Origin of the sequence: Streptomyces sp. NPDC059248 (genome assembly GCF_042753905.1) — a bacterium.
Classification (GTDB): domain Bacteria; phylum Actinomycetota; class Actinomycetes; order Streptomycetales; family Streptomycetaceae; genus Streptomyces.
The window spans coordinates 1-49,216 of record NZ_JBHYZV010000062.1; the positions used below are offsets into that span (position 1 = coordinate 1).

Annotated in this window: 36 protein-coding genes and 2 CRISPR repeat arrays; of the genes, 12 read left to right on the forward strand and 24 right to left on the reverse strand. The window is 71.7% G+C overall.

What is annotated here, in order from left to right:
* Positions 1-47: 47 nt before the first annotated feature.
* The 3 genes from glmS to ACFXG1_RS24175 all read right to left on the reverse strand — a co-directional run bounded on the left by glmS (position 48) and on the right by ACFXG1_RS24175 (position 3,178).
* Positions 48-1,865, reverse strand: a complete 1,818-nt coding sequence (gene glmS / locus ACFXG1_RS24165) for a glutamine--fructose-6-phosphate transaminase (isomerizing) (protein WP_384713840.1) — start codon at positions 1,863-1,865, stop codon at positions 48-50.
* A gap of 37 nt (positions 1,866-1,902) precedes the next feature.
* The gene (locus tag ACFXG1_RS24170; protein WP_384713843.1) at positions 1,903-2,145 is read right to left on the reverse strand and encodes a hypothetical protein; all 243 of its coding nucleotides are present in this window, start codon (positions 2,143-2,145) and stop codon (positions 1,903-1,905) included.
* Positions 2,146-2,302: 157 nt separating this feature from the next.
* Complete coding sequence (locus ACFXG1_RS24175; RefSeq protein ID WP_384744505.1) at positions 2,303-3,178, reverse strand: DUF4429 domain-containing protein; 876 nt, start codon at positions 3,176-3,178, stop codon at positions 2,303-2,305.
* Between the two features lie 136 nt (positions 3,179-3,314).
* On the opposite strand from ACFXG1_RS24175, the gene ACFXG1_RS24180 reads away from it, so the two are divergent.
* Positions 3,315-5,006, forward strand: a complete 1,692-nt coding sequence (locus ACFXG1_RS24180; RefSeq protein ID WP_384713834.1) for a beta-N-acetylhexosaminidase — start codon at positions 3,315-3,317, stop codon at positions 5,004-5,006.
* Between the two features lie 158 nt (positions 5,007-5,164).
* Here the strand turns inward: ACFXG1_RS24180 and ACFXG1_RS24185 are convergent, their stop codons facing one another.
* From ACFXG1_RS24185 to ACFXG1_RS24240, 12 genes are all read right to left on the reverse strand, one after another.
* Positions 5,165-5,866 (reverse strand): response regulator, encoded by a 702-nt coding sequence (locus ACFXG1_RS24185; protein WP_384713831.1) that lies wholly within the window; start codon positions 5,864-5,866, stop codon positions 5,165-5,167.
* A gap of 1 nt (position 5,867) precedes the next feature.
* The gene (locus tag ACFXG1_RS24190; protein WP_384713828.1) at positions 5,868-7,046 is read right to left on the reverse strand and encodes a sensor histidine kinase; all 1,179 of its coding nucleotides are present in this window, start codon (positions 7,044-7,046) and stop codon (positions 5,868-5,870) included.
* Between the two features lie 4 nt (positions 7,047-7,050).
* Entirely contained in the window at positions 7,051-9,252 is a 2,202-nt protein-coding gene (locus ACFXG1_RS24195; protein WP_384713825.1) for an MMPL family transporter, read from the reverse strand.
* A gap of 233 nt (positions 9,253-9,485) precedes the next feature.
* Complete coding sequence (locus tag ACFXG1_RS24200; RefSeq protein WP_384713464.1) at positions 9,486-11,267, reverse strand: IucA/IucC family protein; 1,782 nt, start codon at positions 11,265-11,267, stop codon at positions 9,486-9,488.
* Positions 11,264-11,833, reverse strand: a complete 570-nt coding sequence (locus ACFXG1_RS24205) for a GNAT family N-acetyltransferase (RefSeq protein WP_384713467.1) — start codon at positions 11,831-11,833, stop codon at positions 11,264-11,266. Before ACFXG1_RS24205 ends, ACFXG1_RS24200 begins: the two co-directional genes overlap by 4 nt.
* Positions 11,830-13,149 carry a lysine N(6)-hydroxylase/L-ornithine N(5)-oxygenase family protein gene (locus ACFXG1_RS24210; protein ID WP_384713470.1) on the reverse strand — a complete coding sequence of 440 codons (1,320 nt, stop codon included), beginning with the start codon at positions 13,147-13,149 and terminating at the stop codon, positions 11,830-11,832. The genes ACFXG1_RS24205 and ACFXG1_RS24210 overlap by 4 nt, the downstream gene beginning before the upstream one ends.
* On the reverse strand, positions 13,133-14,575 hold the full coding sequence (locus ACFXG1_RS24215) for a pyridoxal phosphate-dependent decarboxylase family protein (protein WP_384713472.1): 1,443 nt from the start codon (positions 14,573-14,575) through the stop codon (positions 13,133-13,135). Before ACFXG1_RS24215 ends, ACFXG1_RS24210 begins: the two co-directional genes overlap by 17 nt.
* 557 nt (positions 14,576-15,132) lie before the next feature.
* Complete coding sequence (locus ACFXG1_RS24220) at positions 15,133-16,005, reverse strand: siderophore-interacting protein (RefSeq protein WP_384713475.1); 873 nt, start codon at positions 16,003-16,005, stop codon at positions 15,133-15,135.
* A 151-nt stretch (positions 16,006-16,156) separates the two neighbouring features.
* The gene (locus ACFXG1_RS24225) at positions 16,157-17,317 is read right to left on the reverse strand and encodes an acyl-CoA dehydrogenase family protein (RefSeq protein WP_384713477.1); all 1,161 of its coding nucleotides are present in this window, start codon (positions 17,315-17,317) and stop codon (positions 16,157-16,159) included.
* Between the two features lie 7 nt (positions 17,318-17,324).
* Positions 17,325-18,278: a hydroxymethylglutaryl-CoA lyase gene (locus ACFXG1_RS24230; RefSeq protein ID WP_384713480.1), complete on the reverse strand. Its 954-nt coding sequence runs from the start codon at positions 18,276-18,278 to the stop codon at positions 17,325-17,327.
* Positions 18,275-20,257: a biotin carboxylase N-terminal domain-containing protein gene (locus tag ACFXG1_RS24235; RefSeq protein WP_384744510.1), complete on the reverse strand. Its 1,983-nt coding sequence runs from the start codon at positions 20,255-20,257 to the stop codon at positions 18,275-18,277. The genes ACFXG1_RS24230 and ACFXG1_RS24235 overlap by 4 nt, the downstream gene beginning before the upstream one ends.
* Positions 20,258-20,271: 14 nt before the next feature.
* Positions 20,272-21,924, reverse strand: a complete 1,653-nt coding sequence (locus tag ACFXG1_RS24240) for a carboxyl transferase domain-containing protein (RefSeq protein WP_384720308.1) — start codon at positions 21,922-21,924, stop codon at positions 20,272-20,274.
* A gap of 111 nt (positions 21,925-22,035) precedes the next feature.
* On the opposite strand from ACFXG1_RS24240, the gene ACFXG1_RS24245 reads away from it, so the two are divergent.
* Entirely contained in the window at positions 22,036-22,632 is a 597-nt protein-coding gene (locus ACFXG1_RS24245) for a TetR/AcrR family transcriptional regulator (protein WP_384720311.1), read from the forward strand.
* Between the two features lie 84 nt (positions 22,633-22,716).
* Positions 22,717-23,502, forward strand: coding sequence for a phosphatase (locus ACFXG1_RS24250; protein ID WP_384720314.1), 786 nt, complete (start codon positions 22,717-22,719; stop codon positions 23,500-23,502).
* A 38-nt stretch (positions 23,503-23,540) separates the two neighbouring features.
* A CRISPR array of direct repeats spans positions 23,541-24,117; the repeat unit is 27 nt; unit sequence GGGACCATCCCCGCATGCGCGGGGAGC.
* A gap of 200 nt (positions 24,118-24,317) precedes the next feature.
* On the opposite strand, the gene ACFXG1_RS24255 is transcribed toward ACFXG1_RS24250, so the two are convergent.
* The 5 genes from ACFXG1_RS24255 to ACFXG1_RS24275 all read right to left on the reverse strand — a co-directional run bounded on the left by ACFXG1_RS24255 (position 24,318) and on the right by ACFXG1_RS24275 (position 27,981).
* Positions 24,318-24,662 carry a hypothetical protein gene (locus ACFXG1_RS24255; protein ID WP_384717990.1) on the reverse strand — a complete coding sequence of 115 codons (345 nt, stop codon included), beginning with the start codon at positions 24,660-24,662 and terminating at the stop codon, positions 24,318-24,320.
* Positions 24,663-24,673: 11 nt separating this feature from the next.
* Positions 24,674-25,492 carry an SAM-dependent methyltransferase gene (locus tag ACFXG1_RS24260; protein ID WP_384717992.1) on the reverse strand — a complete coding sequence of 273 codons (819 nt, stop codon included), beginning with the start codon at positions 25,490-25,492 and terminating at the stop codon, positions 24,674-24,676.
* On the reverse strand, positions 25,489-26,136 hold the full coding sequence (locus ACFXG1_RS24265; RefSeq protein WP_384717994.1) for a hypothetical protein: 648 nt from the start codon (positions 26,134-26,136) through the stop codon (positions 25,489-25,491). Before ACFXG1_RS24265 ends, ACFXG1_RS24260 begins: the two co-directional genes overlap by 4 nt.
* Positions 26,133-26,492, reverse strand: a complete 360-nt coding sequence (locus ACFXG1_RS24270) for a hypothetical protein (protein WP_384717996.1) — start codon at positions 26,490-26,492, stop codon at positions 26,133-26,135. The genes ACFXG1_RS24265 and ACFXG1_RS24270 overlap by 4 nt, the downstream gene beginning before the upstream one ends.
* Before the next feature lie 271 nt (positions 26,493-26,763).
* Positions 26,764-27,981: a helix-turn-helix domain-containing protein gene (locus tag ACFXG1_RS24275; RefSeq protein WP_384744513.1), complete on the reverse strand. Its 1,218-nt coding sequence runs from the start codon at positions 27,979-27,981 to the stop codon at positions 26,764-26,766.
* A 430-nt stretch (positions 27,982-28,411) separates the two neighbouring features.
* Between ACFXG1_RS24275 and ACFXG1_RS24280 the strand changes: the two genes are divergently transcribed.
* Positions 28,412-29,464 (forward strand): hypothetical protein, encoded by a 1,053-nt coding sequence (locus ACFXG1_RS24280; protein ID WP_384718000.1) that lies wholly within the window; start codon positions 28,412-28,414, stop codon positions 29,462-29,464.
* Between the two features lie 44 nt (positions 29,465-29,508).
* A CRISPR array of direct repeats spans positions 29,509-30,393; the repeat unit is 29 nt; unit sequence GGGACCATCCCCGCACGCGCGGGGAGCAC.
* A 287-nt stretch (positions 30,394-30,680) separates the two neighbouring features.
* Here the strand turns inward: ACFXG1_RS24280 and ACFXG1_RS24285 are convergent.
* The 4 genes from ACFXG1_RS24285 to ACFXG1_RS24300 form a co-directional block, all read right to left on the reverse strand.
* Positions 30,681-31,649 (reverse strand): cation diffusion facilitator family transporter, encoded by a 969-nt coding sequence (locus ACFXG1_RS24285; protein WP_384715566.1) that lies wholly within the window; start codon positions 31,647-31,649, stop codon positions 30,681-30,683.
* A 121-nt stretch (positions 31,650-31,770) separates the two neighbouring features.
* A complete protein-coding gene (locus ACFXG1_RS24290) occupies positions 31,771-32,682 on the reverse strand; it encodes an acyl-CoA thioesterase (protein WP_384744516.1) in 912 nt (303 codons plus the stop codon).
* Between the two features lie 22 nt (positions 32,683-32,704).
* The gene (locus ACFXG1_RS24295) at positions 32,705-33,862 is read right to left on the reverse strand and encodes an acyl-CoA dehydrogenase family protein (RefSeq protein WP_384715560.1); all 1,158 of its coding nucleotides are present in this window, start codon (positions 33,860-33,862) and stop codon (positions 32,705-32,707) included.
* Positions 33,863-34,009: 147 nt separating this feature from the next.
* Positions 34,010-35,587, reverse strand: coding sequence for a PucR family transcriptional regulator ligand-binding domain-containing protein (locus ACFXG1_RS24300; protein ID WP_384744518.1), 1,578 nt, complete (start codon positions 35,585-35,587; stop codon positions 34,010-34,012).
* A 194-nt stretch (positions 35,588-35,781) separates the two neighbouring features.
* Between ACFXG1_RS24300 and ACFXG1_RS24305 the strand changes: the two genes are divergently transcribed.
* The 8 genes from ACFXG1_RS24305 (at position 35,782) to ACFXG1_RS24340 (ending at position 49,169) form a co-directional block, all read left to right on the forward strand.
* The gene (locus ACFXG1_RS24305; RefSeq protein ID WP_384715554.1) at positions 35,782-37,332 is read left to right on the forward strand and encodes a sodium:solute symporter; all 1,551 of its coding nucleotides are present in this window, start codon (positions 35,782-35,784) and stop codon (positions 37,330-37,332) included.
* A gap of 253 nt (positions 37,333-37,585) precedes the next feature.
* Positions 37,586-38,608: an agmatinase gene (speB, locus tag ACFXG1_RS24310; protein WP_384744521.1), complete on the forward strand. Its 1,023-nt coding sequence runs from the start codon at positions 37,586-37,588 to the stop codon at positions 38,606-38,608.
* Positions 38,605-40,287, forward strand: a complete 1,683-nt coding sequence (locus ACFXG1_RS24315) for a thiamine pyrophosphate-binding protein (protein WP_384744523.1) — start codon at positions 38,605-38,607, stop codon at positions 40,285-40,287. Before speB ends, ACFXG1_RS24315 begins: the two co-directional genes overlap by 4 nt.
* Positions 40,288-40,380: 93 nt before the next feature.
* Positions 40,381-41,274 (forward strand): serine hydrolase, encoded by an 894-nt coding sequence (locus ACFXG1_RS24320; protein ID WP_384744525.1) that lies wholly within the window; start codon positions 40,381-40,383, stop codon positions 41,272-41,274.
* Between the two features lie 196 nt (positions 41,275-41,470).
* Positions 41,471-42,409 carry a serine hydrolase gene (locus ACFXG1_RS24325; RefSeq protein WP_384722731.1) on the forward strand — a complete coding sequence of 313 codons (939 nt, stop codon included), beginning with the start codon at positions 41,471-41,473 and terminating at the stop codon, positions 42,407-42,409.
* A gap of 428 nt (positions 42,410-42,837) precedes the next feature.
* Complete coding sequence (locus ACFXG1_RS24330; protein WP_384744530.1) at positions 42,838-46,686, forward strand: ABC transporter ATP-binding protein; 3,849 nt, start codon at positions 42,838-42,840, stop codon at positions 46,684-46,686.
* 180 nt (positions 46,687-46,866) lie between these two features.
* Positions 46,867-47,526 (forward strand): hypothetical protein, encoded by a 660-nt coding sequence (locus ACFXG1_RS24335; RefSeq protein WP_384720879.1) that lies wholly within the window; start codon positions 46,867-46,869, stop codon positions 47,524-47,526.
* Positions 47,527-47,714: 188 nt separating this feature from the next.
* Entirely contained in the window at positions 47,715-49,169 is a 1,455-nt protein-coding gene (locus ACFXG1_RS24340; protein WP_384744528.1) for a S28 family serine protease, read from the forward strand.
* The last annotated feature ends 47 nt before the right edge of the window (positions 49,170-49,216 follow it).

Genomic DNA, 49,216 nt, shown 5'->3' on the forward strand with positions numbered 1-49,216 from the left:
GGCCGGAGCCCGTACCGCCGCCGTCCGCGTACGACCGGTTACTCCGGTTACTCGACGGTGACGGACTTCGCCAGGTTGCGCGGCTTGTCGATGTCACGGCCCATGGCGAGGGCCGTGTGGTACGCGAAGAGCTGGAGCGGGATGCCCATCAGGATCGGGTCCAGCTCGTTCTCGTTCTTCGGTACGACGATCGTGTGGTCGGCCTTCTCCTGCTCCCGGTGGGCCACCGCCAGGATCCGGCCGCTGCGGGCCTTGATCTCCTCCAGGGCCGCCCGGTTCTTCTCCAGCAGATCGTCGTCGGGCACGATCGCGACGGTCGGCAGCGCGGGCTCGATCAGCGCCAGCGGGCCGTGCTTCAGCTCGGACGCCGGGTAGGCCTCGGCGTGGATGTAGGAGATCTCCTTGAGCTTCAGCGACGCCTCCAGCGCCACCGGATAGCCCCGGACGCGCCCGATGAACATCATCGACTGGGCGCCCGCGTACTCCTCGGCCAGCTTCTTGATGTCGTCCTCGGTGGCGAGGATCTCCGCGATCTGCTCCGGCAGCCTGCGCAGCCCCTCGATGATCCGCTTGCCCTCGGAGACCGAGAGGTCGCGGATCCGGCCGAGGTGCAGGGCGAGCAGCGCGAAGGCGACAACGGTGTTGGTGAAGCACTTGGTGGAGACGACACAGACCTCGGGGCCCGCGTGGACGTAGACACCGCCGTCGGCCTCCCGGGCGATGGCCGAGCCGACCACGTTCACCACCCCGAGGACCCGGGCGCCCTTGCGCTTCAGCTCCTGGACGGCGGCGAGGACGTCGTACGTCTCACCGGACTGCGACACCGCGATGTAGAGGGTGTCGGGGTCGACGACGGGGTTGCGGTAGCGGAACTCGGACGCGGGCTCGGCGTCGGCGGGGATCCGGGCCAGCGACTCGACGAGGCCGGCGCCGATCATGCCCGCGTGGTACGAGGTGCCGCAGCCGAGGATCTTGACCCGGCGGATGGAGCGGGCCTCGCGGGCGTCGAGGTTGAGGCCGCCCAGGTGCACGGTGGAGAACCGGTCGTCGATCCGGCCGCGCAGGACGCGGTCGACCGCGTCGGACTGCTCGGAGATCTCCTTGTGCATATAGGTGTCGTGGCCGCCCATGTCGTACGACTCGGCCTCCCACTCGACGGTGGTGGGCGTGGCGGTCGTGGTGGAGCCCTCGGTGGTGTACGTACGGAAGTCGTCGGCCTTGAGGGTGGCCATCTCGCCGTCGTCGAGGGTGACGATCTGACGGGTGTGGGCGACCAGGGCGGCGACGTCGGAGGCGACGAACATCTCCTTCTCGCCGATGCCGAGGACGACGGGGGAGCCGTTGCGGGCGACCACGATCCGGTCGTTGAAGTCGGCGTGCATCACGGCGATGCCGTAGGTGCCCTCGACCACCTTGAGCGCGTGGCGGACCTTCTCCTCCAGCGTCTCGGCCGCGGAGCGGGCGATCAGATGGGTGAGGACCTCGGTGTCGGTCTCCGAGGCGAAGACGACGCCCTCGGCCTCCAGCCGGGCGCGCAGATCGGACGCGTTGTCGATGATGCCGTTGTGGACGACGGCGACCTTCTCGTCGACCGAGAGGTGGGGGTGGGCGTTCTCGTCGCTCGGGGCGCCGTGGGTGGCCCAGCGGGTGTGGGCGATACCGGTGGTCCCGGCGAACCGCTTGGGGATCCGGGCCTCCAGATCGCGGACCCGGCCCTTCGCCTTGACCAGCTTGAGCCCGCCCGCCCGGGCGCCGGTGATCACGATGCCGGCGGAGTCGTACCCCCGGTACTCCAGCCGCTGGAGTCCCTCCAGCAGCAGCGGTGCCACATCACGCTTACCGATGTATCCGACAATTCCGCACATAAAAGTTCTTGCCCCTCCATAGGTGAGAGATCGGATGTCAGCCGTAGATCATGCGGCGCAGCTGCCGGAGCGAAAGATCCGGGGGCGCCACGGCGCGGTGCGGCAGTTCGGCCGCGATCCGCTCGAAGATCTCGGCGTTCGCCAGGCCGCCCGACTGCAGTTCGCGATGGCGGCGGCGGACGTAGATCTCTGTCTTCTCGTCGAAGTACGCCAGCACGTCGAGGACGACCCGGACCGCCTCGCCGCGCGGGAGCGCGGTGGTGCGGACGAGATGGTCTATGAGGTCGTCGTGCGCGTGCGCGGAGTGTGAGGGTGGCGACGCGGAGGATGACGGACGACCTGGCCGGCGGTGTTCGAGCACCCGTCGATACTGATGCGTAGCGCCGTCGAACGCAAGAATCCTGCCCGATTCCGGGCAGGACCTGGCCCGGGACGGTCTACAGCCGCTTCAGGACGGCCTGCTTGGCGGTGGTGAACTCCTCGTCCGTGAGCACGCCCGACCGGTGCAGCTCGCCCAGCTCCCGCAGCCGGCGCAGCAGCGTGTCGGGGTCGTCGGCCGGGGGCGCGGCCGGTCCCGGCTCGCCCCGGGTGAGGGCGGCCGGCTTCTCCTCGGCGTACGGATGCGGCAGCCGGGCCACTACGGCCGCCCCGACCACCGCCATCAGGGGGTCCTTGCGAAAGCCCCACAGCTCGACCGCGTGCGGGTCGTACTTGGCCGGGGCCGATGAGCGGATCCGGGCCACCGTGAAGCGCAGATGCCCGTTCTCCAGGGCGGCGGGCGGCAGCCAGTCGACGCTCTCGACATCGCCGATGGCGATGGTGCGCGGCCCGCCCGACGACTTGGCGTCCTCGGTCTTCCAGTTCCACGAGAGCCGGATCTGCTCGCCGTCGAACTCGACCGTGCCGTCGCCCGCCGTGGCGCTGATCGGCACCGCGGGGCCCGGCAGCAGATAGCGGTCCACCTGCTCGGGGCTGATCTGCTCGATCAGCAGCGCGTTGCGGACCGCGTCCACGAAGTACTCGGCGACCCCGGACCGGTCGTTCTCCACACTCAGCTGATACGGGTCGGAGCCGTCCTTGAGCCGTCCGCCGGCGAGCTGGAGCAGCGGGTCGGCGCCGCCGCGCAGCCGCAGCCGGAGCCGCCCGGACTTGCGCCCCGGTTCGTACGAGACCCCCGCGACGGCGTCCAGCGGTACGGTCACCTCGCCCAGGGCCTGTCGCAGCGGCCCCACGCCCTTGTCGGAGCCGGGCACGATACGCACCGTGTCCCCGTCGAAGCTCCAGGTCCCGTCCTTCTGGATGATTTCCGCCATGGGCCGATTCTTCCATCCGGCCGGGAGGGTGGAGCGGGTGGATTGTGTGATCATTTCGCCCGGCCAGGTCTAGACCTGAACTCGGCGGTGGGGAACGATGACGGATGGTCCGACGCCTGTTGAAGGGAATCATCCCGTGAGACTGTCCCGACCGACTCCCCGTTCGCAGCCCGGCCCCTTCCGGGCGCCCCGGCTGCCCCGACTGCGGCTGCTCGGCGCCCTGATCCTCGTCGCCGGAGCCGGTGTCGGCTGTTTCGCCAGCGACGGAGGCGGTGGTTCCGGGGGCAAGTCCGCTCGCCGGGCGCCCACCGCCGTACCGGCCCTGGGGAATGTGGTGCCCGCGCCGTCCGCCGTCCGCCCGGCGGGGAGTCCGTACGAGATCACCGCCGGTACCGCGATCCGCTTCGACGACCGGCCCGGGGTCAGGGCCGTCGGCGACTACCTCGCCGGGATCCTGCGGCCCTCCACCGGATTCGAGCTGCCCGTGAGCCCGGGATCCGGTGACGACGGCATCCGGCTGCGGCTGGCGCCGGGCGAGGCCGCCCTGGGCGACGAGGGCTATCGGCTGGAGTCGTCCCCGGCCGCCCTGACCCTGGTGGCCCGGGAGCCCGCCGGGCTCTTCCGCGGGGTGCAGACGATCCGTCAGCTGCTGCCGCACGCCGTGGAGAAGGACACCGCGGGCCCGGGGCCGTGGCGGGTGCCCGGCGGCACGATCACCGATACGCCCCGGTACGCCTACCGCGGGGTGATGCTCGACGTCGCCCGGCACTTCTTCACGGTCGACCAGGTCAAGCGGTATATCGACCAGGCCGCCCTGTACAAGATCAATAAGCTGCATCTCCATCTCACCGACGACCAGGGCTGGCGGATCGCGATCGACTCCTGGCCGAAGCTGACCACCGTCGGCGGGGCCACCGCGGTCGGCGGCGGCAAGGGCGGCTTCTACACCAAGGACCAGTACCGGGAGATCGTGGCGTACGCGACGAGCCGCCATATGGACGTGATCCCCGAGATCGACTTCCCGGGCCACACCGCCGCCGCCCTCGCCTCCTACCCGGAGCTGAACTGCAACGGCGTCGCCGGCCCCGTCTACACCGGGACCGATGTCGGCTTCAGCTCGCTGTGCGTCGGCAAACCGGTCACCTACGACTTTGTCGACGATGTGATCGGGGAGATCGCCGCGCTCACCCCCGGCGACTACATCCACATCGGCGGCGACGAGGCCGACAGCACCGAGGAGAAGGACTACCGGGTCTTCATGGACCGGGCCCGGGAGGCGGTGGCCCGGCACGGCAAGAAGCCGATCGCCTGGCACCAGATCGCGGGCGCCGAGGTCGACCGGGACGTGATCGCCCAGTACTGGGGTTACGGCGAGACCAAGAAGGAGGAGCGGGAGCAGGTCGCGGACGCGGTGAAGAAGGGCGCGCGGCTCATCCTCTCCCCGGCCGACCGGATCTATCTGGACATGCAGTACACGATCACCCATCCGCTCGGACTGAGCTGGGCGGGCCGGGTCGAGGTCGACCAGGCGTACGACTGGGATCCCGGTACCTACTTCGCGGACGAGGGCGTCCCGGAGGACGCGGTGATCGGTATCGAGGCCCCGCTGTGGACGGAGACCCTGAGCACCAGCGCCGAACTGGAGCAGATGGCGTTCCCGCGGCTGCTGGGCGCGGCCGAGAAGGGCTGGTCCCGCGGCGACATCGGCTGGGAGGAGTACGAGCCGAGGCTGGCGGCGCAGGCCGGCCGGCTGGCCGCGCTCGGGATCGCGTACCACCCCTCGCCCGCGGTGGACTGGACGAAGGGCACGAAGAGCACGAAGGGCTGACCGAGCCGGGTACGGCACCCCGACCGGGGCCGGTTCCGGGTACGGCTCCGTACCCGCGAACCGCCCCGGTCGGGCGGTCCCGGTCGGGCGGTCCCGGTCGGGCGGTCCCGGTCGGGCGGTCCCGGTCGGGCGGTCCCGGTCGGGCGGTCCCGCGGGCGTCAGTCGCGTCGGGGACGGTCCAGCAGGCCCTGTTCCAGGGCGATGACCACGGCGTGCGTACGGTCGCTGACGTCCAGCTTGGCGAAGACCCGCAGCAGATGGGTCTTGACCGTGGCCTCCGCGATCACCAGCCGCCGGCCGATGTCGGCGTTGGAGAGCCCGTCGGCCACCGCGCTCAGGACGTCCCGTTCCCGGGCGGTCAGCACCACCGGCGCCGGGCGGCGCATCCTGGCGACCAGCCGCTCCGCCACCCGGGGCGCCAGGACCGTCTCGCCGCGCGCCGCCGCGCGGACGGACGACACGAGCTGTTCGCGGGTGGTGTCCTTCAGCAGATAGCCGATGGCGCCCGCTTCGACGGCCCGTTCGATCTCCGTATCCGTGTCGTACGTGGTGAGGATGAGGACCCGGGTCGCGGCCGGTCCCGCGACGATCTCGGCGGTGGCCGCGACCCCGTCCATCACCGGCATCCGCAGATCGATCAGGGCCACGTCGGGGCGGAGGGCCTCGACGAGTTCGACGGCCTCCCGGCCGTCGCCGGCCTCGCCGACGATCGTGATGGACGGCTCGGGGGAGAGCAGGGCGATCACCCCGGCGCGCATCACCGTATGGTCGTCCACCACGATGATCCGGACCCGGTCGTCCGCTCCGGGGCCGGCCGCGCCGGACGCCGCCGCGGGAGGTGTCGGGGGCGTCGCGGTCATCTCAGGACCGTCCGTTCGTATGGATGGTGGCGAGGACACGGGTGCCGTCCCCGGGTGAACTGGTCACCGTGAGATCGCCGTCCAGCTCGGCGAGCCGGCCGCGCATACCGTGGAGGCCGAAGCCGCGGGAGTCCTCGACGACGAAGCCGCGGCCGTCGTCGGTGATCTCCAGCTCGATGGCGTCCCGGTCCTGGGTGAGGACCACGCCCACCGTGGTGGCGGCGGCGTGTTTGCGGACATTGGCCAGCGATTCCTGGACGCACCGCAGCAGCGCGATCCGGGTCCGCTGGTCGCAGTCGACGTCCGGCGGCAGCTCCGCGTCGACGGTCAGACCGGTGTCCTGGGCGAACCGGTCCAGGGTCCGGCGCAGGGTGACCGCGACCGAACCGGGGGTCAGTCCGCTCTCCGGGGCGGAGCCCACCAGCACCCGGGCCTCGGCGAAGTTCTCCCGGGCGGTCCGCTCGATGGAGACCAGCTGCCGCCCGGCGCGCTCCGGATCCGATCCGAGGGTCGAACGGGCCGCCTCCGCCAGCACGATGATGGAGGCGAAGCCCTGGGCGAGGGTGTCGTGGATCTCCCGCGCCATCCGCTCCCGCTCGTCCGCCGCGCCCTGCCGCCGGTGCGCCTCCGCCAGCCGCGCCCTGGCGTCCTCCAGTTCGGTGCCCAGCCGCCAGGCCCGGGCGTCGCCGTCCGCCACGAGCCGGTGGATCAGCAGACCGGTGAGGACGGAGACGGCGTAGCCGGCGACGGCGAAGACGATATTGCCGGTGACGTACTGGTCGTCGCGCAGGACGATACCGACGACGGTGGCCGCGGTGGCGGCCCCGCTGAGGACGACCGGGGCGCGGACGCCGGTGGCGAAGAACCAGAACTGCGGGAGCGAGACGATGAGCAGGGCCGCCCCGCCGCCCGGGAGACCTCCCATGGCCCCCAGGCCGAGGGCGAGCAGGGCCAGATAGGCCGGGGGCCGCAGCACGGGATTGTCGGGGAAGCGCACCACCGTGGCGTAGCAGAAGACGAAGACCGCCAGCAGGGCCGCCGCCGCCCACTTGGGCGATCCGGGGTCGTCGCTCATCCCGATGGCCGAGGGGAACAGGCCGAGCAGCGCCCAGGCCGCCGCGTACCAGGCGTGGAACGTCCGGAGGTTCAACCGTTCGGTGGGCCGCGGCCGTTCGTTCATCCGGTCAGCCTACTTTTTCCGGCTCGCGCTCCGCCGGTGTCCCGGCCGCCCGGACCCGGCGCATACCGCGGGAGGGCCACCAGTTCCACTCGCCGAGCAGCAGCATCAGCGACGGGAGGAGCAGGACGCGGATCACGAAGGCGTCCAGCAGGACGGCGACCGCGAGGACGAAGCCGGTCTGCTTCATCTCGATCAGATGCAGGGCGGCGAAGCTGCCGAAGACCGTCACCATCACCACGGCGGCGCTGGTCACCACCCCGGCCGAGCCGCCGATGCCGTCGAGGACCGCCCGCCGGGTCGGGACGCCGTCCATGGCGGCCTCCCGGATCCGGCTGATCACGAAGACCTGGTAGTCCATCGAGAGCCCGAAGAGGATGACGAAGAGGAAGAGCGGTACCCGGGAGCCGATGGAGCCGGTGGAGTCGAAGTCGAGGATTCCCTCTGCCCATTGGTGCTGGAAGACCAGGACCAGCAGCCCGAGGGAGGCGAAGGCGGAGAGCAGATTGAGGACGAGCCCGATCAGGCCGAGGACGACGGAGCGGAAGGCCCAGACGGTCATGGCGAAGGTGACCAGCAGCAGCGCCCCGATGATCAGCGGCAGTTTCCGCTTCTGGTGGGCGGGGTAGTCGGCGTAGCGCGCGACGTCTCCGGTGACGGCCACGTCGACGTCCGCGAGGGTGCCGACGGTGGCGGGCAGATGGCTGCCGCGCAGCCGTTTCAGGGACCGCTGGGCCTCGGGGTCGCTCACGAAGTGCGCGACCTTCATCTCCAGCAGGGTGATCCGGCCGTCGGGGGAGGTCCTCAGCTCGGGGCGGCCGGTGACGGCGGGGTCTTCGGCGGCGCGGTCCGCGAGGTCGCGCAGGGCGCCCCGGACCTCGTCGCCGCGAGCCGCGTCGGCCCGTACGACGACCTGGTGCATGGCTTTCAGCTCGGGGTAGGCGGCCGTGATCCGGTCGTAGGTCCGCATGGCGCCGATGGCGCGGGAGTGCGTCTCACGGCCCATGTCGGTGAGGTTGATGTTCAGGACGGGGAGGGCGAGGGCGACCAGGGCGAGGCCCGAGACGGCCAGGGTGATGGCGGGGTGCTTCGCGGTGGGGCGGAGTACGGCGGCGGTGAGCCGGCCGGGTCCGGTCCGCCGCCCGGCGCGCGGGGTCCGGCCCCCGGCGGCGGCGCGGGCCGCCTTGCGGCGTTCGGCGCGGTCGCCCAGTTTGACCAGCAGCGCGGGGAGTACGGTCAGCGAGCTGAGGACGGCCACCAGGGAGACCACGACGGCGCCGGTGGCGATGGAGGAGAAGATGACGTCGTCGGCGAGGTACAGGGTGGCGCTGGAGACGGCGACGGCGAGACCGGAGACCACCACGGCCCGGCCCGAGGTGGCGGCGGCCAGTTCGACGATCGCCCGGGAGCCGAGCCGGCCGTCGGCCTTCGCCCGCTCCTCGCGCTCCCGCTTGAGGTAGAAGAGGGTGTAGTCGACGCCGACGGCCAGGCCGATCATCAGGATGATGTTGGCGCCGACCCCGGCGTCGGGGAAGACGTGCGAGGCGAGCATCGACAGGCCGATCGCGGCGGCGATCGAGGAGAACGCCAGCAGCAGCGGTACGACGGCCATGACCACGGAGCCGAAGACGACCAGCAGGGTGATCAGGGTGACGGGCAGGGCGATGATCTCGGTACGGGCCAGGTCGTCGCCGCGCAGCCGGTCGACGCCCTTGCCGATGGACGGACCCCCGACCTGCTCCACCCACAGCCCCGGATAGGCGTCCTGGACGGCGGCGGTCCGGGCGAGCAGCGGGTCGACGTGCTTCTTGCCGTCGAGTTCGGCGCCCTTCATAGTGATGTCCACCCGGAGGGCTGAGCCGTCGGCGGAGGGGACCGGGCCCGCCACGGAGGCCACTTCGGGGAGCGCGCGCATCCGGTCGGCGATAGCGCGGGCGGCGGCGCCGGCCTGTGCCGGGTCCGGCTTTCCGGTGCCGGGGCGGGCATGGATGAGGACGCGCTCGACGGGCTTCTGTTGGAGGCCGCCCTCGGCTGCCATGGCCTCGGCCCGGCCGGCCTCGCCGATCCGGTAGTCCGCGCTCGTCGCCGGGTTGCCCCCGATCGCGATGCCCGCTCCCAGGCAGAGGACGACGAAGACGAGCCAGCCGGTGATGGCCCGCCAGGGGTTGCGGGCGCTCCACCGGGCCATCCGAACAGTGGGGTTTCTCATGGGAATCATGCTGCTCGGAGCGGTGCGGGCGGTGACAGGCTCTACCGGTTGAACCTCGGGTCCACCGGCCGGTGGACCCCGGCATGGCCCGCCGCCCGCCGCTCACCACCCGCCGCCCGGCGCCCCGTGCCCCGCCCCGCGACCCCTGGCCGGGGCCCGCCGGGAAACGAAAGAGGCGGGCATCCCCCGAGGGACCGTGTTCCGGGGATGCCCGCCCCGTCGAGGGGCCGCCGTCAGACGACGGTGTCGGCCAGGGGGTTGCGGAGCGTGCCGACGAGCTGGAGCGCCGCGGACGGGTCCGCCAGATCGACCATCTGCCGGTTGTTCCGCAGCTGGAGCCGGTTGAGGCAGGAGAGCGCGAACTCGGGCGCGAAGAGGTCGTACTCGGTGAACTTGTCCGCCAGTTCGGGGACGGACGCCTGGTACTCCCGTACACAGTCGGCCACCGCGGTCCAGAACGCCCGCTCCTCCAGCCGCCCCTCGGCGACCAGCGCCGCCGACAGGAAGCGGAAGAAGCAGTCGAATACGTCGGTGAAGACCGAGAGCAGCTTCATCTCCTCGGGCACCTCGGCCCGTACCCGTTCCACGGCGGGCGGGAGGACCGCGTCGGGGTCCATCACCACGATCTCCTCGGCGATGTCCTTGAAGATCGCCCGGCGGACCGTGCCGTCCTCGCCCAGGACGAGGATCACATTCTCGCCGTGCGGCATATAGGCCAGGTCGTAGGCGTAGAAGCTGTGCAGTACGGGGGTGAGATAGGCCCGCAGATAGCCGCGCAGCCACTCGGCGGGCGGCAGCCCCGACTCGTCGATCAGGGCCCCCGCGAAGGAGGCGCCGTCGTGGTCGGTGTGGGCCAGGGACGCCATCGTCGCCAGCCGTTCGCCCGGTCCGAGCGACGGGACCGGGCTCTCCCGCCACAGGGCCGCCAGCATCTTGCGGTAGGGCGAGTGGCGGTCGGTGGCCCGCTCGTACTGCCGGTGGCGGTAGCCGATGGCGGCGTGTTCGCGGATGATCGAGAAGCCGGTGTCCTGGAGGATCGGGTCCCGCTCGATCAGCCCGGCGAGCCAGTCGTTGATCGCCGGGGTGGCCTCCATATACGCGGCGGACAGACCGCGCATAAAGCCCATATTCAGGACGGACAGCGATGTCTTCACATAGTGCTTGTGCGGGGCGCTGGTGTTGAAGAAGGTCCGGATGGACTGCTGGGCGAGATAGTCGTCGTCGCCGGGACCCAGACAGACCAGCCGCCGCCCGGCGATCTCGGAGGCGAAGGTGACGGAGAGCTTGTTCCACCACTGCCACGGGTGGACGGGCAGCAGATAGTAGTCGTCCGGGTCGAGACCGAGCCCGGTGAGCCGCCCGGCGAACCGGGTCAGGGTCTCCTCGCCCAGTTCGTCCCGGACGAGGGTGTCGTAGTCGAGGTCGGCGGAGGCCGTGAAGGTGGCGTGGTCGCGGTGGGCGGCCAGCCAGATCAGCCGGATCGGGCTCGCCGCCTCGGGCGCGTACGACAGATACTCGTGCACCCCGAAGCCGAGCCGTCCGTTGTTGGCGACGAAGCAGGGGTGGCCCTCGGTCATCCCGGTCTCGATCGCCTGGAAACCGGCCCCGGCCAGCTCGGCGGAGGTGACGGGCTTCCGGGTCAGCTTGTACGCCGTCCCCGCGAGGGTGGAGGCGATCTCCTCCAGATACACCGGCAGTACGGTGTCGCTCAGGCCCAGGGCCCCGCGCAGTTCGGTGCAGAGGTCCACGGCGTCCGGGGGCAGCTCCGTCCCCCGGTGGCGGCGGACGATCGACTCCTCGGCGATGTCCCAGTGGTCGAGCGCCCTGACCTCGGCGGTGAAGCGGTACTCGGTGGCTCCGTCGTCGCTCAGGACCCGGTAGCCGCCGTCGCCCAGGGGTTCGGGGACCAGCAGCCGCTCATGGGTGAACTCGGCGAGCGCCTTGCGGACGAGGAGCCGGTTGGCCCGCTCCCACAGCTCGGGCGTCAGATGGGCGACGGCTTCGGCTGCGGTCATCGTCCCACCGCCGGGCGGTCGGCCATGGCGGCGCTGCGCTCGAAGGCGTCCCGGGTGCAGAAGCTGAGGAACGCCTCCTTCTCGGGGGTCCGGATCCGCTCCGCTATCGAGAAGCCGGCATAGGCGTTGAGGGCGTGGACGGCCGTATTGCGGATATCCGGCTCGACCACGACCCGCTCGGTCGCGGGGTCGGCGAACAGGGTCCGCAGTACGGCGGTGATCACGGCCCGGGTGAAGCCGTGGACCGGGGTGTCGGTGGGGGCGACCAGGAAGTGCATCCCGACGTCGCCGGGCCCGGCGTCGTACAGACCGACGAGTTCGACCTCCGCCGGGTCGTAGCTCTCCATCAGGAAGACCGGCTCACCGGCCGCGGAGTGGCCGATGAAGGCGTGGTGGTGCGGGTGTTCCGTGATCTCCGTATACGCCCGTGCGACGTCCTCGGGCCCGAAGTCCGGCATCTGCCAGAAAGCGGACTTGGGGTGGGTCACCCAGCGGTGCACCAGCGGGATGTCGGTGAGCGGGTCGAGCGGTCGTACGGTGAAGCCCAGCGGGTCGGGGGCGGTCATACGGAGAACTCCTGGAACGCGATGGACTTTTCCACGGCGTAGTACTCGCGACCGAGCAGCTCGCCGATGATGTAGGCATTGCGGTACGCGCCCATGCCCAGGTCGGGGGAGGTGATGGAGTGGGTGTGCACCGCCGAGTTCTGGAGGAAGATCTCACGGCCCGCGGTGTCGACGGAGTAGTTGCGGGCCACGTCGAACCGGCCCCGGCCGTCCCAGCGGATACGGTCGCGCAGGGGTTCGAGGAAGCCGGGGACCACGTACTGGTAGCCGGTGGCCAGGATCAGGCCCTCGGTGCGCAGCTCGTACTCCTTGCCCTGCTCCTCCTGGCGGAGGGAGAGGCCGTACGTACCGGACTCCTCGTCGTACGAGGCGCCGTCGAGCCGGGAGTTGGTGAGCAGCCGGGTGGGGACCGGGCCCTTGAGGTTCTTCTGGTAGAGCAGATCGAAGATCGCGTCGATCAGATCGCCGTCGATCCCCTTGAACAGACCCTTCTGCCGCGACTCCAGCCGGTAGCGGGTGTCCTCCGGCAGGGCGTGGAAGTAGTCGATGTACTCGGGGGACGTCATCTCCAGCGTCAGCTTGGTGTACTCCAGCGGGAAGAACCGCGGGGAGCGGGTGACCCAGTTGAGCCGGTAGCCGTGGACGTCGATCTCGGAGAGCAGGTCGTAGTAGATCTCGGCCGCGCTCTGGCCGCTGCCGACGAGGGTGATCGACTCCTTGGCCTGGAGCGCCTCCTTGTTCGGCAGATACGCCGAGTTGTGCAGGAGGTCGCCGCCGAGGTCGCGGCAGCATTCGGGGACGTACGGCGGGGTGCCGGTGCCCAGCACGATCCGGCGGGCGCGCAGGACGTCGCCGTCGGCCGTCGTGAGCCGGTACAGCTCGCCGTCGTGCTCGATCCTGGTCACGGTGGTGTTGAAGCGGACATTGCTCAGCCGGGCGGCGACCCAGCGGCAGTAGTCGTTGTACTCGGTCCGCAGCGGGTAGAAGTTCTCCCGGATGTAGAACGGGTAGAGCCGTCCCACCTGCTTCAGATAGTTGAGGAACGAGTAGGGGGAGGTCGGATCGGCGAGGGTGACCAGGTCCGACATGAAGGGGGTCTGGAGGTGGGAGCCCTCCAGGAACATCCCCGAGTGCCACTCGAAGTCGGGCTTGGAGTCGAGGAAGAGACCGGTCAGCTCCTCGATCGGCTCGGTGAGCGCGGCCAGACCCAGATTGAAGGGGCCGAGTCCGACCCCGATGAAGTCGTACGGTTCGGCGGGCTCGGGCGACGCGGCCGGCCGGGCCGACCCGGGCGGGGTCTCAAGAGGCGTGGACAAGGTTCTCTCCCAGGTACTGCTCGGCGTGGCCGGCGATGAGGTCGAGGACGGCGGCGATGTCGTCGGTCGTCGTCTCGGGGTTGAGCAGGGTGAACTTCAGGTACTGGCGGCCGTCGACCTTGGTCCCGGCGACGACGGCCTCGCCGGAGGCGAAGAGCGCCTTGCGGGCGTAGAGATTGGCCCGGTCGATCATGGCGGGTCCGGCGACGCCCGACGGGAGCCAGCGGAAGACCAGGGTGGAGAGCCGGGGCTCGACGACCACGTCGTAGCGGGGGTCGGCGGCGAGCAGGGCGTGGCCCGCCGCGGCCAGGTCGCAGACCTCGTCGAAGAGGGTGCCGATACCGTCGGCGCCCATCACGCGCAGCGTCATCCACAGCTTGAGGGCGTCGAAGCGCCGGGTGGTCTGGAGCGACTTGTCGACCTGGTTGGGGATCCGCTCCTCCACGGTACGGCGCGGGTTGAGGTACTCCGCGTGGTACGTGGCGTGCCGCAGGGTCGCGCCGTCCCGCACCAGCAGGGCGGAGGAGCTGACCGGCTGGAAGAACGACTTGTGGTAGTCGACGGTGACGGAGTCGGCGTACTCGATGCCGTCGAGGAGATGACGGCGGGTGGGGGAGGCGAGCAGTCCGCAGCCGTACGCCGCGTCGACGTGCATCCAGGCGCCGTACCGCTCGGCGAGTTCGGCGATCTCCGGCAGCGGGTCGATGGAGCCGAAGTCGGTGGTGCCGGCCGTGGCGACGACCGCCATGGGCACCAGTCCCTCGGCGACGCACCGGTCCAGCTCGGCGGCGAGGGCGAGGGTGCGCATCCGGCGGTCGCGGCCGGTGGGCAGGGCGACGACGGAGTCCCGGCCGAGGCCGAGGAGTTTGGCCGACTTCTGGACGCTGAAGTGGCTGCACTCGGAGGTGAAGATCCGGAGCTTGCCCGGGTCGGCGCACTTGGCCTCCTCGCGGGCGAGCAGCAGCGCCTGGAGATTGGACTGGGTGCCGCCGCTGGTGAACACGCCGTCGCCGGCGGAGCCGAAGCCTATGCGCGCGGCCGTCCAGTCGATCAGCCTGCGCTCGATCAGGGTGCCGCCGGCGCTCTGGTCCCAGGTGTCGAGGGACGAGTTGACGGCGGAGAGCACCGCTTCGCCGAGTACGGCGGGGATCACCACCGGGCAGTTGAGGTGGCCCAGGTAGCGGGGGTGGTGGAAGTAGACGGCGTCCCGCAGATAGACCCGCTCCAGCTCGTCGAGGGCGGCGGAGGTGTCGCCCAGCGGCTGGTCGAGGTCGATTCCGGCGATCACCGGCGCGAGGTCGTCGGCGGTGACGCCGGTGAACGGCTGCCGGGTCGTGGCGAGTCGGTTCGCCACCCGCTCGACTCCTTCGGTCACGGAGCGCCGGTAGCTCTCCGCCGTTGCGTCATTGAGCAGGTGCGAGCGCATGCAATGTCCTCCCGGATACGGGGACTTGAATCGCTCTCAGGACAGGTGGGGGTGCGAGAGCGACCTGGGGAAGGTTAGCCTAACCTAACCATTCCTGGGAATCGGGCCCCGGCATTCGGATGGCCGCCCTCGTATGGCGTTGTTCACACAGCGGTTACCGGACGCCATGTCCCGGCGGTGCGCGCGGGGTTGACGGGGTGTCCGCCCGGGGGGCCGGGCGGAGGCGTCGGCGCGCGACGCGGTGTGAAACGGCGGGGTGGGCGGGTGCGGCCGGGCAGCGGACCGGAGCCCCGGGAGGCGGATCCGTGAACGGCCGGGGGGATATCTGCCCGGCCGGCGGCGGTCATGATCCTGTGTGCCGGCGGTTGGCCGGAATGTGGCCGGATATCTACCGCTGGAGGCCGGTTGTCGATCCGGCGCCCGGTGGCCCGGGAGCGCTCACCGGATCGCGGCGGGGGTGGAGTGCGCTCCCGGCGCACTCCACGGCATCGGAATACGCCCCGACGCCCCTCCGTATCGCGGCATCGGATGACGCCCGGATGCGCCTGGTATCGCCGTCAGCTCTCGCCGATCTCCGCGAGCGCCGGGTCGTCCCGCAGACCGTCCTCGCTCACCCCGCGCCGCCAGTAGCCGACGAAGGTGACCCGGCGGCGGTCGATACCGCGCTCGTTCACCAGATGGCGCCGGAGCGCCTTGACGCCGCCGGACTCCCCGGCGATCCAGGCGTACGGGATCCCCTCGGGCAGCTCCGCGGCGGCCACGGCCTCGACGGCGGACGGCGCGCCCTCGTCCCGTACCAGCCAGACGATCTCGGCGTCGGCGTCGGTCTTCAGCTCGATCCGGTCCGCGGCGTGGGGGACTTCCAGCCAGACCCGGGTCCGCATACCCGCGGGCAGCCATTCGAGGATCGCCGCGACGGCGGGCAGGGCCGTCTCGTCGCCCCAGATCAGGGTCCACTCGGTGTCGGCGGGCGGTCGGCAGCGTACGGAGGTGTTCGCCGCGACCGCCGGGCCCAGCACCATCGCCCGCCGGCCCGGCGCGGCGGCCAGGGCCCAGCGGCAGGCGGGGCCGCCGTCCTCGTGGACGGCGAAGTCGATATCGAACTCCCGCGCACCGGTGGCGGTCTCCCGCTGCTCCCGGACGGTGAACGAGCGCATCACGGCCCGGACGTCCTCGGGGAGCGCCCGCCAGGCGGCGAAGACCGCGCTGCCGTCACCGGCGTCGACCGGGACGACGGGCGCGTCCTGGCCGGGGTGCGGCAGGAAGAGCGACAGCGACTGGTCCCGGCCCCCGGAGTCGAATCCGGCCAGCGCGCCGTCCCCCGGGAAGCCCCGGAAGGTCACCCGCACCATCGACGGCGTCAGCCGCAGGGCCCGCTCGACCCGCAGGTCGAAGAACCGGAAGGGAACGGCGTCGGGGGCGGTAGCCATGCGCTGACCTCTTCTTCGTGCTGCCCGGACAATCGGAGGTCAGGTTAGCCTAACCTTCCCTCCTGTGCGAAGGTGACCGGTCGGCCCGGGGCTTCAGGGACCCTCAGCGCCCCTGAACACCTTGGCCTGCCCGCACCCGCGAACGGTGCGGTCAGCCCGTGAAGCCCAGCTCGCGGGCGATCAGCATGCGCTGCACCTCGCTCGTCCCTTCGCCGATCTCCAGGATCTTGGAATCGCGCCACATCCGGGCCACCGGGTACTCGTTCATAAAGCCGTAGCCGCCGTGGATCTGGGTGGCCTCCCGGGCGTTGTCGACCGCGACCGTCGAGGAGTAGAGCTTCGCCAGGGCGGCCTCCTTCTTGAACGGCTCGCCCGTCACCAGCCGGGACGCCGCGTCCCGCCAGCCGACCCGGGCCATATGCGCCCGCATCTCCATATCCGCGATCTTGAACTGGATGGCCTGGTTGGCGCCGATGGGCCGCCCGAAGGCATGCCGCTCCTTGGCGTACTTCACCGACTCGTCGACACAGCCCTGGGCCAGTCCGGTCGCCAGCGCCGAGATCGCGATCCGGCCCTCGTCGAGGATGCGGAGGAACTGGGCGTACCCCCGGCCCTCGTCGCCCAGCAGATTCGCCAGCGGCACCCGGACTTCGTCGAAGGACAGCTCACGGGTGTCCGAGGCGTTCCAGCCCACTTTGGAGTAGGCGGGGGCGACCGTGAAACCGGGTGTCCCGGAGGGGACGACGATCGAGGAGATCAGTGGCCTGCCGTCATCGGTCCTGCCGGTGACCGCGGTGACGGTGACCAGCGCCGTGATATCCGTACCGGCGTTGGTGATGAAGCACTTGGAGCCGTTGATCACCCAGGAGTCGCCGTCGCGGACCGCCGTGGTGCGGGTGCCGCCCGCGTCGGAGCCGCCCTCCGGCTCGGTGAGGCCGAAGGCGCCGAGCGACTCGCCCGAGCAGAGCCGGGGCAGCCATTCGCGGCGCTGCTCCTCCGTACCGAAGCGGTAGACCGGCATCGCGCCGAGGGAGACCGCCGCCTCCAGGGTGATCGCCACCGAGGAGTCGACCCGGGCCAGCTCCTCCAGGACGATGCCGAGGGCGAGGTAGTCGCCGCCCATCCCGCCGTACTCCTCGGGGAACGGCAGCCCGAACAGACCCATCCGGCCCATCTCGCGGACGATCTCGTACGGGAACTCGTGCCGCTCGTACAGGTCGCCGATCTTCGGCGCGATCACCTCGTGGGCGAACTCCTCGACCGTGCGGCGGAGTTCCTCGTGCTCGGGGGTGAGCCGGTGGTCGAGAGACATGGTCTGGTCACTCCTGGTGGGAGAGGGCACGGACGGTACGGGAGGGGCTGGGGCGGCCCAGCCGTTCGGCCATCCACACGCTGGTGGCGGTGAGCAGGCCGAGATCGACCCCGGTCTCGATCCCGAGACCGCGGAGCATCCACACGAGGTCCTCGGTGGCGAGATTGCCGGTCGCGCTCTTGGCGTAGGGGCAGCCGCCGAGGCCGCCCGCCGAGGCGTCGACGGTGGTCACCCCCCGCTCCAGGGCTGCGAGGGTGTTGGCCAGCGCCTGGCCGTAGGTGTCGTGGAAGTGGACGGCGAGCGCGGAGACCGGGACGCCCGCGTCGCCGAGCCGGGCGAGCAGCTCCCGGACATGGCCCGGGGTGGCCACCCCGATGGTGTCGCCGAGCGACAGCTCGTCGCAGCCCAGATCGCGCAGCGCCGAGGCGACCCGGACCACCCGGTCGACGGGGACCCGGCCCTCCCAGGGGTCCCCGAAGCACATCGAGAGATAGCCGCGGACCCGGATCCCGTCGGCCTTCGCCCGCGCCACGACCGGCGCGAACATGGCGAGCGACTCGTCGACGGTCCGGTTCAGATTCCGCCGGGCGAAGGTCTCGGTCGCCGACCCGAAGACGGCGACGCTCCGGGCGCCGAGCGCGATCGCCCGGTCGAGCCCCCGCTCGTTGGGGACGAGGACGGGCAGGGACACCCCGGCCGGATCGCCGAGCAGGGGATACAGCTCCTCGGCGTCGGCGAGCTGCGGCACCCACTTCGGGTGGACGAAGCTGGTCGCCTCGATCGTGGTCAGCCCGGCCGCCGCGAGCCGGTGCACGAACTCGGCCTTCACCGCCGTCGGGACGACGGTCTTCTCGTTCTGGAGGCCGTCCCGGGGCCCGACCTCGTGGATCCTCACCCGGGCGGGCAGCCCACGGACCGGGAACTCCATCGGCAGTCCGGCGGGCGGTCCGGCGGCGCTCATCGTCCGCCGCCGTTCGTTTCAGCAGACGGTTCGGGTGCGGGCTCGTGCGGGGCGATCACGGCCAGCAGCTGGTCCATCGCCACCGTGGTCCCGGGCACCACATCCAGCTCGGTGACCGTCCCGGCGTGCGGCGCCGAGATCACATGCTCCATCTTCATCGCCTCCACGACCAGCAGGCTCTGACCCGCCGTGACCTCGTCCCCGACGGCCACCTTCACCACCGTCACCGTGCCGGGCATGGGCGCCGCGAGGGTGTCGGCGCCCGTATGCGCGGCGGACGAGAGGGACGCGGCGACCGGGTCGTGATCCCGTACGTGCCAGGAGTCGCCGTCCCGGCCCAGCCAGTCGGCCGCCCGGTGGAAGGTGTGGACGACCCCGTCGAGGGTGACGGCGACCCGGTCCCCGGTGACCTCCGCGTGCGCGGGCGCCTCCTGAGCGACGGGTTCAAGTCCCGCTACCCGCAGGGGGAACACGAGCGGTGCCGGGGTGCCGCCGAGCCGCCAGCCGGCCGGCCGGCCGAAGGGGTCGGTCCACCCGGACGCGTCCGGTACGGGTACGAGCGCCGCCGCCCGGACGGCCGCCGCCGCCGCGTACACCTCGGCGGGCACGGTGTCCGGGATCAGCCCCTCGGCCTCCCGCTCCACCAGACCGGTGTCCAGCTCGCCCGCGACGACCGCGGGATGTGCCAGCAGCCGCCGCAGGAAGCCGGCGTTGGTGGGGACGCCCAGGGTGACCGTCTCGGCGAGGGCGGCCCGCAGCCGCCGCAGGGCCGTCGCGCGGTCGGGCCCGTACGCGACGACCTTGGAGAGCATCGGATCGTACAGACTCGACACCTCGGTGCCCCGGCTCAGCCCGGAGTCGGTGCGCACCCCTTCGTGGGTGCGGCCGTCCGGCTCGCGCAGGGCGAGGACCGTACCGCCGGAGGGGAGGAAGCCGCGCCCCGGGTCCTCGGCGCAGATCCGGGCCTCGACCGCGTGCCCGGTGAGCCGGATGTCCCGCTGCTCGTACGGCAGGGGTTCGCCCGCCGCGATCCGCAGCTGCCACTCCACCAGGTCGAGCCCGGTGACCAGCTCGGTGACGGGGTGCTCGACCTGGAGGCGGGTGTTCATCTCCATGAAGAAGTAACGCGAGGGGTCGTTGCCGGGGACGATGAACTCGACCGTGCCCGCGCCGGTGTACCCGCAGGAGCGGGCCGCGCGTACCGCGGCCTCGCCCATGGCGGCCCGGGTCTCCTCGTCCAGCAGGACGGAGGGCGCCTCCTCGACGACCTTCTGATGGCGGCGCTGGAGGGAGCACTCGCGCTCGCCGAGGTGGAGGACGCGGCCGTGGGCGTCGGCCAGGATCTGGATCTCGATATGGCGCGGTCGGTCGATCCACCGCTCCACCAGCAGGGTGTCGTCCCCGAAAGAGGCCCTGGCCTCGCGCCGGGCCGCCGCGATCTCGTCCCGCAGCGCCGACTCCAGCCGGGTCAGCCGCATCCCTTTGCCGCCGCCGCCCGCCGACGGCTTGAAGAGGACCGGCATCCCGATCTCCCGGGCCGCCGCCGCGAGTTCGTCGTCGCTGAGCCCGGATCCCGAGGATCCTGGGACCACCGGCACCCCGGCGGCGCGGACCGTCTCCTTGGCCCGGATCTTGTCGCCCATCAGGGCGATCGCCGGCGCGGGCGGGCCGACGAAGACCAGACCGGCGTCCGCGCAGGCGCTCGCGAAGCCCGCGTTCTCGGCGAGGAAGCCGTAGCCGGGGTGGACCGCGCCGGCGCCCGTGCGCTCCGCCGCCGCCAGCAGCCGGGGCACGGAGAGATAGCTCTCGGCGGCGGGCGCGGGGCCGATCCGGACCGCCGTGTCCGCCTCCCGTACATGCCGGGCACCGGCGTCGGCGTCGCTGAAGACGGCGACCGAGCGGATCCCCAGGGCGCGCAGCGTACGGATCACCCGGACGGCGATCTCGCCCCGGTTGGCCACGAGAACGGTGTCGAACATGGTCACGGTGCCCCTCACATCCGGAAGACGCCGAAGCCGGGCGCCGACGGGTCCTTCGCGGGCAGTGGCGCGTTGGCGCAGGCGGTCAGGGCGAGGCCCAGCACCTGGCGGGTCTCCAGCGGGTCGATGATCCCGTCGTCCCAGAGCCGGGCCGTGGCGTAGTAGGCGCTGCCCTGCTCCTCGTACCGCTCGCGGATCGGGGCCTTGAACGCCTCCTCGTCGGCCGCGGGCCACGCCTCGCCGCGCCCCTCCAGCTGGTCGCGCCGGACGGTCGCCAGGACGGACGCGGCCTGCTCGCCGCCCATGACGGAGATCTTGGCGTTGGGCCACATCCACAGGAACCGGGGGGAGTAGGCCCGGCCGCACATGGAGTAGTTCCCCGCGCCGTACGACCCGCCGACGACGACCGTCAGCTTGGGCACCCTCGTACACGCCACGGCGGTGACCATCTTGGCGCCGTGCTTGGCGATCCCGCCGTGCTCGTAGTCCTTGCCGACCATGAAGCCGGAGATGTTCTGGAGGAAGAGGAGCGGGATGCCCCGCTGGTCGCACAGCTCGATGAAGTGCGCCCCCTTCTGGGCGGACTCGGCGAACAGGATGCCGTTGTTCGCCACGATGCCGACCGGATGGCCGTGGATCCGGGCGAAGCCGGTGACCAGGGTCTGCCCGAACTCGGACTTGAACTCGGCGAACCGGGAGCCGTCCGTGATGCGGGCGATGACCTCCCGGACGTCGTACGGGGTCCGGGGGTCGACGGGCACCGCCCCGTACAGCCCGGCGGGGTCGGCCACCGGCTCGTCGGCGGGCCCGACGGACCACGGGAGCGGGCCGCGCCGCGGCAGCGTCCCCATGATCGTCCGGACGATCCGCAGGGCGTGCGCGTCGTCCTCGGCGAGATGGTCGGTGACACCGGAGATCCGGGAGTGCGTCTCGCCGCCGCCCAGCTCCTCGGCGGTGACGACCTCGCCGGTCGCGGCCTTCACCAGCGGCGGGCCGCCCAGGAAGATCGTGCCCTGGTTCCGGACGATCACGGCCTCGTCGCTCATCGCGGGGACGTACGCCCCGCCCGCCGTGCAGGAACCCAGGACGGCGGCGATCTGCGGGATGCCCGCGCCGGACATCCGCGCCTGGTTGTAGAAGATCCGGCCGAAGTGCTCCCGGTCGGGGAAGACCTCGTCCTGCATCGGCAGGAACGCGCCGCCCGAGTCCACGAGATAGACGCACGGCAGCCGGTTCTCCAGCGCGACCTCCTGGGCGCGCAGATGCTTCTTGACCGTCATCGGGTAGTACGTCCCGCCCTTGACGGTCGCGTCATTGGCGACGATCACCGTCTCCCGCCCGGCGACCCGGCCGATCCCCGCGACGACCCCGGCGGCCGGGGCCTGCCCTTCGTACATCCCGTGGGCCGCGAGGGGGGCCAGCTCCAGGAAGGGCGAGCCGGGGTCGAGCAGCGTGTCGACCCGGTCGCGCGGCAGCAGCTTGCCCCGGGCGGTGTGCCTGGCCCTGGCCCGCTCGCCGCCGCCGAGCCGGGCCGCCGCGAGCGCGGAGCGCAGCGTGTCGGCCAGCTCCCGGTGGGCCGCCTCATTGGCCCGCCAGGCGGCGGACCCCGGATCGGCCGTACCGGTCAGCACGGGTGCCTGCCGTGGTGGCAGGGGTGCCTGCTGCATCGAATCGAGCCCCCTTGCCCGGACGACGACGGTGGACGGTTCAGTTAATGACCGTTAACACTCCTCCTTCAGGTTAACGATCGCTAACCCGATTGTCTAGAATTACTTTCCATGAGCACCAGGACGGACGCGCCCACCCGCCGCGAGCAGATCCTCAAAGAGGCAGCGCGGCTCTTCGCGGAGCGCGGATTCCACGGCGTCGGCGTGGACGAGATAGGGGCGGCCGTCGGCATCAGCGGGCCGGGCCTCTACCGCCACTTCCCGGGCAAGGACGCGATGCTCGCCGAGCTGCTCGTCGGCATCAGCGAGAGGCTGCTGGCCGGGGGCCGGATCCGGGTGACCGAGGCCGCCGGCGACCCCCGGGCGCTGCTGGCGTCCCTCATCGACGGCCATATCGACTTCGCGCTGGACGACCGGCCGCTGATCACCCTGCACGACCGGGAGCTGGACCGGCTGCGCGAGAGCGACCGCAAGCTGGTGCGCCAGCTCCAGCGGCAGTACGCGGAGCTGTGGGTGACGGTGGTACGCGAACTCCACCCGGACGTCCCGGAGGCCGAGGCGCGGGCCGCCGTGCACGCCGTCTTCGGGCTGCTGAACTCCACCCCGCACCTGGGGTCGCGCCCCGGCGGGCCGCCGCAGTCGCGCACCCGGACGGAAACGTTGCTGCGCCGGCTCGCGCACGGCGCGTTCGCGGCCCTCACGCCGTAGGGCTGTTCACACCCGTCGTGGGTGTGGCGTGGATCCCGCCGCGACCACCGGGCCCGGTCCCGGTCGTGACGGCACAATGGGGACATGCCGATACCCAGCCGTGCCGCACTCGTCGAGCACCTCGTCCGTACCCGGATCGCGGGCGACGTCGCCACCCCGCGCGACAACAACCTCTCCCACTACCGCAAGCTCGCCAACGGCGACCGGCACTACTGGCTGGGTCTTGAACTGGGCGACCGCTGGACGGACGAGCAGGACGTCCTCGCCGTGATGGCCGAGCGGTGCGGGGTCAACGACGACCCCGGCCACCGGGTGGGCCAGGACACCATCGACCCCGAGCTGACCGTGGACGGCCTCGACCGGATGGCGGCACGGCTCCGCAAGGCCGCCGCCGGGCATGAGCGGGTCCTCTTCGCGACCGGTCACCCCGGCGGGCTCCTCGACGTCCACCGCTCGACCGCGGACGCCCTGCGGGCCGCGGGCTGCGAGATCGTCTCCATCCCGGGCGGGCTGATGACCGACGAGGGCATGGTCTACCAGGTCGGCGGGGTGGCCGTCCTCGAACACGGCGCGACCCTGTGGCACACCCACTCCCCGGCCCCGATGGCCGCGATCCTCGACGGCCTCGCCCGCGACGGCAGCCCGCTGCCGGAGCTGGTCGTCGCCGACCACGGCTGGGCGGGCTGCGCCGGGCAACGCGGCTTCGACACGGTCGGCTACGCGGACTCCAACGACCCGGCGCTCTTCATCGCGGAGGCGGAGGGGACGGTCCAGGTCACGGTCCCGCTGGACGACCACGTCCTGGACCCGAGGTTCTACGAGCCGATGACGGCTTACTTGCTGGGGGCGGCGGGACTTCTTCCGAGCTGACGCCGCTGGTGTGGGGGCGCCTCACGCCGGGGTGGGGTGGGGTCGTCCCCGCAGGCGCGGGGAGCACACCCTGCACTCGGCGGGCGCGGGCGCGAGCTGGGGACCATCCCCGCATGCGCGGGGAGCACAGTTTTGACCGGTCCTGCCACCCCTCGTACCGGGGACCATCCCCGCACGCGGGGAGCACCGCTTTCGTACCGAGGAAGCCCGCCGTCAGATGGGACCATCCCCGCACGCGCGGGGAGCACGCTCGCTCGCGCCGTCGAGTACGACGGTGGCCAGGGACCATCCCCGCATGCGCGGGGAGCACCACGGTGTTCCTTCGTTCGGGACGTCGGCGGTGGGACCATCCCCGCATGCGCGGGGAGCACCACCGATCCGCCCGCGCCGAGGACGAGGAGGCGGGACCATCCCCGCATGCGCGGGGAGCACAACCCAGCCGCCTGACCCGCCCACCCGGTTCCGGGACCATCCCCGCATGCGCGGGGAGCGCTTGCCCGCGCCCTGGCCGATGAGCCTGACTTCGGGACCATCCCCGCATGCGCGGGGAGCGCTCGCCTGACCGGTACGCCCGCCGGGGCGCGACGGGACCATCCCCGCATGCGCGGGGAGCGCAGTTTCCCACCTGCGGGTTTCTCAGCCGGAGGCGCCGTTTTCCATTACTAGCGCCGACTCCGGCGAATGTGGTGAATGGGGTGAAGTGGTGAACGGCTGAGTCTTGTTGTGCCCCATGGCTTCCCGCCCCGTGTGTTGGTGTCTGGTGTTGACGATACGGGGCGTGACCGGTGTGTGAAGTGGCTTTGGTGGGGGGTGGTTCAGGCGGTTTCCGGTGGTGTGTGGCGTGTTTCTGTTGCGTGGTTGTTGGTGATGGTGATGTGCCATTGGTCGCCCGGGTTTGGGCCGTGGCAGTGGAGGTGGCCGGTGAAGGTGTGGTTGGGGAAGGTGTTGATGGCGTGCTGGATTTGGTGGGTGAGGGCGTAGGTGTCGTGGCGTCGGGGCGCGAGGTGTGTGGCGTGGCCTGTGGTGTCGAGGCGGAGGAGCAGGTCGCAGCCGTACGGCGGTTCCTCCGGGGTGTCGGGGTGGTAGAGGGTGCCTCGGGTTGACTGCGGAGGTATGGGCGGGGTGATGGTGAGGGTGCCGGTGATGTGGGTGGTTTGCATGGGTGGGGTTTTCAGGTGTGGAGGCCGATGGCTGCGTAGGTGTGGTCGTTGGTTGGGGTGTGGTTGTCGGTGTGGGTGGGGTGCCATTGGCTGGCTGGGACGAGGCCGGGGCCTGTGGGGGTGAGGTTGGTGTAGAAGGCGGCGATGTCTTCGAAGGTGCGGGGTTGGGTGGGGAGTCCGGCGATCTGGAGGGTGCGGGTGGCTCGGTGGACGGCTTCCTGGTTGTGTTCGTGGGTGAGGTGGGTGGCGATGAGTGCGCTGCCGGGTGGGAGGGCGTCGAGGAGGTGGCGTAGGTGGGCGTGGGGGTGTTCGTGGTCGTAGAGGGTGTCGAGGACTGCGGTGGCGACGAGGGCGACGGGCTGGTTGAGGTCGAGGTGGGTGGCTGCCTCGGTGAGGATGTGGTGGGGGTTGCGGAGGTCGCCCAGGATCGTGCGGACGGTGCCGCCTGTCTCTTCGGATTCGTGGGCGGTGCTGAGGTGGGTGACGACAAGTGGGTCGTGGTCGACGTACAGGGTTCTGGCCCGGCGATGGTGGTGGCGCTGCACCAGGTGGTGGCTGGCGGGTGTGGAACGGGGAGGGAGCCCGGGGCCGATCTCCAGGACCTGGGCGATGCCGAGGTGTTGTGCGGTGTGGGTGACGGCTCGTAGTCGGAAGGCGCGGGTGGCGCGGGCGACCTCACGGGCCGGGTAGCCCAGAGCGTGGAGGATGCGTACGAGTTCCTCGTCCGCCTCGTAGGCGTCGAGTGCCTCGGAGGCGTCACCGAGGGCGGCGTGCTGGAACCGCGCACTGCTCGCCGACCGGAACGCGGAGGGGGTGGGGAGCACGGTCACGACGCGTCCCCCAGGTCGTGCGCGGGGGTGCAGCCGATGAGCCGGGTGACGGTCCGGTCCATGAGCAGCCACGACAGGCGGGGATCGTCGTACGGCAGCCGCGCACCGGCCGTTGTCGCCACCGGCGCCCCGCCCGGGTTGCCGGGATCGGGCCCGTACAGCAGGCCGTGGTAGCCCCAGATCTGCGGGTAGCGGACCCGTACCGCCCGGTATCCCCGGGCGAGAGACGGACACTGCCGGACGGCGAGGGCCGCGCAGGGGTCGGGGCAGAGGGGCACGATCTCCGTGAGTGACCCGTCCGCCACCTCTTCCGTCCCCGGAAAGAGCCAAAGCGACCCGTTGGGATGCGGGAGTGGTCGCCGCCCGCAGACCTGGCACAGCAGTTGCCGCGCCGACCGGCGCTGGCGGCGGCCGTCGACCTCCTCGTACAGCGGTCGGCTCCCGGGCGCGGGACCCCTTCGGCCTCGGCCGCGTGCGATCAGCACCCTGTCGTCGGTCCGGTCGTGGACGCCCTCGTCGGCGTAGGCGATGCCCCGGCCGCCTGGTGCGAGCACGACAGGTTCGCGCAGGTTCGGCGCGTCGGACCAGGGCGTGATCCAGGGGACGACGCGCCCCCGGAATGACGGCAGTCCGGCCCCGCTCATCGGGCCACCGTCCGGGCGTCGTAGGCGTCGAGAATGTGCGTCGGGCAGGTGGTGAGTCCGGGCCGGACCTCGACCGGTGCGGCCGTCTCCCGCGAACAGACCAGACAGACCTCCGTTGTGGTGGCGGGCGGCTGTTCCGCGAGCAGGCAGTCGAGCACCGTCGACTGGGTCCGGAAGAACTCCCGGGCCTGTTCCCTCTCCGGCCCCGTCCACGGCCGTGACCAAGGACTCTCGGGCGGCGGTGCGAAGACGTCGGGCAGCGCCGAGAAGTACGCGGCGGTGTGCCGCCCGGGGCGTTGGCGCGAAAACGGTAGGACCAAGGCCCGGGCGAACGTATGGGCGATAGAGTCACGCATACGGCTGATCAGCTCCTTCGGAAAGCTGCTCCGTCGAGCCCCGGTGGGCCGTTTGCGGCGGCCCCTCCGGGGCGTCTTTATGGATGTCCCGCTACGTCGGACGGTGAGTCAGTTGCCCGGGGCGGAGGCGAAGGGAGCGCCTTGGCGACCAATGCCTCTCGACCCGTTCGGTGAACTCGGCAGCAGGTCTTCTGCGTGCCCGCCAGGATGCCGACATGCAAAGGCCGGAAGTACCCCAAGGTGGGGTACCTCCGGCCTTCCGGAAGCTTGACTACGGCTGGATTCCCAGCCAGTTCGTGAAGGTACGCAGATCCTCGGTCGTACGGCGGTACTTCGTGGTGAGCATGCGGGCGGTCTCCCGCGCGATGGGGTGGAACCGTGTCTGCTCCGGCGCAATTGCCCGGGCTTGCTTCAGGTACCCCAGGGCATCCTCGCGCCGGTCGAGATCCAAGTGCGCGCGGGCAACCGCTACATAGTGGTGCCCCTGTCGGGTACGCGCCATATCCGCCGGGAATCGGACATCGGCCGCCCGCTTGACCGCCTTACCCGGCTGCTTCAGCTCCACGTGCGCCGCCACGTCGTGGACCGCCACGTTCGCCGGGCCGAATGTCATGTGGTAGTGCAGCTGGTCGCGGCCGTCCGGAATTCGGTCGGCGAGTACGGAGGCTTCCCTGATGTGATCGGCCGTGAGGTCGGAGTCCTGGGCGAACGAGGCGATGGACGATTCCCGGAGGCGAATGCTTCCCAGCAGGGTGATACGGGCCGCGCCCCGCACCGCGTCGTCGGACTCCAGTACTTCGCGCGCGGCCCGTAGGACGCGCAGGGCGCCGTCGTAATCACCGAAGGCATGGAATGAGTAGGAGTGGGTCCATTCGGCCAGGGCGCACATCAGCGGGTCGTCGGCACGGGCGGCGGCCCACCGCATCCGATCTTCCAACTGGCCTGTCAGGTCGGCATATCCGAGGCGGAAGGCCAGGCCGTGGGCCATGTAGTAGCAGGAGGCCAGCAAGCCGGCCACAGCCTTGCGCTTTCGCTCGTCCTCCCCCAGGTGAAATGTGGCCGTTAGCTCCTCCAGCAGGCCGGGGAGCAGTACACCGAGACGCGAGTACTTGGCACTCTTGCGGTACTCGGCGGCCATCCGGACGTCGGCCTTCAGCTCGGGCAACGGCCGGGGACGGCGGTAGGCATCCGTCGGAAGGTCGTACCGGCGTACGGCGGTACGGATCCCCTGGATCGGGCCGTGCACTTTCTGGTCTGCCGCGTTCTCGGACCGGTAGGGCTGGCCTGACAACTCCTCGACCGTACTGCGCAGCGCGCGGGCGGCGGAGATCAGAAACCCGTTCGTCGGCAGCCGCTCGCCTCGTTCGATCTTGCGGACGGCTCCCAGGGACAGATAGGCGGCGTCGGCGAACTCACGCTGTGTGTAGCCGCTCAATTTGCGTAGGGACGCGATACGTGCCCCGATGTGCTCATCTCCGGTGTCAGACACACTGAACTCCGTTCTGGGCTTTGGCACTCAGAACGCTACTCCCCGTACTGTCATGCGGGTACGAGCATCATTCTGCGGAAACGAGCACGGCCCGCTCCTGCAGTGGCAGGTTCCACTGCGCCGCGTCGGGCAATTGCACGGACCGGCCCGGATCATCATGCCGGTGGGACCATGCCCGAACGCGCGGAGAACTCCCAGATGGGCCATGCCTTCACATCCCCGGGGGACCATCCCCGCACGCGCGGGGAGCACGAGTATCTGCGGCGCACCGGACTGGCGGGCCGGGGGCCATCCCCGCATGCGCGGGGAGCACTGTTTCCCACCTGCGGGCACCGCCTGGGTACGGGCGGACGACGGGCTGCCCCCGCACACTGCCTCCGGAGCTACCGTGGAAGCGGCTACTCAGTGGGTTGTCCACGATGGGGGCGACATGGAGCGCAGATCCTTTCTGGCGGTCAGTGGTGCGGCTCTCACCAATCCCGCTGCCTTCACCTATTCTTCCGGCCGGGCCGATGCCTCGGCGGCTTCGCCCGGTCCGGTCGTCACCGAGGCCGTCGCCGACTCCATCGCCGCGACCGTCGAAGCGATCCGGCACATCGACGATGCCGAGGGCGGGAACTGCTCCACCCTCCACCACGCACACCGCCATTTCACTTTGGTCGCCGACCACGTACGCGGCAACAGGTTCGCGACTTCGGAGATTCGCGTCCGTACCATCAACCTGTGGGCCCAACTTGCCCAAACCGTGGGCTGGATGGCGATGGATGCCGGACTGCACGGGCTGGCGCAGCGCTATTTCCGTACCGGGCTCGCGGGGGCGCATGAGTCCGGCGACGCGGCCCTGACCTCCCACATCTACAGTTGTCTCACCTATCAAGCGACCACTTCGGGCCGGCTTCGCGATGCCATCGACCTGGCCAACGCGGCGATCGTCACTGCCTCCGCCGCACCGCCGACGGTGCGTGCCCTGGCCGCCGCCCGGCACGCCCACGCCCATGCCGCCCTCGGCGACGTCCATGGGTTCCGGCGTTCCACGGACGAGGCCTTGGAATACCTCGGCCACCCCGACGCGATCGGTAGTCGACCGCCATGGCTGTACTGGCTGACGGATCTCGATGTCGTCACCGGCCAGACCCTGATCACGGCGGCGTTCTCCGGAGCCCGCGACGCTCATCGGCTGCTGGACGAGGCCGACCCTCTGATCACCCCCTGGCTCGGAACCCACGCCGAACGCACCGAGGACCGTGACGCTCTTCTGCACGGCACCTGGTTGGCCCGTTCCTACTTACGTCGCGACGAGCTGGAACAGTCCCTGACGACAGCCGCGTCGCTCGTCAGCTATGCGACCACGGTCCGCTCCGCACTGGTCACGGAGGTGCTCCGGACCCTGGACGCCGACTTCACCGCCCGCCCGGAGCTGCGTACGCACCCGGAGGTCATCGATCTTCGAGAACGTCTCAGACGCACTTCCGCCGCAGTCTGACTCCGCTTTCCGCCGGCGGCCTCGGCAGAAGACAGCGCTGTGGTGGGACCATCCCCGCACGCGCGGGGAGCACTAGCAGGCGCCGTTGCCCGGCAGGGCGGCGAGGGGGCCATCCCCGCACGCGCGGGGAGCACAAGGCGAGGAGGCGCCCGACCTCCATGGTGACGGGACCATCCCCGCACGCACGGGGAGCACCCGGTGAAGACGTGCACACCCCGCCGGGCGGGGGGACCATCCCCGCACGCGCGGGGAGCACTCCGGCTACTTCCTGACCCCGAAGGCGTGGCCGGGACCATCCCCGCACGCGCGGGGAGCACGACCCGGCGGACGTGACGATCACGGCGGACGAGGGACCATCCCCGCACGCGCGGGGAGCACTCCAAGCCCAAGGGCTCGGTGGACGACGGGACGGGACCATCCCCGCATGCGCGGGGAGCACCCGACCCCGACAGCAAGCCCAAGCCCCGGGGCAGGGACCATCCCCGCACGCGCGGGGAGCACTTCGTCCACTCGAAGGTCATGGCCTGGGCCGCGGGACCATCCCCGCACGCGCGGGGAGCACGACGTCAGGTTGCTCATTACCTTGGCCTCGAAGGGACCATCCCCGCACGCGCGGGGAGCACCTCGGACGCGGCGGCGACCACGGCGCATTCGCGGGACCATCCCCGCACGCGCGGGGAGCACCGGGCCGTCCCAGTACGTCGCGCTGCCAGGATCGGGACCATCCCCGCACGCGCGGGGAGCACCCGCGCGGTCCCCAGCTCGGTTACACCGGCGAGGGACCATCCCCGCACGCGCGGGGAGCACGTTGTTCGTCCGGGCTCCGGAAGCCCATCGCTGGGACCATCCCCGCACGCGCGGGGAGCACGATGCGCACCGGACCGTGCAGCTGATCACCGCGGGACCATCCCCGCACGCGCGGGGAGCACAGTTTTCCACCTGCGGGTTTGTCAGCCGTGGGTGCTGTTTTTCATTACTAGCGCCGACTCCGGCATATGTGGCGAAGGGCGTGAAACGGGTGAGTGCTGGCTCTTGCTGTACGGCACGCTTCCTGCCCCGTTCGTCGGTAGTGGCGTTGACGATACCGGGCGTGGCTCGGGCGGGAGCCGGCGAACGCGGGGTGGCGGGTTGCTTCGTGGGGCTGTCGGGGAAGGTGCGGGTGTGGCGCGTTCTTCTGATTCGGTCGTGGACCGCCGAACGCAGTGAACAGGCGGCATCAGGGGCGCGGTGCCACCCCCGGCGTCGGGTCCAAGTAGACGCGGCGGATCGACGGGAGCAGTTCGCGCAGCTGCTCCTCCGCCTCCTCGCACGCCCACTCCACCTGCGCCGCGGTCGACGCGTCGCGGAAGTCGACCTTCGCGGCGACGAGGATCTCCCGCGGGCCCTGGATCAGGGTCGTCAGTTCCAGGACGCGCACGATGTGCGGGACCGTGAGGATCTCCTCGCGGATCGCGTGCCGCAGGTCCGGGGGGAGGGGGCGGCCGATCAGGAGGCGGGCGTTGCTGTGCCCGAGGATCCAGGCGACGTACACGAGCAGTGCGCCGATCAGGATCGACGCCACCCCGTCGTAGACCGGCGAACCGGAGAGCTGGGTGCCGAGCAGTCCGCCCGCCGCGAGCAGCAGGCCCGCCAGGGCCGCCGAGTCCTCCATGACGACCGCCTTCACGGCCGTGTCGGGGGTGACCCGCAGGTAGTGCCGGGGTGTGGCGTCCAGCCGGGCGGCCTCCGCCCGTACCTGGCGCAGACCGGTGCGCAGGGAGAACGCCTCCAGCAGGAAGGCGATGCCGAGGACGACGTACGAGACGAGCGGGTCGCCGGGTTCCTCGCCGTGGGTGAGGGTGTGGATTCCGTCGTAGACGGCGAAGACCGCACCGCCGACGAAGGTGGCGACCGCGGCGAGGAGGGCCCAGATGTACCGCTCGGGCCCGTACCCGAGGGGGTGCTCGTCGTCGGCGGGCCGCTCCGAGCGGCGCAGGGCCACCAGCAGCATCACCTCGGTGACGGTGTCGGCGACCGAGTGCGCGGCCTCGGAGAGCATCGCGCTGGAGCCGCTGAGGACGCCCGCGACCGCCTTGGCCGCCGCGATGCCCAGATTGGCGAGCGCCGCCACGATCACGGTGGTGGTGCTCTCCGGCGGGTCGTCCCCGTCCGGGGCCGCTCCGGGCGGGGTGTGCTGGTCGCTCATGGGCCGGACGGTATGCGCCCCGCCGCCCGCGCCCGGCGCGCCACGCCCGGTACGGACGGACGTGGGGGTTACGGGCGGGCGCGGCGGACGCCCGCCCCCGGGCCGGGAGCGCCGTGGTCCGTCAGTTGCGGGCCGGGCGGATGACCCCTTCCTGGATCACCGAGATCGCGAGCCGGCCGTCCTGGGTGTAGATCCGGGCCTGGCCGAGGCCGCGCCCGCCGGCCGAGGACGGGGACTCCTGGTCGTACAGCAGCCACTCGTCCGCCCGGAACGGCCGGTGGAACCACATGGCGTGGTCGAGGGACGCCCCGATGACGTCCCCGACGGCCCAGCCGCCGCGGCCGTGCGCCAGCAGCACCGAGTCCAGCAGCGTCATATCGGAGACGTACGTCGCCAGACACACATGCAGCAGCGGGTCGTCCGCGAGTTTGCCGATGGTGCGGAACCAGACCTGGGAGCGGGGTTCGCGCGGTTCGCCCGCGGTGGCGTACGGCGGGGGCGCCGCGTACCGCAGGTCGATCGCGGCTCTGGCCTCCTTGAGCCGGTCCACGGCCGACGGGTCGGCGAAGTGCCCGGCGTACTCGGCCAGCATCTCCGCCGCCGTCGGCAGCGACTCGGGGTCGGCCGCGGGCGGCATCGGGGCCTGGTGCTCCAACCCCTCCTCGTACAGCTGGAACGAGGCCGAGAGATGGAAGATCGGCCGGCCGTGCTGGACCGCGACGACCCGGCGGGTGGTGAAGGAGAAGCCGTCGCGTATCCGGTCGACCGTGTAGACGATCGGCGCGCCGGGGTCCCCCATGCGCAGGAAGTACGCGTGGAGGGAGTGGGCCGAGCGGTCGGCGGGGACGGTACGGCCCGCCGCCACCAGGGCCTGGGCGGCGACCTGGCCGCCGAAGACCCGGGGGACGATCGTGGGGCGCGAGAGGCCGCGGAAGATGTCCCGCTCGATCTGTTCGAGGTCGAGCAGTTCGAGCAGGCCGTCGAGCGCGCTCGACGGCGGGTTTTCCGGTGCGTCCGGTGAAGGCGTGTTCATGGGAAGAGGTGTGCCCCGTGGCTCACAGTCCCATGGACTTGGCGATGATGGATTTCATCACTTCGCTCGTGCCGCCGTAGATGCGGTTGACGCGGTTGTCGGCGTAGAGCCGGGCGATCGGGTACTCGTTCATATAGCCGTAGCCGCCGTGCAGCTGGAGGCAGCGGTCGATCACCCGGTGCGCGACCTCGGTACAGAACAGCTTCGCCGACGCGGCCTCGGCGGCCGAGAGCTCGCCCGCGTCATGGGCCTCCAGGGCCCGGTCCACCACGGCTTCGGCGGCGTCCACCTCGGCCTTGCAGGCGGCGAGTTCGAACTTCGTGTTCTGGAAGGCGGCCACCGGCTTCCCGAAGACGAGGCGCTCGGTGACGTACCGCTGGGTGAACCGGATCGCGGCCGACGCCTGGGCGTACGCGCCGACGGCGATGGCCAGCCGCTCCTGCGGCAGGTTCTGGCCCAGGTAGGAGAAGCCCTTGTGCTCCTCGCCGAGCAGGTCGCCGACGGGCACCCGGACATCGGTGAAGGAGAGTTCGGCGGTGTCGGAGGCCTTCAGGCCCAGCTTGTCGAGGGTGCGGCCGACCGCGTACCCCGGCAGCTTCGTGTCGACGACGAAGAGGGAGATGCCGTGGCGGCGGTCCTCGGGGGTGGCCGGGGCGGTCCTGGCGCAGACGATGACCCGGTCGGCGTGGACCCCGCCGGTGATGAACGTCTTCGCGCCGTTGAGGACGTAGTGCGTGCCGTCCTCCGACAGCTTCGCGGTGGTCTTCATGCCCGCGAGATCGGAGCCGGTACCGGGCTCGGTCATCGCGATGGCGTACATGGTGGCGCCGGAGACGAAGTCGGGGAGCCAGCGCTTCTTCTGCTCGTCGGTGCCGTAGGCCGCCAGATACGGCAGACAGAGCGCGACATGCACCCCGGAGCCGCCGAAGGAGACCCCGGCGCGGGCGCATTCCTCGGTGATGACGGCCTGGAACTTGAAGGAGGACTCCCCGGCGCCGCCGTACTCCTCGGGCACCTCGATCCCGAAGACGCCGAGGTCGCCCAGCTTGTCGTAGAAGGCGCGGGGCGCTTGCCCGGCGGCGAGCCACTCGTCGTACACCGGGACGACCTCGGCCTCGATGAAGGCGCGGATGGTCTCCCGGAACGCCTCGTGGTCCTCGTGGTACACGCTGCGGCGCACGAACGCCTCCTTCTCGCCGATGCCTGTCCAAGCGCTTGCTCAGACACTCCTGTGGCTGAAGTTACCCGTTGGTCATCTCGGCTGTCCAGAGTCGCGTCGGCTGTGATATCCGCCGGGCCGGAGGGCTCAGGGCAGGGCGCGGGGGGCTCAGGGCAGGGCGCGGAGCGCGAACCACAGCTCCGTTCTGACGTCCGGGTCGTCGAGGTCGGCCGGGAGGTCCGGGCCGTCGCGTTCCGGGCCGTCGCCGAGGAGCGCGGCACAGCGGGCGATGCGCTGGCGGACCGTGTTGCGGTGGATTCCGAGGGCCGCGGCCGTACGGTCCCAGCCGCCGTGCGCCGAGAGCCAGGCGCGCAGCGTCTCGCGCAGCTCGGGCGCGCCGTCGAGCGGGGCGAGCAGCCGCCGGGCGTGGGCGGCGGCCTCGTCGGGCGGCACCAGGGCCGTCAGCGGTCCCGGGCGGTGGACCGCGACGTCCCGGTGGCCGGTGAGGGCGGCGCGCAGCGCGCGGGCGGCCTGGGCGTCGGACGCGGCGAGATGCGCGGGGGCCACGGGTTCCCCGACGCCGAGCGTCCAGCCGGGCCTGGCCCGTACGCCGTCGGCCGCGTACGGCAGCAGGACGCGTACGGTCCCGTCGGGCGCGGGGTCGACGAGCGGGCTGCCGAGGGCGGCGCCGAGCGCGGCCGTCGCGAACGGGGTCGTACCGCCGTCGCGTCCGCCGTCGTGTCCGGTGCCGTGTCCGGTGCCGCGGGCGTGGACCACCGTCCACCGGTCGCCGCCCAGCCGTTCGGCGGTGGCGGCGGGGTCGGCGCCCAGGAGGAGCCGGACGAGGGCGGCGTCGCGGTGGGTGCCTTCGCCGTCCTGGCCGCCCGCGGTCAGCAGGGAGAGCAGGACGACGGCGACCCCGGCGACGGTGTGGTCGCCCGGTTCACGGCGGGGGGTGGCCAGCGCGAGGACGAGATCACGGCCGCCGTCGAGGGCGTACGCCGTGAGCTGGGCACCGTCGGCGGTGTCGGTCGCGGACGCGACACCCTTGCCGGTGCCGGTGCTGGCACCGGTGGCGGCTTGGCCGGGGCCCGGGGTGTCGGCCGGCGCCGGGCTGACCACGCCCGCCAGCCGGGTCAGCGCGCGCAGGACCGGGGTGGACACGGCCCGTCCCGCGGCGGCCAGTTCCGCGCCGTCGGGGCCCAGCAGCACCGCCCGGCCGCCCAGCCGGGACGCCAGCTGCCCGAGGACCGCCGGTACGGGATCGGGCCGGGCCGCCGCCGTGGCCAGCCCCCGCTGCGCCTGCGAGACCCGGCGCAGTTCCCGGTGGCGGGCCTCGGCCATCAGCCGCCACACCGCCCGCGCCACGGCCGTGAACGGGGTCCTGGGCGGCACCTCGACCAGTGGAAGGCCGTGCCGCTCGCAGGCGGCGACCAGTTCGGCGGGCACCGTGTCGTAGACCGGTGCCACTCCGAAGCCGAGCGCCGCGGCCCCGGCCTCCACGATCCGGGCCGCGTAGGCGTCCGGGTCCGTCAGCTGCACCCCGGCGCTGAGCAGCAGTTCACCGCCGAGGAGATACGGATACGGGTCCGCCATCTCCGAGGTGTGCACCCAGTGGACCACCGGCTCCGGGTCGCGGGGGCCCGCGATCTGCCGCAGCCCGAGGCCGGCGTGGGCCAGCAGCGCGCCGAGCGGTACGGGCGGGGTCGGGGGAGCGGGCGTCGGCTCCGGGGCGTGCTCCGGCAAGGCGCGGTGTCCGTTTCCTCCATCCAGGCCGTCAAGAATGGATGAAACGTACACTTCATGGCCGCTTTCCGGCCACCTACGGTCGGGGGGCGGCACACGCCGCCACCGGGTCCGGCCGGGTTCGCGGCTCCGGATGACAGAGGGGGCTCCGGGACATCCCGGGGCGGGAAACGGGAAGGCGGGAGGCAGAGCCGATGGCAGTCGACTACGCGGTGATCGTCGTCTATCTGGCCGGAATGCTCGGTATGGGCTGGTGGGGCATGCGCCGCGCCAAGTCCAAGAGCGACTTCCTGGTCGCCGGGCGCCGACTGGGCCCCGGGATGTACTCCGGCACGATGGCCGCGATCGTCCTCGGGGGCGCCTCCACCATCGGCGGCGTCGGCCTCGGCTACAAGCACGGTGTGTCCGGCGCGTGGATGGTCCTGACCATCGGCTTCGGACTGCTCGCGCTCTCGGTCCTGTTCTCCGCGCGGATCGCCCGGCTGAAGGTCTACACGGTCTCGGAGATGCTCGACCTGCGGTACGGCGGCCGGGCCGGGATCATCTCGGGCGTCGTGATGTGGGCGTACACCCTGATGCTCGCGGTCACATCGACCATCGCGTACGCCACCATCTTCGACGTCCTCTTCGACGCCGACCGGACCCTGTCGATCATCCTGGGCGGCGCGGTCGTCGTCGCCTACTCGACCCTCGGCGGCATGTGGTCCATCACCCTCACCGACATGGTGCAGTTCGTCGTCAAGACGATCGGGGTGCTGCTCCTCCTGCTGCCGGTCGCCGTGGTCAAGGCGGGCGGCTGGAACGAGATGCGGGCCGAGCTGCCCGACGAGTACTTCGCGCCGTTCGGCATCGGCGGCGAGACGATCTTCACCTATGTGCTGACCTATACGTTCGGCATGCTCATCGGCCAGGACATCTGGCAGCGGGTGTTCACCGCCCGCGGCGACAAGGTCGCCCGCTGGGGCGGGGCGGCGGCCGGTACGTACTGTCTGGCCTACGGTGTGGCGGGTGCGGTCATCGGGGTCGCGGCCCGGGTGCTCTACCCGAATCTGGAGAGCCCCGACGACGCCTTCGCACTGATCGTCAAGGACGAACTGCCCATGGGCGCCCGAGGGCTGGTGCTGGCCGCCGCGCTCGCCGCCGTGATGTCGACCTCGTCGGGTGCGCTGATCGCCTGTGCCACCGTCGCCAACAACGACATCTGGTCCCGGGTGCGCGGGTTCGCGTCGGGATCGTCCGGGGGCTCCGATCCCGGTTCCGGCTCCCCCGGGGCCGGGGAACCCCACGACGAGGTCAAGGGGAACCGGATCTTCATCCTGGCGATGGGCATCGCCGTGATCATCATCGCCATCGCGCTCAACGACGTGGTCGAGGCGCTGACCGTGGCGTACAACCTGCTCGTCGGCGGGCTGCTGGTACCGATCCTCGGCGGCCTCCTGTGGAAGCGGGGCACCGTCCAGGGCGCGCTGGCCGCGATCGCCGTCGGCGGTCTCGCCGTGACCGGACTGATGTGGTCGTACGGCATCCTCGCCACCGAGCCCGTCCTCTACGGCCTCCTGGCGTCGCTGGCCGTGTACGTCGTCGTCAGCCTGGCCACCCCGCCCACGGACGAGGCGATCCTGGCGCACTGGCGGGACCGGCTCGCCGGGCGCGTGGCCGCCGACGGGGAAGAGGACCGGGAGCCCGCCGAGGCCTCCGGAGCCTCCGGCGGCGCCCCCGGACCGGGGCACACCGCCTCGGTCTGAGCCCCGGGCCGGGGCCGGGGCCCCGGCCCCGGGTCGGCCGCGCGCCGTCCACTGGCTACCGTGGAAAGCGGGGCGAACGTCCGGATCTCCATCGAGATCCTCGGAATCCCCGAAGAAGCACCGAAGAAGCACCGAAGCAACAAAGCAGCAGAGCAGCAGAGCACCAAAGCAGCAGGAGACGCGGCGGGCGCGGTCGAAGCAGTCGACGCGGCGCCGCGGGAAACGCGGAAACGCAGGAAGAGGGCATGAGGGTATGAGCACCGCTCCGAACAGCAGCGGCACCGGCGACGGCGGCACCGCGGGCGGCGTCGGCCCCACGGAGCCGCGCGGGCCCGTCGACTCCTCCCGCGTCCCCCGGTTCGCGGGCCCCGCGACCTTCGCCCGGCTGCCCCGCCTCGACGAGGTCGGCCGCGCCGACGTCGCCGTCGTCGGCGTCCCCTTCGACGCCGGGGTCTCCTACCGGCCCGGCGCCCGCTTCGGCGGCAACGCGATCCGCGAGGCGTCCCGGCTGCTGCGCCCCTACAACCCGGCACAGGACGCCTCGCCCTTCGCGCTGGCGCAGGTCGCCGACGCGGGCGACATCGCCGCCAACCCCTTCAACATCAACGAGGCCGTGGAGACCATCGAGGCCGCAGCCGACGATCTGCTCGGCACCGGCGCCCGGCTGATGACCCTCGGCGGCGACCACACCATCGCCCTGCCGCTGCTGCGCTCCGTGGCCAAGAAGCACGGCCCGGTCGCGCTCCTGCACTTCGACGCCCACCTCGACACCTGGGACACGTACTTCGGCGCCGAGTACACCCACGGCACCCCGTTCCGGCGGGCCGTGGAGGAGGGCATCCTCGACACCTCCGCCCTCTCCCACGTCGGCACCCGCGGCCCGCTGTACGGCAAGAGCGATCTGACCGACGACGAGAAGCTGGGCTTCGGCATCGTCACCTCCGCCGACGTCTACCGGCGCGGCGCCGACGAGGTCGCCGACCAGCTGCGGCAGCGCATCGGCGACCGGCCGCTCTACATCTCCATCGACATCGACTGCCTCGACCCGGCACACGCGCCCGGCACCGGCACCCCCGAGGCGGGCGGCATGACCTCCCGCGAACTGCTGGAGATCCTCCGCGGTCTCGCCTCCTGCAACCTGGTCTCCGCCGACGTCGTCGAGGTGGCGCCCGCGTACGACCACGCCGAGATCACCTCGGTCGCCGCGTCCCACACGGCGTACGAGCTGACCACGATCATGAGCCGGCAGATCGCCGCCGGGAGGGCCGGCCGGTGACCCACGACCACGACGTCGTCCTGAAGCCGACGGCCCGGCAGACCGAGGCGGCGCTCAACCCGCCGCCCGGCCGCAACGGCGGCGACCTCGTCGTCGAGACCCTCCAGGGCCTCGGCGCCACCACCGTCTTCGGCCTGCCGGGGCAGCACGCCCTCGGCATGTTCGACGCGCTGCGCCGCTCGTCCCTCTCCTATGTGGGGCTGCGGATCGAGAACAACGCGGGCTTCGCGGCGGACGCGTACGGCCGGATCACCGGCGAGGTCGCCCCGCTGCTGCTCTCCACCGGGCCCGGCGCGCTGATGTCGCTCGCCGCCCTCCAGGAGGCGGCGGCGGCCTCCGCGCCCGTACTGGCGATCGGCAGCCAGGTACCCGTCGCCGGGCTCGGCGGCGGACGCCACGGCTATCTGCACGAACTCCGCGACCAGAAGGCGTCCTTCCGGGACGTCGTCAAGTCGGTGCACACCGCCCGTACCGCCTCCCAGATCCCGTCCGCGATCGCCGAGGCCTGGCGCTCGGCGCTGACCGCGCCGCACGGTCCCGTGTGGGTGGAGATTCCGCAGGACGTGCTGCTCGCACCGACCGTGCTGCCCGTCGTCACTGCCGTGGACGCCACCCCGGAGGAGATCGTTCCGCGCCCCGAGCTGACGGCCGTCGCCGCCCATCTGCTGGCCGGTGCCGACCGCCCGGCGATCATCGCGGGCGGCGGAGTGATCCGTTCCGACGCCTCGGGGAAGCTCCTCGCGCTCGCCGAACGGCTGAACGCGCCCGTCGTCACCACCTTCGGCGGCAAGGGCGCCTTCCCCTGGGAGCATCCGCTGTCCCTCCGGTCCTGGCTGGAGGACCGGCACACCACCGACTTCCTGGAGGACGCCGACGTCCTGCTCGTCGTCGGCTCGGGACTCGGCGAACTCTCCTCGAACTACCACACCTTCGCCCCGCGCGGCCAGGTGGTCCAGATCGAGGCGGACGCGGGCAAGCTGGAGTCCAACCACCCCGGTATCGGCATCCACGCCGACGCCAGGCTCGCGCTCTCCGCCCTGCTGGAGACCGTGCCCGAGCGCCCGGACACCGGGGCGGCGGAGCGGGTCCGCTCGGTCCTCGAACGGGTCCACGCACGGATCGCGGCCCAGGACCGGACGCTGGAGCAGAGCGTTCTGGCGGCGGTACGGGAGGCCCTGCCGGACACCTCGCCCAGCTTCTGGGACATGACGATCCTCGCCTACTGGGCCTGGTCCGCGTTCGACGCCCGCAAGCCGAACACCATGCACTCCGCCCAGGGCGCCGGCGGCCTCGGCTACGGCTTCCCGGCGGCGCTGGGGGCGGCCGCCGCGGATCCCTCAAGGCCGGTGCTCGCGGTCTCCGGCGACGGCGGCGCGATGTACTCGATCGCGGAGCTGGCCACCGCCCGCCAGTACGACCTGCCGGTGACCTGGCTCATCGTCGACGACGGCGGCTACGGCATCCTGCGCGAGTACATGACGGAAGCCTTCGGCGAGGCCACGGGCACCGAACTGGCCCGCCCCGACTTCGTCGCCCTCGCGGAGTCCTTCGGCGTCCCGGCCCTCCGGACGACCCCGGAGACCCTGGCCGCCGACCTGTCGAAGTCCCTCACGACCCCCGGCCCTTCGGTGGTCGTCCTCCCGGCCCTCCTCCGCATGTTCGCCCCGACGCACCTCTAGGGACGCCCGGTGTCCGGGGCGGAGGAACCGCCTCCGCCCCGGCCGCCGGACGGAGCTCACGGGTTTCACAGGAAGCCGTGAGTCAATCCCCCCATGCCCGCACCCCGCCCCCGCGCCGCCCGTGCCGCGGTCCTCGTGGCCTTACCCCTCCTGATCGCGGCGGCCCCGCCGCTCACCGCCCCCGCGACCGGGGCGACCTGGGCGACGGGCCATGCGGCGTCACCCCGGCCCGCCACCGCGTCCTGCACCACCCCCGACATCCCCCTCGGCTTCGCCCTCCTCCACGACATCGCGACCGCCCTGCGGGACCATCCCGCCACCGTCGCCGTACATCTCGACGACCCGGCCTCCGGCACTACGTGCGAGCTCCGCGCCGACCGCGCCTTCGACTCGGCGAGCGTGATCAAGGTGACCGTGCTCGGCGCGCTGCTGATGGCCGCCCAGGAGGAGGGCCGGCGGCTCACCTCCGAGGAAGCCGCGCTGGCCCGCGCCATGATCACCCGCTCCGACAACGAGTCGACCAGCACCCTGTGGCGCCGGCTGGGGGTGGAGCGGATCGAGGCGTTCCGCAAGACCGCCGGAATGACGCGTACCGTCCCCGGCGCGCGGGGCGCCTGGGGCCTGACGCAGACCACCGCACGGGACCAGAACGCCCTGCTGAGCCTGTTGACGACCCCTGGCTCCGTGCTGACGGACGCGTCCCGGGAGTACGCGCTCGGGCTGCTGGCCGACGTCGTCCCCTCGCAGCGCTGGGGCACCCCGGCGGGCGCGCCGTCCGCCGCCACCGTACGGCTGAAGAACGGCTGGCTGCCGCGGCGGAGCGACGGCTGGCGCGTGCACAGCGCCGGCACCTTCGCCGTCGGGGAGCGGCGCTACCACCTCACCGTTCTGACCGAGGACAACCGGGACATGGACGGCGGTGTCGCCGCGATCGAGGCGGTCTCGCGCGCGCTCCACGCCCGGCTCGCCCCGGCGGCCGGGGGCTGAGACGACCGCCCTCGTCGCGCCACCCGTTCCGCCCGGCGTACGCCCCACGCCGTGACCATGTCACCACCGTGTAACTGTTCACCCCTGTCCGCGCCCGCGTACACAACCTTTCACCCCCCTGACAGTCATCTCCTGCGACGGATGTACCGAACGGATGTGCGCCCGTCGTATCGACTCCAGGGGATGGGAACCTTCCATGACTCGCCGCCGCACCGCGATGACCGCGGCGCTCGCCGCCGCCGCACTGGTGCCCACGCTGCTCTCGGCCGCTCCGGCCGCGGCCGCCGCACCACAGGTCACCTGCGTGTCCAAGAAGCCCGGGCTCGCCACCAAGCTCGTCAAGGACATCAACGCCGCCCTGAAGGGCCGTAAGTCCACGACCGCGATCTATCTGAGCGACCGCACCACCGGCACCACCTGCCAGCTCCGCGGCACCACGAAGTTCGACTCCGCCAGCATCGTGAAGTCGACGGTGCTCGCGGCGCTGCTCCATGACGCGGACCGGGCGAAGCGGAATCTCACCACCCGTGAGAAGAGCCTCGCCAAGGCCATGATCACCAAGTCCGACAACAACTCCACCACGACCCTGTGGAAGCAGCTCGGTACGACGAAGATCCAGCGCTTCCTCACCGCCGCCGGGATGACGCAGACCGTGCCCGGCAAGAACGGTTACTGGGGACTGACCCAGATAACCGCCCGTGACCAGCAGATCCTGCTGTCCCGGCTGACGGACAAGAACACCCTCCTGAAGGACTCGTCCCGGGCCTACGCCCTCCAGCTGATGCGGGACGTCGTCTCGTCGCAGCGCTGGGGCACCCCGGCGGGCGCGCCGTCCTCCGCGACCGTGCAGGTGAAGAACGGCTGGCTGCCGCGGAAGAGCAACGGCTGGCGCGTCCACAGCATCGGCGCCTTCACCGGCCGCGGCCACAACTACTCCATCGTGGTGCTCACCCACGACAACAAGACCATGCAGGACGGGGTGAACACCATCCAGGCCGTGTCCCGGGCGATCCACAAGGACGTCAGCGCGAAGGCCACGGCGCGGGGCGTCTTCGTCCCGACGGGTGTGCCGCACGAGTCCGTGCCCGCGACGCCCGAGCTGGGCCCGCTGAGCGCGATTCCGGCCCGCTCCTGACTCCACCCCGGCACCGGCTCGCACGCTCTGCCCGGACTCCTCCCAGCCGTCTCCCGCCCGTCTCCCGCCCGTCTCCCGCCCGGCTCCCGCCCGGCTCCCGCCCGGTGCGCGCCCTCCGCGCGCGCCGGGCGTACGCGTATCGGACCGTCGCGCTTCGTCACTCCGCGTCGCCGATTGTTGCGACGGGATGAAAATCGGATCGCGCCGCGTTGACCAGATCCGTCGACAGAGACAGCGACAGCCATGGCGCGCGTCGGCGAAGGCGACAACGACGGCGACGGCGACAACGAACATCAACGGGGAGGCATCACGTGGCGGCGGCCCGAGGGGCGAAGGACACGGCGGCGGACCGGCCGGGGGAGCCGGACGGAACCCCGCCCGGTGGTGAGGGGCGTACCCCCGGGCCGCCGCCGGGCTGGGCGCGCCGGCTGTGGGGGTACGCCTGGCGCTACCGCCTGACGGTCGTCCTCGCCCTCGGCTCGTCCCTCCTCGGCATGGCCGTCATGGCCCTCGTCCCGCTGATCACCAAGGTCGTCATCGACGACGTCATCGGAGAGGGCGGCGCCGGCACCGGCTCCCTCGCCTTCTGGACCGGTCTGCTGATCGCCGCCGCCGTCGTCGTCTACGCCCTGACGTACGTCCGCCGCTACTACGGCGGAAAGCTGGCCCTCGACATCCAGCACGACCTCCGTACCGGGATGTACGACACGATCACCCGGCTCGACGGCCGCCGTCAGGACGAACTCTCCACCGGTCAGGTCGTCGGCCGCGCCACCAGCGACCTCCAGCTGATCCAGAGCCTGCTCTTCATGCTCCCGATGACCATCGGGAACGTCCTGCTCTTCCTGGTGTCCCTGGTCGTCATGGCGTGGCTGTCGCTGCCGCTGACCCTGATCGCCCTCGCCGTCGGCCCCGCCCTGTGGTGGGTCGCCCGGCACAGCCGCACCCGTCTCCACCCCTCCACCTGGTACGCGCAGAGCCAGGCCGCGGCCGTCGCGGGCGTCGTCGACGGGGCCGTATCGGGCGTCCGGGTCGTCAAGGGCTTCGGCCAGGAGGGCCAGGAGTCCGGCAAGCTCCGCGCCGCCGGACGCCGGCTCTTCGCCGCCCGGCTCCGTACGATCCGGCTGAACTCCCGCTACACCCCCGCCCTCCAGGCCATCCCCGCCCTCGGCCAGGTCGCGATGCTCGCCGTCGGCGGCTGGCTGGCCACCCGCGGCCAGATCACCCTCGGTACGTTCGTCGCCTTCTCCACCTATCTCGCCCAGCTCGTCGGGCCGGTACGGATGCTCGCCGTGGTGCTGACCGTCGGGCAGCAGGCCCGCGCGGGCGCCGAACGGGTCCTGGAGCTGATCGACACCGAGCCCGCCCTCAAGGACGGCACGAAGGAACTCCCCGCCGACACCCCCGCCACCGTCGAGTTCGACGACGTCACCTTCGGATACGGGACCGGGGACGGCGCCCGGCCCGTGCTCGACGGCTTCTCCCTGGAGATCGGCGAGGGCGAGACCGTGGCCGTCGTCGGCGCCTCCGGCAGCGGCAAGTCCACGGTCTCCCTGCTGCTGCCCCGCTTCTACGACGTCAGCCGGGGCGCCGTCCTCGTCGGCGGCCACGACGTCCGCGAACTGACCCTCGCGTCCCTGCGCTCCGCGATCGCCCTGGTCCCCGAGGACAGCTTCCTCTTCTCCGACACCGTCCGCGCCAATATCGCCTACGGCGCACCCGACGCCACCGACGAGGAGATCGAGGCCGCCGCCCGGGCCGCCCGCGCCGACCGCTTCATCGCCGAACTCCCCGACGGCTACGCGACCCGTGTCGGCGAGCACGGACTCACCCTCTCCGGCGGCCAGCGCCAGCGGATCGCCCTGGCCCGGGCCATCCTCACCGACCCCCGGCTGCTGCTGCTCGACGACGCGACCTCCGCCGTCGACGCCCGGGTCGAGCACGAGATCCACGAGGCGCTGCGCGCGGTGATGGCCGGGCGCACCACCCTGCTGATCGCCCACCGCCGCTCCACCCTCAATCTCGCCGACCGGATCGCCGTCCTCGACGGCGGGCGGCTCACCGCCATCGGCACCCACGACGAGCTGGTCGAGAGCTCCGCGCTCTACCGCCGGCTGCTCACCGACCCGGACGAGCTGGGCGGGGTCTCCCCGGGGCACGCCCCCGCCCTGGACGGCGTACCGGAGGAGACCGGCCGGGACGTCCTCGACGAAGGATTCGCCTACGACCCGGAGCGGGGCGTCACCCCCCGGCTCTGGGTCCGGGACGAGACGGTCGTCCCAGGGACCGCCCCGGACGCCACCCCCGAGCTGCTGGCCCAGGTCGCGGCGCTGCCCCCGGCCGACGGCACCCCCGACGTCGACGAGGAGCGGGCGGCCCGGCCCGACCCCGAGCGGCGCGGACTGCGCCTGGTGCTCCACGGCTTCGGCCCGGCGCTGCTGCTCAGCCTGCTGCTGGTGGCCGTCGACGCGAGCATGGGCCTGCTGCTGCCCGTACTGATCCGGCACGGCGTCGACCAGGGCGTCGAACAGGCGGCGCTGGGCGCGGTCTGGGTGGCGTCGGGCCTGGCGCTCGTCGCCGTACTGGTGCAGTGGGCGGCGCAGATCGGCGAGACACGGGCCACCGGCCGTACCGGTGAGCGGGTGCTCTACTCGGTCCGGCTGCGGATCTTCGCCCAGCTCCAGCGGCTCGGTCTCGACTACTACGAGCGCGAGCTGACCGGCCGGATCATGACGCGGATGACGACCGACGTCGACGCGCTCTCCACCTTCCTCCAGACCGGTCTCGTCACGGCCTTCGTATCCGTCGTCACCTTCTTCGGGGTCCTGGTGGTCCTCGTGGTCATCGACGCGTCCCTGGCCCTGATCGTCTTCGCCACCCTGCCGCTGCTGATCGTCGGGACGTTCTTCTTCCGCCGGGAGAGCGTGAAGGCGTACGAGCTGGCCCGGGAGCGGGTCAGCGGGGTCAACGCGGACCTCCAGGAGTCGGTGACGGGGCTGCGGATCGTGCAGGCGTTCCGGCGCGAGGAGGCGGGACGGGCCCGTTACGTCGCCGGGAGCGACGGCTACCGCCGGGCCAGGGTCCGCGGCCAGTGGCTGATCTCGATCTACTTCCCCTTCGTCCAGCTGCTCGCGTCGGTGGCGGCGGCGGCCGTTCTGATCGTCGGCGCCCACCGGATCGACGCGGGCACCCTGACGGCCGGCGCCCTGGTGGCGTACCTCCTCTACATCGACCTGTTCTTCGCCCCCGTCCAGCAGCTCTCCCAGGTCTTCGACGGCTATCAGCAGGCCGCGGTCTCCCTCGGGCGGATCCACGAACTGCTGGAGGAGAAGCCGTCGACCACCCCGGCGGCGCGGCCCGCGCCGGTGCGGGGGCTGCGCGGCGAGATCGCCTTCGAGGGCGTCGACTTCGCGTACGCGGGCGACGCGACAGCCGCGGGCGACGACGCGATGGCCGTGGACACGGACGGGGGCCCGGGCGCGCCGGACAGCGCACCGGGCCCGTCGGCCGCCCCGCGGCCGGGGGTGAAGGACCGCGCCCTGACCGGGATCGATCTGCGGATACCCGCGGGCCAGACCGTGGCCTTCGTCGGGGAGACCGGCGCGGGCAAGTCGACCCTGGTCAAGCTGGTCGCGCGGTTCTACGACCCGACCAGGGGCCGGGTCACGGCCGACGGCGTCGACCTGCGCGAGCTGGACATGACCGCGTACCGGCACCGGCTGGGCGTCGTCCCGCAGGAGGCGTACCTCTTCGCCGGGACGATCCGCGACGCCATCGCCTACGGGCGTCCCGGTGCCGAGGACGCCGAAGTGGAGGCGGCGGCCCGCGCGGTCGGCGCCCACGACATGATCGCCACCCTGGACGGCGGCTATCTGCACGAGGTCGCCGAGCGGGGACGCAATCTCTCTGCGGGACAGCGCCAGCTGATAGCCCTGGCCAGGGCCGAACTGGTCGATCCGGACATCCTGCTGCTCGACGAGGCGACCGCCGCCCTCGACCTGGCCACCGAGGCACAGGTCAACCAGGCCACCGACCGGCTCACCGGCCGCCGGACGACGCTGGTCGTGGCCCATCGCCTCACCACCGCCGCCCGGGCCGACCGGGTGGTCGTGATGGCGGACGGCCGGGTCGCGGAGGACGGCACCCACGACGAACTCCTCGCCCGCGACGGCCGGTACGCCACACTCTGGCGGACCTTCACCGGCGAGAACACCCACCCGGACGGCGACGGCGACGGGGACGGGGACGGCGAACGCGCCCCGGTGGTGGTTCGTTAGGACCCGCCCCGACCAGGGGTGCCGCCTTCGTCACGGGATCGCGACCCGGCCCGTGACAACCGTTCCGGGGCCGGAACGCGTCGTACGCACATACGGACCGTGCGCGGACGGCGTACGGATGGCGTACGGACGGCCCCGCGACACGGCCGACGACACCGTCACGGGTGAGGGGATACGGCAGTGCTGGAGCTCAGCGGAACGGTCGGGCGGGCGCACGGGACGGACGACGAGGGGGATCGTACGGACCCCGGTGACACCGGCCGGTCCCGGGCGGGCCGCGTGGCGCGGGGCGCGCGGGGCAGAGCGCGGCGGCTGGTGTCGTACGGCCTCGCCGTCCTGCTGGCCGCCACCTCCTTGACACTCGCCGACCCGGGTACGCCGTCCGCAGCCGCCCGGGGGAGTAGCCACGAGCCGTCCGCGCCGCTCCAGGGGGACGGGCGCGACGGAGACGGACCGGGCTTCGACCAACCGGGTATCGGCGAACCGGGCGGGGACGAGAACGAGGCGCTTACGGCCGGCGGGGAAGCGACCGGCACCTTCGAGGTCCACGCGGCCGGGCCCTGCGCGGGCCGGCTGATGAAGCGGATCTCCTTCCGTACCGGTGAACTGAGGGTGTTCCAGAACCAGCGGTACGCCTGCGCGGTCACGGTCGCCCACAAATCGGGCCCGCGGCGGCCGATGCGGCTCTCCATCCAGACGCTCGGCGCCCGGCCCGTCGTCGACGAGGGCCGCTACACCCGGCAGGCGGGCCCCCGGACCGTCTACGCCAACGGGCGTTGCGTCCGGGCCTCCGGATCGGTCGCGGGCTACGGCACCAGCACCGGCTGGATCCTCTGCTGAGACACCGTCATCCACCGCCCCGCGAAACACCATGTCCGGATTCCGAACCCGAAAACCTATGCGAAAGATCCCGTTTCGTGGCTTCCTGGGCAAAGTCTTCGCAGGTCATGGCCGTTGGGGTCTGGCGGCGAGCACCTCCGCGCCGCTAGGTTCACGGCGACCCACGACGAGTCATCAGGGGAGGGTTCATGCGTAAGGCGCTCAGGGGAGTGCTGCCGCTCGCGTTGCTCATCGGCACCGTGAGCGCGACCGGCGCGACGGCCGGGGCGGCTACCGCCGCCGAGCCGGCCGCCGAAGCCGCCGGGGCACCGGCGACCGCGGACATCAAGGACCGGATCCTCGCGATACCCGGCATGAGCCTGATCGAGGAGAAGCCGTACCCGGGGTACCGGTTCTTCGTCCTCAACTACACCCAGCCGGTGGACCACCGCGATCCGCGCAAGGGCACGTTCCAGCAGCGGCTGACCCTGCTGCACAAGGACACCAGCCGTCCCACGGTCTTCTTCACCTCCGGGTACGGGCTGAGCACCACCCCCCGGCGCAGTGAGCCGACGGCCGTCATCGACGGCAACCAGGTCTCCATGGAGTACCGCTTCTTCACCCCGTCCCGGCCCGCGCCCGCCGACTGGTCCAAGCTGGACATCTGGCAGGCCGCCAGCGACCAGCACCGGATCCACCGGGCGCTGAAGAAGATCTACGACCGCAAGTGGATCTCCACCGGCGGCTCCAAGGGCGGGATGACCGCCACGTACTACGAGCGCTTCTACCCGCGCGACATGGACGGCGTCGTCGCCTATGTGGCCCCGAACGACGTGCGGAACGACGAGGACTCGGCGTACGACCGCTTCCTCGCCAACGTCGGCTCCCAGGAGTGCCGCGACCGGCTGAACGGCGTTCAGCGGGAGGCCCTCGTCCGCCGGGACGCGCTGTCGAAGATCTACACCGACTGGGCGGCGGCGAACAACCGCACCTTCAACACCGTCGGATCGCTCGACCGGGCCTTCGAAGCCGTCGTCCTCGACTACACCTGGGGCTACTGGCAGTACAACCTGGAGGCCAACTGCGGCTCGATCCCGGACGCGAAGACCGCGACCGACCAGGAGCTGTGGAACTCGATCGACGAGGTCTCGGGCTTCTCCTTCTACACCGACCAGGGACTGGCGCCCTACACGCCGTACTACTACCAGGCCGGTACGGAGCTGGGCTCGCCCGACGTCGAGCAGCCGCATCTGAAGGGGCTGAGCCGCTACGGCTACCAGCCGCCGCGGAACTTCGTGCCGCGTGACATCCCGATGCGCTTCAAAAAGCACGCCATGAAGGACGTCGACAGCTGGGTCCGTAACAACGCCCGGCAGATGATGTTCGTCAACGGCGGGAACGACCCCTGGAGCGCCGAACCGTTCCGCCTGGGCAAGGGCGCCCGGGACAGCTATGTCTACACGGTGCCCGGCGCGAACCACGGTGCCAACATCGCCCAGCTGCCCGCCGAGCAGCGGGCGGCCGCGACGGCGTCGCTGCTGGAGTGGGCGGGTGTGGCCCCGGCCGCCGTCCAGCAGAACGAGGCCAACGCGAAGCGGCTGACGAAGTTCGACGTCCGCCTCGACAAGCAGGACCTCAAGCAGGAGCGGGCCCTGCGGCGCTGAGCCCCCGGGCAATCGGGCACGTGACCGTCTGACTGCCTGAGCGACGA

Bases quoted from the DNA above. Each gene is read 5' to 3' on its own strand.
- ACFXG1_RS24235 (WP_384744510.1), bottom strand. From the start codon at position 20,257: ATGTTCGACACCGTTCTCGTGGCCAACCGGGGCGAGATCGCCGTCCGG.
- ACFXG1_RS24185 (WP_384713831.1), bottom strand. From the start codon at position 5,866: ATGACCGCGACGCCCCCGACACCTCCCGCGGCGGCGTCCGGCGCGGCC.
- ACFXG1_RS24265 (WP_384717994.1), bottom strand. From the start codon at position 26,136: ATGAGCGGGGCCGGACTGCCGTCATTCCGGGGGCGCGTCGTCCCCTGG.
- ACFXG1_RS24190 (WP_384713828.1), bottom strand. From the start codon at position 7,046: ATGAACGAACGGCCGCGGCCCACCGAACGGTTGAACCTCCGGACGTTC.
- ACFXG1_RS24280 (WP_384718000.1), top strand. From the start codon at position 28,412: ATGGAGCGCAGATCCTTTCTGGCGGTCAGTGGTGCGGCTCTCACCAAT.
- ACFXG1_RS24230 (WP_384713480.1), bottom strand. From the start codon at position 18,278: ATGAGCGCCGCCGGACCGCCCGCCGGACTGCCGATGGAGTTCCCGGTC.
- ACFXG1_RS24305 (WP_384715554.1), top strand. From the start codon at position 35,782: ATGGCAGTCGACTACGCGGTGATCGTCGTCTATCTGGCCGGAATGCTC.
- ACFXG1_RS24285 (WP_384715566.1), bottom strand. From the start codon at position 31,649: ATGAGCGACCAGCACACCCCGCCCGGAGCGGCCCCGGACGGGGACGAC.
- ACFXG1_RS24220 (WP_384713475.1), bottom strand. From the start codon at position 16,005: ATGGCTACCGCCCCCGACGCCGTTCCCTTCCGGTTCTTCGACCTGCGG.
- ACFXG1_RS24325 (WP_384722731.1), top strand. From the start codon at position 41,471: ATGACTCGCCGCCGCACCGCGATGACCGCGGCGCTCGCCGCCGCCGCA.
- speB (WP_384744521.1), top strand. From the start codon at position 37,586: ATGAGCACCGCTCCGAACAGCAGCGGCACCGGCGACGGCGGCACCGCG.
- ACFXG1_RS24340 (WP_384744528.1), top strand. From the start codon at position 47,715: ATGCGTAAGGCGCTCAGGGGAGTGCTGCCGCTCGCGTTGCTCATCGGC.
- ACFXG1_RS24225 (WP_384713477.1), bottom strand. From the start codon at position 17,317: ATGTCTCTCGACCACCGGCTCACCCCCGAGCACGAGGAACTCCGCCGC.
- ACFXG1_RS24205 (WP_384713467.1), bottom strand. From the start codon at position 11,833: ATGACCGCCCCCGACCCGCTGGGCTTCACCGTACGACCGCTCGACCCG.
- ACFXG1_RS24290 (WP_384744516.1), bottom strand. From the start codon at position 32,682: ATGAACACGCCTTCACCGGACGCACCGGAAAACCCGCCGTCGAGCGCG.
- ACFXG1_RS24240 (WP_384720308.1), bottom strand. From the start codon at position 21,924: ATGCAGCAGGCACCCCTGCCACCACGGCAGGCACCCGTGCTGACCGGT.
- glmS (WP_384713840.1), bottom strand. From the start codon at position 1,865: ATGTGCGGAATTGTCGGATACATCGGTAAGCGTGATGTGGCACCGCTG.
- ACFXG1_RS24250 (WP_384720314.1), top strand. From the start codon at position 22,717: ATGCCGATACCCAGCCGTGCCGCACTCGTCGAGCACCTCGTCCGTACC.
- ACFXG1_RS24255 (WP_384717990.1), bottom strand. From the start codon at position 24,662: ATGCAAACCACCCACATCACCGGCACCCTCACCATCACCCCGCCCATA.
- ACFXG1_RS24195 (WP_384713825.1), bottom strand. From the start codon at position 9,252: ATGAGAAACCCCACTGTTCGGATGGCCCGGTGGAGCGCCCGCAACCCC.
- ACFXG1_RS24270 (WP_384717996.1), bottom strand. From the start codon at position 26,492: ATGCGTGACTCTATCGCCCATACGTTCGCCCGGGCCTTGGTCCTACCG.
- ACFXG1_RS24320 (WP_384744525.1), top strand. From the start codon at position 40,381: ATGCCCGCACCCCGCCCCCGCGCCGCCCGTGCCGCGGTCCTCGTGGCC.
- ACFXG1_RS24245 (WP_384720311.1), top strand. From the start codon at position 22,036: ATGAGCACCAGGACGGACGCGCCCACCCGCCGCGAGCAGATCCTCAAA.
- ACFXG1_RS24200 (WP_384713464.1), bottom strand. From the start codon at position 11,267: ATGACCGCAGCCGAAGCCGTCGCCCATCTGACGCCCGAGCTGTGGGAG.
- ACFXG1_RS24215 (WP_384713472.1), bottom strand. From the start codon at position 14,575: ATGCGCTCGCACCTGCTCAATGACGCAACGGCGGAGAGCTACCGGCGC.
- ACFXG1_RS24175 (WP_384744505.1), bottom strand. From the start codon at position 3,178: ATGGCGGAAATCATCCAGAAGGACGGGACCTGGAGCTTCGACGGGGAC.